Here is a 56,677-nt window from a genome sequence, read left to right as displayed (position 1 = left end):
AACCAGCAGATGCTGAGCTGGGCGCTGGACGTGACCAAGGGCAGCGAGGGAGACCTGCTGGAGCTCTACTGCGGCAACGGCAACTTCTCCATCGCCCTGGCCCAGAACTTCCGCAAGGTGCTGGCCACCGAGATCGCCAAGCCGAGCGTCGATTCCGCCCAGTACAACATCGCCGCCAACGGGGTGGAGAACCTCATCATACTGCGCATGTCCGCCGAGGAGTTCACCCTGGCGATGCGCGGCGAGCGGGAGTTCAACCGCCTCAAGGGCGTCGACTTGCAGAGCTACCAGTGCAACACCATCTTCGTGGACCCGCCCCGCGCGGGCCTGGACGCTGCGACCGTCAAACTGGTGCAGGAGTACGACAACATCCTCTACATCTCCTGCAACCCTGACACCCTGCAGGCGAACATGGCGGTGCTCGGCGAGACTCACGAGATCGCCCGCTTCGCGCTGTTCGATCAGTTCCCCTGGACCCACCATATGGAAGCCGGGGTCTATCTGCGCCGCAAGGCGGGTTAATTTCCCCCCCTCATCCCCAGCCCTTCTCCCGCAAGGGGAGAAGGGAGCGAAGAGCCTCGATGTGAGGCGAGATCGGCGCCGCAAGGCAGGTTGATCCCTCCCGTCTTCACGATCAGAGTAACAACAGGGCCCAAGGGCCCTGTTTGATTATTTATCCCAGTGCAGACAGGCGGTGGAGCCGTTATGCTGGCGGCACGCGCATTCGCGCCATTGCCTGGGTGTCACACCACCATGCCACGCGTTCTCTTTGTTGAAGATGATCCCGAAATAGGCCAGCTCATCAGCAGCTGGCTCGGCCGCCACGATATGGAAGTCCTGCTGGAAACCCGCGGGGACAGGGCGCTGGCCAGAGTCGAGGCCGAGCAGCCGGACCTGGTGTTACTCGACATCATGCTGCCGGGGCAGGACGGCCTCTCCCTGTGCCGGGAGCTGCGGCCGCACTTTAGTGGCCCTATCGTCATGCTCACCTCGCTCGACAGCGACATGAACCAGATCCTGAGTCTGGAGCTCGGCGCCAACGACTACATCCTCAAGACCACACCGCCGCCGGTGCTGCTGGCCCGGCTGCGGGTGCAATTTCGCCAGCAGGGACAGGCGCCGCAAGCGACCCAGCCCAGTGCTCCGGCCCAGCGCCTGCTGTTCGGGCGGCTGCTGATCGATGGCCCGGGCCGGGACGTGCGCCTGGATGGCAACAGCATCCCGCTCTCCACCGCCGATTTCGATCTCTTGTGGGAGCTGGCCTGCCACGCCGGCCACATTCTGGGGCGAGAGGCGCTGTTTCGCAGCCTGCGCGGTCGCGACTACGACGGCCAGGATCGCAGCATGGATGTCGCCATCTCCCGCCTGCGACGCAAGCTCGGCGATGACACCAACAATCCGACCCGGATCAAGACAGTGCGCCAGAAGGGCTACCTGCTGGTGCCCCACGCCTGGGAATAACCGGGCCGTGGCTTGTCCAACCGTGACAATCTAGGCCCCCTGCTGTTGGAATGCTCACCGGGAGTGCGCCCATGCGTCGCCTGTTTATCCAGTTCTACCTGCTGCTGATCGGCTGCTTCGGCCTCGCCATCCTGCTGATCGGCCTGGTCTATCAGGTCAGCGCCGAGCGGGCGGGGGATCACTATCTTGAACGCATGATGCAAGGCTCCCTCGGTCTGCTGACCGGTGAGCTGGCCCGCCTGCCGCCGGAGCGCTGGCCCGCCCGCATGACGGAGCAGAGCCAGCAGCTCAACCTGCCGCTGCAAACCGGCTCCCTCTCCAAGCAACCACTCGCCAGCGACGATCAGAGCTTCCTCGAGGCGGGCAACATCGTCATCGTCGAGGAGGATGACACCTTCCTGCAGCGCATTCCCGACACCGATCAGGTGCTGATCGTCGGCCCCGTGCCCTATCTCTCCTACCTGCATGAACTGCATTGGGTCGATGTGGGGCTGCTGCTGCTCATCGGCCTCTCCCTCGGCCTGCCGATCCTGCTCTGGCTGCGCCCCCACTGGCGTGGCCTGCAACAACTCGAACAAGCGGCGCGCCGGCTCGGTGATGGCGATCTCTCCAGCCGCACCCACCTGCCCGCCAGCAGCAGCCTGGCCCGAGTCGGCCGCACCTTCGATCTGATGGCCGAGCAGTTGCAAGCCATGCTGGCCAGCCGCAAGCAACTGACCGATGCCATCGCCCACGAGCTGCGTACCCCGCTGGTCAGGCTGCGCTACCGGCTCGCCATGCTGGAGCCGCAGCCAGCCGAGGCCGACCGGCAGGGGCTCGAGCGCGATCTCGGGGCGCTGGATGCCCTCATCGAGGAGATGCTCACGTATGCCCGGCTCGATCGGCCTGAGCTGCCGCTGCAGTGTAGCGATCTGGAACTGGGCGACTGGGCCGCAGGCCGGCTGGCAGACTGGCAGGCGCTGCGCCCTGCGATCCACCTGCTGCTCACCCCTCCTGCCAGCACCCTGCCCTGGCGCGGTGACGCCAGGTTGCTGGAGCGCGCACTGGAGAACCTCATCAGCAATGCCCTGCGCTATGCCGTCGGTCAGGTGACGCTGCGCATGGAGCAGCAGCAAGAACACTACCTGCTGACGGTGAGCGACGATGGCCCCGGCATCGACCCGGCGCTGGCCGCCCAGGTTTTCGAGCCCTTCGTGCGACTGGATCAGAGTCGGGACAGACGCACCGGCGGCGCCGGGCTCGGCCTCGCCATCGTGCGCAGCATCGCCCGTCATCACGGCGGGGAGGTACAACTCTTGCCCAGTGAGGCGGGCGCCTGCTTCTGCCTGAGGCTGCCGGTACATTTGGATACAAACCGTCACCAGCCACTCACTGAAGCGGATCGGGAAGGACTCTAGGATGAAGGCATGGAGAAAAGCTCCATACCATCAACCCGAACGAGGAACTGGAATATGAAAAAGCTGATCCCCCTGAGCCTGGCCGCTGTCTTCGCCCTGACCTCTGGCTTCACCATGGCCGCCACCCCGACCAAGACCGCCGCTCCCCAAGCGACTCAGACCAAGGTGGTGAAAAAGCATCACAAGGCGGCCCATACCGCGCCCGCCGTGAAAGTCGCGCCCAAGACCAAGTAAGTCGTACGCTTTCGCTAAAAGGGGCCCTTCGGGGCCCCTTTTGTCTTTGTCATGTCTACCGGGCCAGGGTCGTACATCTGGATACAAACCGTCACCAGCCACTCACTGACGGGGATCGGGAAGGGCCCTAGGATGAAGGCATGGAGAATCACTCCATACCATCAACCCGCACAAGGAACTGGAATATGAACAAGCTGATCCCCCTGAGTCTGGCCGCCGTCTTCGCCCTGACCTCCGGTTTCACCATGGCCGCCACCCCGACCAAGGGCGCCGCTCCCCAGACTACCCAGACCAAGGTGGTGAAAAAACACCACAAGGCCACCCACGCCAAGGCCGCCCCCACCACCAAGAAGGTGACGCCGAAAAGCGCCTGATCATTCGCCAAGCTCCCCATGAAAAGGGGCCCCATCGTGGGACCCCTTTTGTCATGCCTGTGGCTGAGCCTTGGCTCAGTCCTGCATGTAGCCGGCAGGCAGCACCACGCGCGCCACCCCGGAGTCAACGGCCGCCAGCGCCACGGCGCGGGCCACCCGAGGCAGCAGACGGGCATCCATCGGCTTGGGAATGACGTAATCCTTGCCAAAGTGCAGCTCGCTCACCCCGGCGGCGGTCAGCACCTCGGCCGGCACGGGTTCTTTCACCAGACCACGGATGGCCTCCACCGCGGCAATCTTCATGGCATCGTTGATGCGGCTGGCACGGGCATCCAGGGCGCCGCGGAAGAGGAAGGGGAAGCAGATGACGTTGTTGATCTGGTTCGGATAGTCCGAGCGGCCCGTACCCATGATGAGGTCATCGCGCACGGCGTGGGCCAGCGCGGGTTTGATCTCGGGATCCGGGTTGGAGCAGGCGAAGATCACCGGGCGCGGTGCCATCAGGGCCACCGCCTCGGTAGGCAGCACGTCCGGGCCAGAGACGCCGACGAACACATCGGCACCGTCGATCGCCTCCATCAGAGTGCGCAGCGGCGTGTCGTTGGCGAAACGCTGCTTGTACTGATTCAGATCGGTGCGACCGCTGTGGATCACGCCCTGGCGGTCCAGCATGAAGATAAGCTCAGGGCGAGCGCCGCACTTGATCAGCAGGTCCATGCAGGCGGTAGCGGCAGCGCCGGCGCCCATGCAGACGATGCGGCTCTGTTCGATGCGCTTGCCCTGCACCTCCAGCGCGTTGAGCAGACCGGCGGCGGTGACGATGGCGGTGCCGTGCTGGTCATCGTGGAACACCGGGATGTCGCAGCGCTCGATCAGCGCCTGCTCTATCTCGAAGCACTCGGGTGCCTTGATGTCTTCCAGGTTGATGCCACCGAAGGTGTCGGCGATGGCCGCCACCGTATCGATGAACTGGGCACTGGTCTCGTGTTTCACTTCGATGTCGATGGCGTCGATGCCGGCGAAGCGCTTGAACAGCAAGGCCTTGCCTTCCATCACCGGCTTGGAGGCCAGCGGGCCCAGATTGCCCAACCCCAGGATGGCGGTGCCGTTGGAGATGACGGCCACCAGGTTGCCCTTGCCGGTATAGCGGTAGGCATGGTCCGGGTTGGCGGCGATCTCGCGCACCGGCTCGGCGACTCCCGGGCTGTAGGCCAGCGCCAGATCATGGGCAGTCTCGGCGGACTTGGTGAGGGCGATGGCAATCTTGCCGGGAACAGGCTGGGCGTGGTAATCGAGCGCTTGCTGACGCAGATCGGACATGGGGGACCCCGATACGGAAATGAATGTGGTGGTGCATGACTCGCCAACGGCGAGGGCTGAGGATCATAAAGAAAACCAGCGGGCTTTCACAGCAGAAAGTATGGCTGCAAGCCTATGACATGCTGGTTATCAGCATGTCGCACCACCCACTAATACCTATTTAGTTATAGATATGGTTTCAATCCATCACCGGAATGCCGGCCCGCGCCTCCGCCTGGCGTGCGATGGCCTCGGTCATGCCCTGGAAGATGAAGAGGTGGAACGGCAGCATGGCGAGCCAGTAAGCCAGCCCCCAGGCGCCCTGCGGATGCCAGTGCGCCGTCACCCGCAGCCGGGTCAGACCGGATTCTTCCGGCAAGATATTGAACTCCAGCCGCCCCACGCCGGGGGCCTTCATGTTGAACAACAGATCCAGCCTGCGCCCCTCATCCACCCCGAGGATCTGCCAGGAGTCCAGCATGTCCCCCTTCACGAAGCGGTCCGGGTTGGTGCGCCCACGGGTGCGGGCCGGGCCACCGATCAGATGATCCATCCATTCTCGCACCACCCACAACTCGTTCATGTAGAAGTAGCGCTGCTCGCCGCCGAGCTGCTGCAACACCTGCCACACCACGTCCGGAGCAGCGAGGCAGAGCGTCTCCCCGCTGGCGGTGCGATCGTAGAAGCCATATTCGGGATGGCGCCAGCGCAGACCCAGCGCGGTCTCCTGGCCCTGCTGCTCGGCGCCGAGCTTCTGCTCCAGCGCCAGGGTCTCCGTCAACGCCTCGTCAAAATCGAGCAGGTGCTGGGGCAGCAACGCCCGTAACGGGGCATCATCGGCCGGGATGTCGTGCTTGAGCCCCCCCACCAGCGCCTTGGCAATGGGTTGCGGCACCGAAGTCGCAAATTGCAGCCACCAAGCCGAGAGACGGGGGCTCAGGAAGGGAATGGGGATGATGGGGCAACGCTTGCCGATATGGGCGGCGAACTTCTGCAACTGCTGCTGATAGCTGAGCAGCTCGGGGCCGGCGGCGTTATACACCTGGCCATCCACCCCCTCGGCCTCCACCAGCCCGACCAGGTAGTGCAGCAGGTTGGACAGCGCGATGGGCGGGGTACGCGAGCGCACCCACTTGGGGGTCACCATCAGCGGTAGGTTGAACACTAGATCCCGCATCACCTCAAACGCAGCCGAGCCTGGCCCGATGATGATGCCGGCCCGCAGCTCCACCGTCGGCACCCCAGCCTCCCGAAACAGCTCGCCACAATGGCGGCGGGAGTTGAGATGGCGGCTGTTGCAGGGGATGGGCTGGATGGCGCCGAGATAGATGATGCGGCGCACCCCTGCGGCGCGGGCGGCGCGGGCGAAGTTTTTCACCCCCTGCTGCTCCAGCCGGTGAAACCCCGCGCCGGCACCCATGGCGTGTACCAGATAGAAGACGGTATCGACCCCGGCCAGGGCCGGTAGCAGGGTGATGGGCTTGAGGCTGTCGGCGAGGCGAAACTCGACGCCCTCCGGCAGACGGCAGGGGCGGCGGGCCCCGGCGATGACCCGGTAACCCAGCTGTTGCAAGTGGGGCACCAGGTAGGAGCCGATATAGCCCGCGGCCCCCATCACCAGACATGTGCGCATCTGTTCTTCTCCCATGATTGAGCCAACACCATAGGGCAAAGCGTCGCAATACAGAATGCCGTCCAATAAAAAAGGCGCCCAATGGGCGCCTTTTTCAGAATTCTTCAGAAGTAAGATTACTTCTTGGCAGTCAGACCACCGAAACGCTTGTTGAACTTGTCTACGCGGCCGCCGCTAGAAACTTCTTTCTGCTTGCCGGTATAGAACGGGTGGCACGCGGAACATACGTCCAGGCTCAGATCTTTACCCAGGGTAGAGAAAGTGTTGATGACGTTACCGCAAGAACATTTAGCGGTGATGGCGACGTACTCAGGATGGATATTAGCTTTCATGGACAACCTCGATTATAGGCCGTGTCGCCATCCGATCTGTTGTCGGACACCACACGATTGTTGAACACAGTTTCAAAGGCTGCGAATAATATAGGAAATGCCTGAGTTCAGGCAAGTGGCTTCGCAGAAAAAATAGGCAACCCCTGGTGGATTCATCGCAAACGCTTGATCTGGTTCGTGTCGCTGTGCCGGTACCCTTACGCCGTCATTTCGACTATCTCTCTCCCCTGCCCCTGCCTGCACCCGGTTGTCGGGTCGAGATCCCCTTCGGTCCCCAGACCCTGGTTGGCCTGGTGGTGGCCCATCCGGGGGAGAGTCAGGTGCCCCGCGCCAAGCTCAAACCCATCAAACTGGTACTGGACAGCGAGCCGGTGCTGGGCCCGGACATACTGGCGTTGATGGAGTGGAGTGCCAACTACTACCAGCATCCGCTGGGAGAGGTGCTGCCTCACGCCTTGCCGGTGCTGGTGCGCAAGGGGGAGCCCGCCGCCTATCGCGAGCTGGAGTTCTGGTTTGCCACCGACGCGGGGATGGAAGTCGATCTCAACGAGCTCAAGCGCGCCGCCAAACAGCAGCAGGCGCTGGCCCTGCTGCGCAAGAGGCCGCAGACCCCCTCCGCCCTCAAGCAGGAGGAGATTTCGATCGCGGCCCTCACCGCGCTGGAGAAGAAGGGTCTGCTGGAGAAACGCAGCCTGGAGCCGAGCCATGACGGCGACTGGGCCAGCCGGTTCGAGGCGGGGGAAGGGCTGCGTCTGAACGGTGAACAGGCGCTGGCGGTCTCCGCCATCACCAGTCAGAGCGAACAATTTGGCGCCTTCCTGCTCGATGGCATCACCGGCTCGGGCAAGACGGAGGTCTACCTGAGCATCCTCGAGCCCCTGCTCAAGGCGGGTAAACAGGCGCTGGTGATGGTGCCGGAAATCGGCCTCACCCCCCAGACCATCAACCGCTTCCGCCGCCGCTTCCAGGTGCCGGTGGTGGCGATGAACTCCGCCATGAACGACAGAGAGCGGCTCGATGCCTGGCTCGCCTGCCGCGATGGCGGCGCCGCCATCCTGATCGGCACCCGCTCCGCCGTGTTCACCCCCTTCAAGGATCTCGGCATCATCATCATCGATGAGGAGCACGACGGCTCCTTCAAGCAACAGGACGGTTTCCGTTACCACGCCCGGGATCTGGCGGTGATGCGGGCTCATCGCGCCGGCATCCCCATCCTACTCGGCTCGGCCACCCCCTCGCTGGAGACGCTGCACAACGCCAGGAGCGGCAAGTATCACCACCTCAGCCTGACCCGGCGGGCCGGCAACGCCCAGACCGCCCGCCAGGTGATCCTGGACATCAAGAGCGTGCGGCTACAGGCCGGACTCTCCCCCCAGCTGGAGCAGCTGATGGCGGAGCATCTGGCGGCGGGCAACCAGGTGATGCTGTTTCTCAACCGCCGCGGCTATGCCCCCTCCCTCATCTGCCACCAGTGTGGCTGGAGCGCCGCCTGCGAGCGTTGCGACGCCTGGTACACCTGGCATCAGGCCGGGCGGCGATTGCACTGCCACCATTGCGACAGCGTCCGACCGCTGCCCCACCACTGCCCGGAATGCGGCAGCAATGAACTGATCGGCTCTGGTGTCGGCACAGAACAGCTGGAACAGCTGCTTACCACCGTTTTTCCGCAATATCCTGTGGTGCGTATCGATCGGGACAACACGCGCCGCAAGGGCGAGCTGGAGACTCATCTCGGCGACATCAAAGCCGGCAAGTACAAGATCCTGATCGGCACCCAGATGCTGGCCAAGGGCCACCACTTCCCGGACGTGACGCTAGTGGGACTGCTGGACGTGGACGGCGCCCTGTTTTCCGCCGATTTTCGCGCCGCCGAGAAGCTGGCCCAGCTCTATACCCAGGTTGCGGGCCGCGCCGGTCGCGCCAGCAAGCCCGGACTGGTGGTGCTACAGAGCCATCACCCCGAGCACGCCCTGCTGCAGGATCTGACCCAGAATGGCTATGGTCATTTCGCCGACACCGCGCTGAAGGAGCGCCGCCTGCTGGGGCTGCCGCCGTTCAGCTACCAAGGGTTGTTTAGGGCCGAGGCCACCGGCCGCGACGAGGTGCAGCTGTTCCTCAGTCGCCTGGCCGAGACGCTGCGCAGCGCCCACTACCCCCATGTGCAGGTGCTGGGCCCCATCAGTGGCTTCATGGAGCGCAAGGCGGGCAAGTTCAGGATGCAGTTGTTGGTGCAGGGACCGAACCGGGCCCCGCTATCACAGCTGCTGGATTGGGCAGTCAAGGAGCTGGATGGCTGGCCGGAAACCAAGAAAGTACGCTGGAGCCTGGATATCGACCCCACCGAGCTGAACTAGCGATAGCGAACAGCCGCCATGGCGTCTTTGCTCCCTTTCCCCCTCGCGGGAGAAGGCTTGGGGATGAGGGCGGTAACCAGAAAACAACGAGGGGGCCTTGGCCCCCTCGTTGTTTTTACCCCATGACTGCGCCAGCTTATTCGGCGGCCTGGGAGACCCCAGTCAGCCGCACTTCAACCCGGCGATCCGGCGCCAGGCAGGCGATCATCTGGGCCTTGGCCGCATTCGGGCAACTGCCACCCGTCACTGGCGACGACTCCCCACGCCCCTCGGCGCGCACCTTGTCGGGGAACAGACCCTTGGCGACCAGATAATCGGCCACGGTGCGAGCGCGCTGCTCCGACAGGGACTGGTTGTAGGCATCGGAGCCCAAGCGATCGGTATGACCGATCACCGTCGCAACCCCGTCCTTCGGATTGGCGGCCAGGATCTGGGCGAACAGGGCGTCGAGTGCCTGACTGGCGGCCGGTTTCAGGGTCGCCTTGTTGAATTCGAACAGCACATCCGAGTCCAGACTGAACTGTTTCTCCACCAGCACGGGAGCGGGCACCACCACAGCGGCAGGGGCCGGCGTCGGAGCCACCGGCTCGTCGCCAATCTGGTTGAAGTGATAGATCATGCCGACCGCCAGCAAACCGTTGTCCAGCTCGATGCCGGATTCGTCCGGTGAAGCTTTACCGAGCGGGGTGGTGTACTGGTATTCGAGACGGGCGGACCAATCCTTGTCGATGGCGTATTCCACCCCCAGCGCGCCGACAAAGGCGGCGCCATGGTATTTGTTGCCCTCGGAGGACTCCCGCAGGGAGTTGGTGCCATCGTTGTACCAGGCGTTGATAGAACTCTCCGTCCAGGCATAGGCGCCCCCCAGTCGACCGTAGATATCCAGGGCCTGGGTGGCCGGGAAGCCGATCTTCATGGTGGCCTGGATCATCTGGGCCTTGGCATCCCCCTCCAGCCCGGAATCGATGCCATTACCCGTATAGTGCCGATCGATCTGATACTTGCCGAGCCAGTCATAGCCCAGTTCGACGGCCACATTGCGATTGACCTGGTAGCCCACGAAGGCACCCAGCCCCAGATCGTCGCTGTTCTCGTTCACCTTGGCGGCGTCGAGCATCTCCTCGACCTGAGAATCGTAATCCACCCCATAATAGTTCGACCAACCGGCCTTGCCACCGGCATACCAGGTGTTGTCTTGCGGCGCAGCTTGCACCGCCCCCGTTGCCATCAGGCCGCCGACGAGCACGGCAAGCGTAGACTTGTTCATGATGAGCCCCTGCAATGAATTGTTATGACGCGCTGCGTCTCTCTTCCCTGACGGGGCCCTGAACCAAGCCCCGCATCCAGATTATCCCATCTATCACCAGCCTCAAACGACCAGGGACTCAGGAGTGTGATATTGGCGACATTATCGACAGATGCCACGCCTTTCCCCCTGTACCGTCCATAAAAAGTGCCGCCCATAAAAAAAGAAGGGCAAAGCCCTTCTTTTTCAGATGGTTGCCAGCAACCTAGTCTAGCTCGCCAGGAACAACCGTGTAGATGGGATCCTCGCTCATCTCCTGCCAACCATCGCCGACCTCGTGCAACGCACCATAAAAAACCGGAGAGCGAGGCTCTCCGGTCGTGGATCAGGGCTAGGCGTTCAGTCCCTCCGACTCTAGCTTGCCAGGAATAACCTGTAAGCGGGATCCTCGCTCACCTCCTTCCAGCCGTAGCCAATTTCGCGCAGGTAGTCGTGGAAGGCCGCCACGTCCTCGTCCGGTAGCTCGAACGCACAGAGCACCCGGCCATAGTCTGCACCGTGGTTGCGGTAGTGGAACAGGCTGATGTTCCAGCGACAGCCGAGTGTCTCCAAAAAGCGCATCAGGGCGCCCGGTTGCTCCGGGAACTTGAAGCTGTAGAGTCGCTCACCAAGGGGCCGCGCCGGGCGGCCACCAATCATGTAACGCACGTGATTCTTGGCCAGCTCGCTCTCGGTCATGTTGACCACCGGATAGCCGTTCTCTTCCAGCTGGCCGGTGATCTGGGTCAGCTCCTCGTCACCGCCGGTGAGGCGCACCGACACGAACAGGGAGGCCTGGGCCGCATCGGCGTAGCGGTAGTTGAACTCGGTCACCATCCGTGGCCCAAGCTGGCGGCAGAAGTCGAGGAAGGCCCCCTTGCGCTCAGGGATGGTCACCGCCAGCATGCCTTCGCGCTTCTCGCCTATCTCACAGCGCTCCGACACGTAGCGCAGGCTGTGGAAGTTGACATTGGCGCCGGACAGTATGGCCGCCATGCGGCCACCCTTGACCTGTTCGCGCTCGCTGTAGGCCTTGAGCCCCGCCAGCGACAAAGCGCCGGAAGGCTCGGCGATGGCACGGCAGTCGTCGAAGATATCTTTGAGCGCGGCGCAGATCTGATCGTTGGAGACGGTGATCACCTCGTCCAGATACTGGTTGCAGAGCCGGAAGGTCTCGGTGCCGATGCGCTTGACCGCCACTCCGTCCGCAAACAGCGAGACCCTCTCCAAATTGACCGGCTCACCGGCTTCCAGCGCAGCCTTGAGGCAGGCGGAGCCCTCCGCCTCCACTCCGATCACCTTCACGTCCGGCAGCAGTTGCTTGATGTAGACCGCCACCCCGGCGGCCAGGCCGCCGCCGCCCACCGGCACGAACACGTGGGTGAGGTGGGTATCCTGCTCCAGCAGCTCCTTGCCGATGGTGCCCTGGCCCGCGATCACCTCGACGTCGTCAAACGGCGGTATCAGGGTGTAGCCCTCGGTCTCGGCGAGGCGGCGACTCTCCGCATAGGCCTCGTCGAAGCTGTTGCCAAACAGCAGCACATTGCCGCCCTGGCGGCGCACCGCATCGATCTTGATGTCCGGTGTGGTCTTGGGCATCACTATGATGGCCTTGATGCCGAGCTTGGCCGCCGACAGGGCGACCCCCTGGGCGTGGTTGCCCGCCGAGGCCGCCACCACGCCGTTCGCCTTCTGCTCGGCGCTTAAGGTAGCAATCTTGTGATAGGCGCCGCGCAGCTTGAAGGAGTGCACCGGCTGCAGGTCTTCCCGCTTGAGGGAAACCTGGTTGCCGAGCCGCTCGGACAATTTTTTAAGGGTCTGCAAGGGGGTCACCCGCGCCGCCTCGTAGACGGGAGAGAGCAACACCTTGCGTAGATAATCCGCCGCAGAGACCATGGTTATCCCTCCCGCTTGCCGAGAACGCACACAGAATATTTGCCTGCTAAATACGCTCCATACAGCGCTATATGTTGATAATTTACCGAAGAGTTCATCATCACTCCTCCAGCTTGCTTAAGTCGCGCACTGCGCCCTTGTCGGCACTGGTGGCCAGCATGGCGTAGGCACGCAAGGCGTAGGAGACCTGGCGCTGACGGTTGAGCGGCTTCCAGCCACGGGCATCGACGGCGACGCGGCGAGCGGCCAGCACGCTGTCGGCCACTTCCAGCACCATGCTGCGGGCCGGGATATTGATGTTGATGATGTCGCCATCCTCCACCAACCCTATGGTGCCGCCGGAGGCCGCCTCGGGGGAGACGTGACCGATGGACAGACCCGAGGTGCCGCCAGAGAAGCGGCCGTCGGTGATCAGGGCGCACGCCTTGCCGAGCCCCATGGACTTGAGATAGGTGGTGGGGTAGAGCATCTCCTGCATGCCGGGGCCGCCTTTCGGGCCCTCGTAGCGGATCACCACGACTTCACCAGCCTTGACCGTGCCGTCCAGGATGCCCGCCACTGCGGTATCCTGGCTCTCGAACACCCGGGCCGGGCCACGGAAGCAGAGGTTCTCTTCATCCACCCCGGCGGTCTTGACGATGGCGCCGTTGAGCGCCAGGTTACCGGACAGCACGGCCAGGCCCCCCTCCAGGCTGTAGGCGTTGTCCAGCGAACGGATGCAGCCTTCGGCACGATCCAGATCCAGCTCGGGCCAGCGGCAGCTCTGGCTGAACGCCTTGGTGGTGCGGATACCGGCCGGGCCAGCGCGGTAGAAGTCGTGCACCGCCTTGTCGTCGCAGCGGCTGACGTCGTACGCCTCCAGCAGCTCGACCAAGGAAGTGCCGAGCACGTTGCGGGTATCGCCGTGCACCAGACCCGCCTTCTCCAGCTGACCCAGGATGGCGACCACGCCACCGGCGCGGTGCACGTCTTCCATGTGGTATTTCTGGGTGGAAGGAGCAACTTTGCACAGCTGGGGTACCCGGCGGGACATGCGGTCGATGTCGGTCATGGTGAAGTCGACCCCGGCCTCCTGGGCCGCCGCCAGCAGGTGCAGCACCGTATTGGTGGAGCCGCCCATGGCGATGTCCAGTGCCATGGCGTTCTCGAACGCCGCCTTGGTGGCGATGTTGCGCGGCAGGGCGCTCTCGTCATCCTGCTGGTAGTAGCGGTTGGCGAGGGCGACGATGCGCTGACCGGCCAGCTTGAACAGCTGCTCCCGATCGCTGTGAGTTGCCAGCATGGAGCCATTGCCCGGCTGGGAGAGGCCGAGCGCCTCGGTCAGGCAGTTCATGGAGTTGGCGGTGAACATGCCGGAGCAGGAGCCGCAGGTAGGGCAGGCGCTGCGCTCTATCTGATCGCTCTGGGCGTCGGAGACCTTGGGATCGGCACCCTGGATCATGGCGTCTACCAGATCCAGCTTGATGATCTGATCGGAGAGCTTGGTCTTGCCCGCTTCCATGGGGCCGCCGGAGACGAAGATCACCGGGATGTTGATGCGCAGGGCGGCCATCAGCATCCCCGGGGTGATCTTGTCGCAGTTGGAGATGCAGACCATGGCGTCGGCGCAGTGGGCGTTGACCATGTACTCCACGGAATCGGCGATGAGCTCCCGGGACGGCAGCGAATAGAGCATGCCGCCGTGGCCCATGGCGATGCCGTCATCCACCGCTATGGTATTGAATTCCTTGGCAACCCCGCCTGCGGCCTCGATCTCGCGGGCCACCAGCTGGCCGAGATCCTTGAGGTGCACGTGGCCCGGCACGAACTGGGTGAAGGAGTTGACCACGGCGATGATGGGTTTGCCAAAGTCCTCGTCTGTCATGCCGGTGGCACGCCAGAGCGCGCGGGCCCCGGCCATGTTACGTCCGTGGGTGGTGGTGGCGGATCTCAACTTAGGCATTGTCTCTACTCCCTGAATACATGAGCCCGGTTGGGCAAATTAGTGATGCAAAACTGTCACTGCAAATCGGTTGTGGTAAGGGTGTGGCCCTTGCCATAGCCGACTCAAATCTAGGTATGTGCGGGCGACCCGGTCGCCCGCTCGCTCCCTTAGTCGTTAACCGGTGTCAGCCAGCCCCATTTGTCCTCGGTCTGGCCGTTGAACAAACCAAAGAAGGCATTTTGCAGTTGTTCGGTCACCGGGCCACGGCTACCGGCGCCCACTTTCATCCGATCCACTGAGCGTACCGGGGTCACCTCGGCGGCGGTGCCGGTCATGAAGATCTCGTCCGCCACATACAGCGCCTCACGCGGCAGCGCCTGTTCGCGCACCTCGTAACCGAGATCCCGCGCCAGGGTCATGATGGTGTCGCGAGTGATGCCGGGCAGGATGGCCGCGGTGGCGGGCGGGGTAAACAGCACGCCGTTCTTCACCAGGAACAGGTTCTCCCCCGCCCCCTCGCTCAGGTAGCCGTTCACGTCCAGCGCCAACCCCTCGGCGAAGCCGTTGCGCTTGGCCTCTCGGCTGATGAGCTGGGACGACAAATAGTTGCCACCGGCCTTGGCACCGGTGGGGATGGTGTTCGGTGCGAGTCGGTTCCAGGACGTGACGCACACATCCACCCCGTTCTTGAGCCCCTCTTCCCCGAGGTAGGCGCCCCAGGGCAAGGCGGCGACCATGAGATCGGCCTTGGCATCCAGCGGCGGATGCAACCCCAGCCCCACGTTGCCGATGAAGGCCAAGGGGCGCAGATAACCGCTCTTGAGGCCATTCTCACGCACCACGGCGCGGCAGGCCTCGTTCACATCGACCTCGTTGTAGGGCACGTCCATCCAGTAGATCTTGGCGGAGTCGAACAGGCGGCGGGTGTGCTCCTGCAGCCGGAAGATACAGGTGCCCTTGGGGGTGTCGTAGGCACGCACCCCCTCGAACACCGAGGAGCCGTAGTGCAGGGCATGGCTCATGACGTGAACCTGGGCATCCTGCCAGGGCACCATCTTGCCGTTGAACCAGATGTATTGGGGGTGGGAAGGCTGTGACATTGGCTTGGCTCCTTAAGCGCTGATCCGGGGTTGCTGTTCCAGTGCATCAACCCGGGAGACGTCCACCAGCTTGACCAGCTGGCTCCACAACTGCTGGATGGGACGCACCGACTCGACAGTAACCGTGATCCGCAGCTGTTGGCAATCCTGCTCCATGTGCAGGGCATTGAGCGCGAAGCCGCGGTGGCGTACCACCCGCAGCACCCGTTCCATCACTTCGGGTCTCGGCTGGGCGTGGATATGTAAGGTGTGCTGGTTCATGGGCGTTGCTCCATCATCTTGTGGTTGGCGACTCCTGGCGGGACCAGGGGCCAGACGTTTTCTTCCTCTGAAATCGCCACATGCAGCAGGTAGGCGCTCTCGCTCGCCAACAGGCGGCCGAGGGCCGGCGCTATCTCGTTCTTGCATGTGATGGTCTCGCCCGGGATGCCGAACGCGGCGGCCAGGGCGACAAAATCGGGGTTGTCGGAGAGGATGGTCTCGCTGTAGCGGCCGTCGAAGAACAGCTCCTGCCACTGGCGCACCATGCCGAGGCGCTGGTTGTCGAGCAGCACCATCTTCACCTTGAGTTGGGCGCGGCGTATGGTGCCGAGCTCCTGTACGTTCATCATGAAGGAGCCATCACCGCTCACCAGCACCACTTCATCATCCGGGCGCGACATCTTGGCGCCGATGGCCGCAGGCAGGCCGAAGCCCATGGTGCCGAGACCGGCGCTGGAGAGGTGATTGCGCGGGCTGGTGAAGCGCATGTGCTGGGCCACCCACATCTGGTGCTGACCCACATCGCAGGCCACCACGCTGCTCTCGGGCAGAAGGCTAGACAGCTGCTTGAGCAGAGCTGGCGCATAGATGGGCTGACCGGGGTGGTCGTAGCGAAACGCATATTCCCGGGCCATGGCGGCGCAATGCTCGCGCCAGGGGTCGATGTCGAGGCTCATGGCGAGCGCCGGCAACACCAGGGTCAGATCCGTAGTGATCCCCACCTCGGCGGCGCGGCGCTTGCCGAACTCGGCGGCGTCTACATCCAGATGGATGACCTTGGCGTGGGGTGCAAACTCATCCAGCTTGCCGGTCACCCGATCATCGAAACGCGCCCCCACCACCAGCAACAGATCGCACTGCTGCACCGCGTAGTTGGCGGCCTTGGTGCCGTGCATGCCGAGCATGCCGAGGTAGACGGAACTGTCGGGATCCAGCGCCCCTATGCCCTTGAGGGTGGTGACCGCCGGCATGCCGGTGGCGGCGGCAAATTCACGCAGCTCAGCCTCCGCATTCGCCATGCCCACCCCGCCGCCGACGTAGAGCACGGGCCGCTCGGCCGCCCCGAGCAGGGTGCGGGCGGCGTTGATCTCGGCCGGATTCAGGACGTCCAGCTCCTCCACCGCGAACAGCGGGCTCTGCTTGGGCAAGGTCGCCAGCTGGATGTCCTTGGGAAAATCGATGAGCACGGGGCCAGGGCGACCCGAGGTGGCGATGGCAAAGGCTTCTGCCAATACCTGCCCCAGATCCGCCGCATCCGTGACCATGAAGGAGTGCTTGGTGCAGGAGAGGGACATGCCGAGCACGTCGACCTCCTGGAAGGCATCGGTGCCCACGGCGGCGCAGGGCACCTGACCGCTGATGGCCACCAGGGGCACTGAATCGAGCAGCGCCTCCGCCAGCCCGGTCACCAGATTGGTAGCGCCCGGGCCCGAGGTCGCGATGCAGACTCCCACCTGACCGGAGGCGCGGGCATAGCCCACCGCCGCCATGGCGGCACCCTGCTCGTGGCGGCAGAGCTGATGAGCCAGGCCGCCGTCATACAGGGCATCATAGACCGGCATGATGGCCCCGCCCGGGTAACCAAACACCTGGGTCACACCCTGTTTCTTGAGAGCCTGTACCAAAAACTGCGCGCCGTTCATGTGGAAATCCTGTCCTTTGGTCGAAAAAAAACCCCCGGGCTGTGAGGCTCGGGGGTCGCTTGTTTCGTTCTGTCCGGTGGTGGGTCTATCCCTTGTTCCGTGCAGCTAAACGAGCCCCGAGCGGTGAGATAATAATCACCACTAGGACCACAATAATGCTGACGAAACGGGAGGCCATGTTCATAGTTACAACCGGAAATCCTGTGAAAATTGGAGCGGTTTGCACCGCGAATGGCTATTAGAACTAGCACGGTGATTTTTATTGGGCAAGCGTTTTTAACTGACAAGACTCCGATTTTGACTGATCCGTGGCCAGCGCTGCGGAATAAAAAACTAATAAAAAACGGTTAACCAGCATATACATCAAACCAAGGACGGGATTTATGTCATTAGCTGTGGTTTATAGCCGTGCCAGCCTGGGAATCGCGGCGCCGCAAGTCACGGTGGAAGTTCACCTCTCCAACGGCCTGCCCGCCTTCAACATGGTGGGGCTGCCGGAAACCTCGGTGAAGGAGTCGCGGGATCGGGTACGCAGCGCCCTGCTCAACGGCAATTTCGAGTTCCCGAGCAAACACATCACGGTCAACCTGGCTCCCGCCGACCTGCCCAAGGAGGGAGGCCGCTTCGATCTGGCCATCGCCATCGGTATTCTCGCCGCATCCAAGCAAATACCGGCAAAATACCTGCTCGATCACGAATTTTTGGGGGAACTTGCCCTGACCGGCGAGATCCGCCCCGTGCTCGGGGTGCTGCCCGCCGTGCTCGCCTGCCGCGATGCGGGCCGTACCCTGCTGGTACCGACCGCCAACGGGGTCGAGGCCGCGCTCATTCAGGATGCCGAGGTGCGCACTGCCCATCAGCTGCTGGCCGTCACCGCCTGGCTGGCGGGCCAGTATGAGCTGCCGCTGCCAGAGCCCCAACGTACCGAGGCCCTGCCCGATGTACCCGACCTGCAGGATGTGATCGGCCAGTCCCAGGCCAAGCGGGCGTTGGAGATCGCCGCCGCCGGCAGCCACAACCTGCTGTTCATCGGTCCTCCCGGCACCGGCAAGAGCATGCTGGCGAGCCGCCTACCCGGCATCCTGCCGCCACTCAGCGAGCTGGAGGCTCAGCAGACTGCCGCCATCCACTCCATCGGTGGCCTGACCCCGCACGCCGGCCACTGGCACCACAGGCCCTATCGCACGCCTCATCACAGCGCCTCCGCCGTGGCCCTGGTCGGCGGTGGCAGCCACCCGCGGCCGGGGGAAATTTCGCTTGCCCACAATGGGGTGCTGTTCCTAGACGAGTTGCCGGAGTTCGAGCGCAAGGTGCTCGACTCCCTGCGCGAACCGCTGGAAACCGGCCACATCACCATCAGCCGGGCCGCCCGCCAGGTGGACTTCCCCGCCCGCTTCCAGCTGATCGGCGCCATGAACCCCAGCCCCTGCGGCCACTATGGCGACGGCCAGACCCGCTCCAGCCCGGATCAGATCCTGCGCTACCTCGGAAAACTCTCCGGCCCCTTCCTCGACCGTTTCGATCTGACGGTGGAGGTGCCACTGCTGCCCAAGGGCAGCCTCACCGGCAAGGCGGAGCGCGGCGAGTCGAGCCAGCAGATCCGCGAACGGGTGCTGGCGGCGAGGGAACGAATGCTGAGCCGCAATGGCAAGCTCAATAACCTGCTGGATAGCCGTGAAATCGAAGATATTTGCCGACTATCACCGCAAGATGCCGAATTTTTGGAGAGTGCCATCCAGAAGCTGGGACTCAGCATCCGGGCCTGGCACCGTATCTTGCTGGTATCGCGCACCATCGCGGATCTGGCGGGCAGACCCGCTATCGGCAAGGATCATCTGATCGAAGCGCTCGGCTACCGGGCCATGGACAGGCTGCTGTCCCGCCTTCGCAGCGGTTGAATCTTGGGGGTTTAAGGATGAGTGAGTCCTATGTGGATCAAGGTGCCATACATGGTCTCGCGGCGCATCGGCTGATACTATGGCCACAGATCTGACCACTTGTTGGTCACCCACAGACAAGAAGACGGATTCGACTCATGCAAAACAAGCTGATAGAGCGGCTGCGTGGCAGCCTCTCGACCCTGCTCTATTTCTTCAACACCCTGTTCTGGTTTGTCCCCATCCTGCTGCTCGGCCTGGTCAAGCTGTTGCTGCCGCTCAAGGGCTGGCGCACCCTGTGCAACGCACTGCTGGACGGCTGTGCCAGCTGCTGGATTGGTTTCAACAACCTGATCCAGAAAGTCATCATCAGAACCCCTTTTGAGGTGGTCGGAGTGGACAAAGGGAGCCGGAATGAGTGGTATATGGTGATTGCCAACCATCAATCCTGGGTCGACATACTGGTATTACAGCGGATTTTTAATCAGAAAATCCCCTTCCTGAAGTTTTTCCTCAAGAAAGAACTGATTTGGGTACCTTTTCTCGGCCTGGCCTGGTGGGCGCTGGACTTCCCCTTCATGCGACGTTATTCCCGTAAATTTCTGGAAAAGCGCCCTCATCTGAAGGGAAAAGACATAGAAACGACGCGCAAGGCCTGTGCCAAGTTCCGCCACATTCCGGTGAGTGTGATGAACTTCGTCGAGGGCACCCGCTTCACCGCTCACAAGCATGACAAGCAGGCCGCGCCCTATCGCCATCTGCTGCACCCGAGGGCAGGCGGCGTCGCCTTTACCCTGGCGGCCATGGGGGATCAACTGCACAAACTGGTGGATGTGACCATCGCCTATCCGGGCGGTATTCCCAGTTATTGGGACTTCATGTGCGGGCGGGTCAAGGAGATCAAGGTTCGGGTGCGGTTTCTGCCGATCGAACGCAATCTGGTGGGGGATTACTTCAATGACCCCGAATTCCAACAAGAGTTTCAACAGTGGTTGAACGGGATCTGGCACGAGAAAGATCAGACCCTGAGCCAGCTGCTGGCGGACGAGACACAGTAAACGACGCCCATGCTAACCTTTCTGCCCGGCCCGCTGGTGATGTTCATCAGCGCCAGCCTGACCATATTGTTCATCATCCTGGTCTCCAGCCTGATCCTGCTGGTCTCCCTGCTCAAGCTGCTGCCGATCCCGGCCCTCAGCCGCGCCTGCAGCCACATCAACAACGGCATCATGCGTTTCTGGCTCGCCTGCAACGCCTTCGTCATCCGCCTCACCACCCGCATCGAGTGGCAGATCGAAGACGAGACCCGGCTGCGCAAGGATGGTTGGTACCTGATCGTCAGCAACCACATGAGCTGGACCGACATAGTGGTGCTGGGTCATCTGTTTCGGGACCGGCTGCCGGTGCCCAAGTTCTTCATGAAGCACGAGCTTATCTATATCCCGCTGATGGGACTGGCCTGCTGGGGGCTGGACATGCCCTTCATGCGCCGTTACTCGAGGGAGTTTTTACTGCGCAACCCGCACCTGCGGGGCCAGGACATAGAGACCACGCGCAAGGCCTGCGAGAAGTTTCGCCACATTCCCACCACCGTCATCAACTTCGTGGAAGGCACCCGCTTCACCGAGCCCAAGCGGGATGCGGTGCGCTCCCCCTATCGCCACCTGATGCCGCCCAAGGCGGCGGGGCTGGCCTTCACCCTGGCCGCCATGGGGGAGCAGTTCGACAGCCTGATCAACGTCACCATCAGTTACCCGGACAACAACGAGACGCCCTTCAAGGACTTCTTGATGGGGCGGATGAAGCGCATTCGGGTGCGCATCGAGGAGCTGCCGGTGGATGGGCAGCTGGTGGGGGATTACTTCAACGACAAGCAGTTCAAGCGCGGCTTCCAGCAGTGGCTGAACCAGCGCTGGCAGGAGAAAGACAAGACGCTGGCCCAGTGGCAGGAGGCCGATGCCCTGACTCAGGCGGCGGTAGAAGCCGCCAAGGCGAGCGCCGCGGCCAAGTCCGGCAACTGATCCTCAGAGAAGACCTGAATACCGTGACGGCGCAGCAGGGCCGTGGTCTTGCCCTCACCCGTTATGGAGGTGCCCTCGAAGCGGCCGTTGTAGATGCGGCCGCTGCCACAGGAGGGGCTGCCTTCTTTGAGCAGGGCGAAGCGAATGCCCTGGGCCTGGCAGCGTTGCAACGCCAGTTCGGCGCCGCGATCGAACTCGGCAGTCACATCCAAGCCGCTTGCAGTCACTACCCACTCACCCTGCCGCTCGGCAGGAGGGCGCGGGGTCGGCAGGCCGCCCGCCACCTCGGGGCAGAATGACAACACCCTGCCCTCGGCCCCCAGCACCTTCAACCAGTCGCTGACGATGCCCTTGCTCTGACCGTCGTAGCGCACCGGCTGCCCCAGCAGACAGGCGCTGACCAGCACCTTGGGTACACCGACCTGACTCATGCTTCCGCTCCGTGCATCACCTGATCGAACATCACGCAGCAGGGGCTCTCCAGCCGGTAGAGGATGGCGGGGCGTTGCTTGCCGGTGCGCTTGCGGCCGGTATCCACCAGGATGTCGGCACGGTGGATGCGCTTGCGAAAGGCTGCCGTATTCATAGGGGTTTGCAGCACTATCTCGAAGGCGCGCTGCACCTCGGAGAGGGTGAACTCGGGCCCCAGCAGTTGCAGTGGCAGGGTGCTGTAGCGGCTCTTGATGCGCAGCCGCTCCAGCCCCTTGGCAATGAGGTTCACATGATCGAAGGCGAGGCTGAGCCCCGGCAGGGCCGAGAGTGGCTGCCAGCAACCGCGCACCACCTCCACCTCGGGCTCCACCAGACAGAGATAAACCAGGGTGGTGGACCAACCGCGCGGATCCCGCTCCAGGTTGCCGAGGGTGCAGACCTGCTCGCTGTAGCAGTGGCCCAGCCCCCACTCCGCCAGCAGGCGATGACGAGCGGCGTCCAGATCCCGGTCCCGGGTCTCGTCGATGCGCAGGGCCGGCAGCTGCCAGCATTGGGCAAAGGGGGGACGATCGCGGGTCTCGAGAAGCAGCTCGAGCCGCTCCTCGTTCAACCGCAGCACCACCATATCCAGACTCATTCTCGGCATCTTGGTCGACCTGCTCGCCTTCTAATAATGTTTGGTAGATAATATCACAAGAATAGTATGTGCAGGAGCCATCATGGGAACCGTTGCCAGCCTGGATATTGATGCGCAGAAGGGGTTCACCCCGCTCTGCCCGAACGAACTGCCCGTCGTGGGCGGGGATGAGATAGTGGCTGCGCTCAACGCTCAGGCGGCCCTCGCCAGCCTGCGTATCGGCAGCAAGGATGCCCATCCCCGCAATGCCGCCTGGGTCGTCACCGATCCCGCCGGCATGCTGCTGCCGCTGGACATGCCCAATGCTGATCTCACCTGGCCGGCGCACTGCGTGCCGGGCACTGCGGGCTTCGAGCTGCTCGATGGCCTGCCCGCCCCCATCGATTACGACTTCTTCGTCTGGAAGGGGGTCGAGCCGGATCTGCATCCCTATGGTGCCTGCTTCCATGATCTCGCCGAGCGGCGCAGCACCGGGCTCATCGAGTTTCTGCAGGCCCGTGGCGTCGACACCCTGCTGGTCGGCGGCCTCGCCACCGACTACTGCGTCAAGACCAGCGTGTTGCAGCTGCGCCGCGCCGGTTTCAGGGTGATAGTGCACCTCGATGCCTGCCGTGGCATCGCCCCCGAGACCGTCGCCCAAGCCCACACCCAGATGACCGAGGCCGGGGCCGAGCTGGCCCAGACCCTGACCCACGTACAACGCCTGCTGGATGCCTGATATGTCTCCCATCCTCACCCGTCTCGTCGACATCGGCGCCTGCAAACTACCTAAGCAGCAGGAGTGCGCCCCCGCGCTCACCCGTCTGCGAGGAGTCTGATATGCCTCCCATTCTCAACAGCTTGCTCGACACCGACGCCTACAAACTGCACATGCAGCAGGCGGTGTTCCATCGCTATCCCGATGCCGAGGTGGTAGCCGAATTCCACAGCCGCAACGAGGAAGATCTGCTGCCCATGATGGGGGAGATCGAGGAGCAGCTGCGCCTCGCCGGCTCCCTGCGGCTCACCAAGTCCGAGCTTAACTTCCTGGCCGAGCGCCCCTTCTTTACCGCCGACTACCTGGATCACCTGCGCCGCAAGCCGCTGGACGCCTCACTATTGCGGGTGTTTGAGCAAGATGGCCGCATCAACGTCCGTGTAGAAGGCCCATGGCAGGACGTTATTTTGTGGGAGATCCCGGTACTCGCCATCATCAGCGAGATGCGCAACCGCTTCCGCTATCCCCAGTTTGGGGTGAGCCAGGCACTGACCCGGCTGGATCAGAAAATAGACAAGCTGGAGCTGACCCTGAGCCCAGCGGAAATGGAAGAGTTCAATCTTATCGACTTTGGCACCCGTCGCCGCTTCTCCCACGCGGTGCAGGACGCCGTGGTGGGCCGCCTCAAGGAGCGCCTGCCGGCGTTTCGTGGCACCAGCAACTACCAGTTGGCCCAGAAGTACGGACTGCCGGCGGTGGGCACCCAGGCCCATGAATGGTTCCAGGCCCACCAGCAACTCGGCTTCCCGCTCGAGCACAGCCAGCGCGCCGCCCTCACCAGCTGGCTGGACGAGTTCACCAACCACCTCGGCATCGCGCTGACCGATTGCATCACCATGGATGCCTTCTTGCGCGACTTCGACTTCGATCTCGCCAGCCGCTATCAGGGGCTGCGCCATGACTCCGGCGATCCCGTGGTGTGGGGGGAGAAGGCCATCAGCCACTATCAGCGGCTCGGCATCGATCCCACCGACAAGACGCTGGTGTTCTCCGACGGCCTCAACCTGGACAAGGCGGTGGAGCTGTTCCGCCACTTCCGCGGTCGCATCAACACCAGCTTCGGCATCGGCACCAAGCTCACCTGCGATCTGCCCGGCGTCAGCCCCATGAACATCGTGTTCAAGCTGATGGAGTGCAACGGCGGCCCGGTCGCCAAGATCTCCGACAGCCCGGGCAAGACCCTGTGCCGGGATGCGGACTTTATCCGCAACCTCAAGCAGGCGTTCCACGTCGGGGTCTGACCCCCGGCGAAACGATGCCAAACAAAAAGCCCGCCGGTTTGCACCGGCGGGCTTTTTTATAGACCTGGCTTAGGGTCAGTCTTTCTTGGCCAGCAGGAATTTCACCAGCTGGTTGAACTGCTCCTGGGAAGTAATGGATTCAATCTTCACCATGTACTTGCCATTGACCAGGAAGGCCGGCACACCGCGCACGTTGTAGCTCTCGGTGTTGCGGTCAAACTGGGAGACCATGCCGGAGACGGCGAAGCTGTCGACGGCGCCGTCGAACTCTTCGGCCGGCACGCCGTTATCCACGAAGACCTGCTTCACGTCAGCACGGCTCTGCGGCATCTGGCGCTGAGTGTGGATCTTGTCGAAGATGGCCGGAGTCAGCTTGTTTTCGACGTTCAACAGGTTGGCAACGGCGTAGGCGCGCTGCATCTCGGGACCCATCTCACGGCCCAGGAAGGCCACCGGGTTTTTCTTCATCGGCACGCCTTCCGGCAGGCTCTTCTTCAGATCCGCGGCAATCGGCTCGAACTTGGCGCAGTGCGGGCAGAAGTAGGAGAAGAACTCCAGCACCTCCGGTTGGGCACTGCCGGTCTGGCTGACCACGTCATAGTTGACGCCTTCCTTGAATTCCGGGGCGGCGTGAACCATGGGGATCATCAGCATGGCAGCGAGGAAAAATAGTACTTTTTTCATGACGTTTCCTGTTAAGGGATCACTGTGAGGCACGCCCGGCGAACCGAAGCAGTCCAAGCCTATTGTGTCCCCCCGCCAACGTCAATGACAAAGGCAGGACATGCAGTGCAAGGCATTGGTTGCGCCCCCCCGCCAACGTCAATGACAAAGGCGGGACATGCAGTGCAAGGCATTGGTTGTGTCCCCCCGCCAACGTCAATGACAAAGGCAGCGGCGGTGGACCGCCCTGCCCATCATTCAGGGCCTCACCAATTCGGCATCAGGCTCAGCGGCGGGGCCTTCAGGGCCTCCAACTGATCATGCAGGGTGGCTATCTGCTGGCGCCAGTAGTGGTCGGTGCCAAACCAGGGGAAGTGGCGGGGGAAGGCCGGATCTTCCCAGCGCCGGGCCAGCCAGGCCATGTAATGGACGATGCGCATGGCCCGCAGCGGTTCAATCAAGGCCAATTCCCTCGGATCAAACTCCATAAACTCCTCGTAACCGGCCAGCAGAGTATCGAGCTGGATCTGCTGCTCGTTGCGATCCCCCGACAGCAGCATCCACAAGTCCTGGATGGCGGGGCCGGTGCGGCAATCATCGAGGTCGACGAACATGGGGCCATCGCGCCACAGGATGTTGCCGGGATGGCAATCCCCGTGCAGGGAGATCTGCGCCACATCCAGGGTCATGGCGTCGCATACGTGGCGGATCAGCTCGTCCAGCACCCCGAAGAACTGCTTGGCCAGGCCGCTCGGCACCCATTCGCCGGCCGCCAGCAGCTGACGTGGCTCATGCAGCATGCTCTCCACATCCAACCTGACTCTGTGATGGAAAGGCCGACTGGCCCCAATCTGGTGGATACGGCCAAGGTAGCGCCCGACCCACTCCAGCTGATCCAGGTTATCCACCTCGAACTGGCGGCCACCCACGCTCTGCCAGATGGCGAAGGGGTAACCCTGATGCTCCAGCAGGGTTTCACCGGCGAAACTCAGCGGCGCCGCCACCGGGATCTCCGCCTCGTTGAGGCGGGCGGCAAAGCTGTGCTCCTCCAGGATCTGGGCCCGATCCCAGCGGCCGGGACGATAGAACTTCACCACGTAGCGGCGCCGATCCTCGTCCTGAAACTGGTAGACCCGGTTCTCGTAGCTGTTGAGTTCGAGCAGACCGGAATCGATGCGCAGGCCGCTGAGATCGATGGCATCCATGATGAGATCGGGATTGAGGTCGGAATAATTGAAACGCATGTCATCCACCATAAGAAAGGGGCGCTGTTGCGCCCCATTCTATCACTACTCACGCCCATGGCGGGTCAATGCACCCCGCCATTTGTCGCGCCTGTCATCACAACCGGCTGATAAACTTGCTAGCCTGGCGCAGGGAGCCCTTGCTGTCATCCTCTGCCGCCCCTTCCCGTTTGAGCACGAACTGGATATCCAGGGTCGGCTTCTTCAGGTTGAAGGGATCCACCGCCAGACTCACCGGCAGGCTGTAGATCTCGCCCGCCTTCAGGGTTACCTCGCGGGGGCCGAACCACTGGTGTTCCGGTAAGCCTTCCACGTCCAGCTGGTAGCGCTGGGGCTGCAGGGTCTTGTTGAGGATCTTGAGGGTATAGGTGTTCTCAATCAGCCCCTCGCTGTTCTCCCGGAACAACTGGTTGCGATCCCGCAGTATGTCGAGCCCCATCGGCATGATGGACATGGCGTTGTAGACGAAAACCCCCAGCATGATCACCATCACCAGGCCGTAGCCGAGCAGCTTGGGCCGCGCTACATGGGTGCTGTTGTGAGCCAGCTTGTGCTCGGTGGTGTAGCTGATGAGCCCCTTGGGATAGCCCATCCGATCCATGGTCTGGTCACAGGCGTCGACGCAGGCACCGCAGTTGATGCACTCGTACTGCAGGCCATCGCGGATGTCGATACCGGTCGGGCAGACCTGTACGCACAGATCACAGTCGATGCAGTCCCCCAGTCCCAGCGCCTTGGGATCGGCCTTGCGGCCACGGGGACCGCGCGTCTCGCCACGCTTGGCGTCATAGCCGACGATGTAGGTGTCCTTGTCGAACATGGCGGACTGGAAGCGGGCGTAGGGGCACATGTGGATGCACATGATGGCGCGCATCCAGCCGGCGTTGCCGTAGGTACAGGCGGCGAAGAACAGCACCCAGAAGATGACCCAGCCGCCCGCCGCCAGGGTGAAGAACTCGGGCACCAGCTGGTACACATCCTGGAAGTAGGCGACGAAGGTGAGACCTGTCCCCAGCGACAGCAGCAACCAGGCCAGATGCTTGGCCCCCTTGCGCGCCAGCTTTTCACCACTCCAGGGGGCTTCATCCAGCTTGCGGCGCTTGTTGGCCGAGCCTTCCAGCTTCTCCTCGAACCAGATGAACATGAAGGTCCACACCGTCTGCGGGCAGAGATAGCCACACCAGACCCGGCCGAGGAAGGTGGTCACGAAGAAGAGGGCGAAGGCGGCGATCATGAAGACCCAGGCCAGCAGGGTCAGATCCTGCGGCCAGATGGTGGCACCGAAGATGTGGAACTGCTGATGTTCGAGGTCGAACAGCACGGCCTGGCGACCGTCGTAGCGCAGCCAGGGCAAGGCCACGAAGAGCACCACGAAGAACCAGCCCATGGCCTTGCGCATCCGCTGCCAGTAGCCGGTCTGGGCCCTCACATAGATGCGGTTGCCGGGATTGAACCTGTCGCCGCCGGCCTTGAAGGTGTTGGGGTTGTAAGTCCCGGTGACATCGCCGGTGACATCCTTGATATCGATCTTGTCCTGGTCGGCCATTACAACACATCGCTCCACTTATATTGTTATGAAGCAGATTATATCTTAAACAACCTGCTAATTGTGTGGGTTAAATGTATCTATAGTTCGAGTGTTGTCGCATTTTCAGCTAACAAAAAGAGCCCATCGTCAGTTGACTATGGGCTCTTTTTAGAGATTCCTTTGAAAACCATCAGGCTTCCCGCAGGAGCAACCTTTACTTGATGCCACGGGCCTTGAGCAGGGCTTCCTTGAAGTCGGGCACATGATCCTTGGCCAGCCCCGGGATCATCTCCTGCTTGCCGGATTCCCGCATCTTGAGGTGGTAGATCAGCATGTCGTCGGTCAGCTCGGACAGGGCGCCGTCATAACCGGCTTCTGCCGCCAGTTTGGCGACAAATTGCACCAGGCTGAGATCCTGTTCCTTGATCCAGGCGGGCTGCAGCAGCTCCAGCAGCTCTTCGATACGATGACATTGCATAGACGACCTCTTTAAATCTGTCATGTGAAACTCAGGCAACCTTACCCATCAAGGCTACTTCGATACGATCCCGCCCATTATGCTTGGCCTGATAGAGGGCTGCATCCGCTTTTTGGATAAGCTCCGCAATGGAGAGGCTCGGATCCGGCACCAGGGTCGCCACCCCGAAACTGCAACTGACCCGGGCGGAGACCAGGGATTGCTGATGGGGAATGCTCAAACCACGCAGGGCCATGCGCACCTGCTCGGCGATCTGGATGGCCCCCTGCAAACTGGTACAGGGCAGCAGCAGCGCGAACTCCTCCCCGCCATAGCGAGCCGCCAGATCGTCTTCGCGCCGCAACACCTCGGCCAGAAGCGCCGCCACCTGCTGCAGGCATTCGTCCCCGAGCTGATGACCATAGCGATCGTTGAACTGCTTGAAGTAATCCACATCCACCAGCACCAGAGAGAGCGGTGCCTGGGCCCGGTGACAACGGCGCCAGGCACGGGCAAGGCAGTCGTCGAGGTGAGCACGGTTGGCGATGCCGGTCAGCCCGTCCAGCCGGGAGGTAAGTTTGAGGTGCTCGGATACCACCTTGAGCTCGGCCACCAGATCGGCATTGGCGAAGCGGTGATAAAGAGATGCCACCTGATCCCGTCTCAGACGGCGCAGCAGGGTCGGCAGAAACACGAACAGATAGCCCGCCAGCATGCAGGAGACGATGCGCTCCTGCTCGTTGCCGCCACCGAGTTCGAACAGCATGGCGAGCCCGAGTGGCAACACGGCGCCATAGAGGGCACGGCGGCTGCCGAACAGCATGATGGCGCTGCCGGTGAGGATCAGGCTGGTGAGCATCATCATGGCGGCACGATAGGTGTCGGGCAGCTTGTCCATGTAGAGCAGCACCCCGAGCGCCCAGAGGATGGAGGTGATGGTCACCCCGATGAACAGCTCGCGCTCCAACATGGCCAACGGGATCTGAGCCAGCCTTGGCTGTCGCCAGCGCAGATGCCACCAGCGTCCGAGCAGCAGCAGGAAGAGCAATCCCAGCCAGCCAAGCGCCTCCCCGGCCGGCAGATAGTCGTGAAACAGCAGGCTCCAGCCGAGCGCCAACAGCGCCAGACAAGGCAGGCTAAATGAGGCATGGGCATAAAGTTGGGCCATGATGGCTTGCTGCACCTGGCGTGTGACACTCTGGGTCAACTGCATACTCCCTGTACAAGAGCCGAGCAGTTTAGCATTCCCCCTTCCTGGCCAACAATCAATCACCCTCTATTAAGCTGCCGCTCAGTCGCACGCCGACATGACAACCGCGAGCCAGATACCATGCCTCAACACCGATGAGTCTAGGGTGCGGCGATGCACAGCCCCCTGGTCAATTGCTCCAACTCGTCCAGCATCGGGAGCACGCGGGGTTCTTAACCGCGCTCCAGCTCGTCCAGGATGGGACATTCCGGACTCGCGTCCCCGTGGCAGCAGCCTACCACCTCCTCGAGGGAGGCCAGCATGGCCTGCAGGCCCGCGATGCGGGTGCGCAGATCCACGATTTTCTCCTGCGCCAGCTTCTTCACCTGGGCACTGGTCCTGTGCTCATCCCGATAGAGCGCCAGCAGCTCCTGGCACTCTTCCAGATTGAAACCGGTCTCCCGCGCTCGCTTGACGAAGCGCAGCTCCCGCAGGGCCCCTTCATGGTAGCTGCGGTAGCCGTTATCGCTGCGCACCGGCGGCGAGATGAGGCCGATGCTCTCGTAGTAGCGGATGGTCTTGGCGGTCAGTCCCGTCGCCTTGGCAACCTTGCTGATGTTCATCTGTGCCTCCTTAATGGTGCGAGTGAGTGCTGGCATGGGAAGCCGCCTTGGGCTGCCAGCGTTTCAGTAATAACGAGTTGCTGAGAACGGTGATGCTGCTCAGGGCCATGGCCGCGCCCGCCAGCTCGGGGCTGAGGTAGCCAAAGGCGGCCAGCGGAATGCCGATGATGTTGAACACGAAGGCCCAGAACAGGTTCTGCTGTATGGTACGCCAGGTCGCCGCCGAGATGTCGATGGCGTCGGCCACCAGCCGCGGATCCGATCGCATGAGCGTGATGGAGGCGGTCTCCATCGCCACATCCGAGCCCGAGCCCATGGCGATCCCCACATCCGCTGCCGCCAGCGCCGGGGCGTCGTTCACCCCGTCCCCGACCATGGCCACCAGACCGTCAACCTGGCTACGCAGCGCCTCGACCTTCTCCACCTTGCCGGCCGGCAGCACGGAGTCGAAGGCCCCGTCCAGTCCCAGCTTGGCGGCGATATGCGCCACCGGTGCTGGCGCATCACCGCTCACCAGCCAGCTGGCGATGCCACGCTGACGCAGGGTGGCGATGGCCGCCGGGCTCTCTGGCCTCAGGGTATCGGCCAGGGCGGCGATGCCGACTGCAACACCGTCGATGGCCACCCAGACCCGGGTCGCACCATCATTGCCTGACTCGGCATTCGGCTCGGCTGGCGCCGGCATGGGGATACCGAGGGACGTCAGCAGGGATGGGTTGCCGATGGCGACGCTGTGACCCGCGACCTTGCCGAGGATACCGGCGCCGACTCGCACCTCCACCTTATCTGGCTGTGGCAGGCTGGCACCTTGAACGGCCTCGCGCATCGCCAGCGCCAGCGGGTGTTCACTCGCCTGTTGCAGGGCGGCGGCCAGGCGCAGTTGCTCGTCGTTGCCGCTCCAGCTCGCCAGTACAGGGCGACCCTGGGTGAGGGTGCCGGTCTTGTCGAAGATCAGTGCCTTGATGCCGTGGGCCTTTTGCAGGGTGTCCACGTCTTTGATCAGGATACCGTGACGGGCCGCCACCCCGGTGCCAGTAACGATGGCGGCCGGCGTGGCCAGCCCAAGGGCGCAAGGACAGGCGATGACCAGCACGGCTACTGCCGCCAGCAGGGCCTGACCGAAATCATTGGTGATGGCGTACCACACCAGCAGGGTAAACAGGGCGATGACCATCACCACCGGTACGAACACGGCGGAGACCCTGTCCACCAGCTGTTGCAGCGGGGCCTTGCCCATCTGGGCGTTCTCCACCAGGGCGATGATCTTGCTGAGGCTGGAATCCTCCCCCACTGTGGTGGCTTCGATCTCCAGCACGCCGGAGCGGTTGATGGCACCGCCCAGCACGTTATCACCCGGGGTGCGCAGCACCGGCAGGCTCTCGCCGGTGAGGATGGATTCATCCAGTTCGCTCTCGCCGCTGACTATCTTGCCATCCACCGGCACCCGCTCACCGACCAGCACCCGCAGCCTGTCGCCGCGCAGCACTTCATCGACGGAGAGGCTCTGCCACTCCCCCCCGCGCCAGACGGTGGCGCTCTCCGGGCGCAGGGCCATCAGCTCGCGAATGGCGGACTGGGTACTGCGCCGGGCCCGTGCCTCCAGCAATTTACCGAGCGAGATCAAAGTGATGATGATGGCGCTCGCCTCGAAGTAGAGCTTGCCGCTGGCGGCCATGCCCAAGGTCGCCAACAGATAGAGGCTGTAGAAGTAGGCGGCACTGGTGCCGGTGGCGACCAGCACGTCCATGTTGGCGGAGCGGTTCTTGAGGGCGAGCCAGGCACCGCGATAGAAGCGGGCCCCAATCCAGAACTGTACCGGGGTGGCGAGCACCAGCTCCAGCCAGGCAGGCAGATGCCAGGGTAGCAGCCCCGCCATGGCCAACATCCCTACCAGCAGCGGCAGGGTCAGCAGGGCCGAGATGCTGACCTGCACCAGCGCCTTGTGGGCGGCGGCGGATTCTTGCTCTTCCCGAGCCAGCAGTTGCTGGCGGCGGGCGCTGGCACTGCCTTGTGCCAGCTGGGCGCCGAAGCCGAGCGCTTCAATCTGCTCGCGCAGGGAAGCCGGACTCTGCACGCCGGGCACCTGGGTGATGCGGGCCTGCTCGAGGGAGAAGTTCACATCCGCCGCGATGACCCCCGGCAATGCGCTCAGCATCTTGTTTAGCCGAGCCGAACAACCGGCGCAGGTCATGCCAGTAATTTGAAACAACAGCGTCTCTTCACCGTAATCGTAACCCTGGGATTTGATGCTCTCCAGCACCGCCGGCAGCTGGGAATCCTGGTTCAGCTCAATGGCCGCCTGCTCCAGCGCGAAGTTGACGGTGGCTTCGACCCCATCGAGTTTGTTGAGAGCGGTGGTGATCCGGCTGGCGCAGTTGGCGCAGCTCATGCCGCTGATGGGAAGTTGAATGTGCATGGTCATAACAATGCTCCTCAAGATTGACCCGCAAACATTAACCTTTACTGTAAGGGTAAGCTCAAGCGCCTGTCTGCACTTTTTTGTGCAAATAAAATACGGCGCCTATTGGCGCCGTTGATCCGAGCGGTACATACCGCTCCCTTTTCCCCTCGCGGGAGAAGAGGCGGGAATCAGGTCGTCAGATCCCGTACTGGGCGCGATAGGCCTGCATGGCCGCCAGCTGCTCGGCCAGCTCGGGGCGCTCTGCCTGCTGCTCTTCCAGATAGGCGATGAGATCCGCCATCTGGATGATGGCGATGATGTGGGCACCGTAGTCGCGCTCCACTTCCTGAATGGCGGAGAGTTCACCCTTGCCCTTCTCCTGGCGATCCAGGGCGATCAGCACCCCGGCCAGGGAGGCGCCATTGGCCTGGATCAGGTCCATGGACTCGCGGATGGCGGTACCGGCGGTGATGACATCATCCACCAGCATGATGCGCCCCTTGAGCGGGCTGCCCACCAGGTTGCCGCCCTCGCCGTGATCCTTGGCTTCCTTGCGGTTGAAGCACCAGGGCACGTCCACGTCGTGTTGCTCCACCAGTTGCACCGCGGTGGCGGAGGCGATGGGGATGCCCTTGTAGGCCGGGCCAAACAGCACGTCGAACTCGATACCGGCATCCATCAGAGCGGCGGCATAGAAGCGGCCGAGGCGGGCCAGATCGCGACCGCTGTTGAACAGACCGGCGTTGAAGAAGTAGGGGCTCTTGCGGCCGGACTTCAGGGTGAATTCACCGAATTTGAGGACCTGTTTCTCCAGGGCGAACTCGATAAATTGACGCTGGTAGGCTTTCATTCTGGCTCCTTGCATGTCTCGTCTTGGTGTGGGGTAAAACCGGGGTATAAAAAACGCGGCCAATGCCGCGTTTTTAAAATCAGGAGAGTGACTGCTTCTGCAGCGCGATGATGTCATCGATGCCGCCCTTGGCGAGCGCCAGCATGGCCAGCAGCTCCTCATGGGTGAAGGGCTCGCCCTCGGCAGTGCCCTGCACCTCGATGATGCGGCCGTCTTCGGTCATCACCACGTTCATGTCGGTCTCGGCGGCGGAGTCTTCGAGGTACTCCAGATCGCAGATGGCTTCGCCCTGGAAGATACCGACGGAGACCGCCGCGATCATGTGTTTGAGCGGGCTCTGTTTGAGCATGCCTTTCTCGACCATCCAGTTCAGCGCATCCACCAGCGCCACGCAGGCACCGGTGATGGCGGCGGTGCGGGTGCCACCGTCGGCCTGCAGCACGTCGCAGTCTACCGTGATGGAGTGCTCACCCAGCGCGGTCAGGTCCACGGCGGCGCGCAGGGAGCGGGCGATCAGGCGGGAGATCTCCAGGGTACGGCCACTCTGCTTGCCGGCGGCGGCTTCACGGTTCATGCGGGAATGGGTGGAGCGCGGCAGCATGCCGTACTCGGCGGTGACCCAACCCTGGCCCTTGCCCTTCAGGAAGCGCGGCACGCTGGTGTCGACGCTGGCGGTGCACAGTACGCGGGTGCTGCCGAACTCCACCAACACAGATCCTTCCGCATGCTTGGTGAAGTTGCGGGTAATGGTAACCGGGCGCACTTGCGCGGCACTGCGATCGCTGGGACGTGACATGGGATGGCTCTCTGGGCTGGCTGAATTGGCGCAGGAGTATAAGTGATCCCAGCCCAAATATCAGCCGCTAAAACCGAGGCCGCGGCTGACGGGGGGAGCCCGGCTGGGTATACTGGCCCCACACTTCATCAAGCCCGGAACAATCAATGATTCACAGCATGACCGCCTACGCCCGCAAGGAATTCAAGGGTGACTGGGGCACAGCCGTTTGGGAAATTCGTTCGGTTAACCAGCGCTATCTGGAAACCTACATCCGACTGCCGGAGCAACTGCGCAGCCTGGAGCCGGTCCTGCGTGAGCGTTTCCGCGCCAAGCTGCAGCGCGGCAAGGTGGAGTGCAACCTGCGATTCGAAGCGGCCCAGGCCGCCGCCAGCCAGCTGCACATCAATGAAGATCTCGCCAAACTCATCATCGACGGCGCCAACTGGGTGATGAAAGAGGCCGGTCAGGGTCAACTCAACCCGGTCGACGTGCTGCGCTGGCCTGGCGTCATGGCCGCCGCCGAACAGGACATGGATGCGGTCGCCACCGAACTGATGGGCGGTTTCGATCTGACCATGGAGGACTTCCTCGCCTCCCGCGCCAGCGAAGGCACCAACCTCAAGGCCCTGATCCAGCAGCGTCTGGACGGTATTCAGGCGGAAGTGAAGAAGGTGCGCGTGCACCTGCCGCAGATCATCGAGTGGCAGCGTCAGAAGCTCACCGACCGCCTGGCCGAGGCCAAGGTCGAGCTGGATCCCGCCCGCATCGAGCAGGAGATCGTGCTGCTGGCTCAGAAGATCGACGTGGCCGAAGAGCTGGATCGCCTCGAGATGCACATCAGCGAGACCATCAAGATCATGAAGAAAGGGGGCGCCTGTGGCCGCCGCCTCGACTTCATGATGCAGGAGTTCAACCGCGAGTCAAACACGCTCGGCTCCAAGTCCATCAACGCCGAAGTGACCCAATCCGCCGTCGAGCTGAAGGTCCTCATCGAGCAGATGCGCGAGCAGATCCAGAACATCGAGTGATCCCGTTCTGTTGCTGAACTGATTGAAAAAGCCCTTGCTAGCAAGGGCTTTTTTGTTGTCGTTTAACGGGTGAACGGGACTCATCCGCCAAGCAGGAAGCTGGATTTCGCTTTCTCCGGCTGGGGCGCGGCCTTCAGTGCGGCGGTCAGATCCTGCGCCTCTTCGCACTGACCACACAGCCCCTGCAGGATCTGCAGCTGCTGCTGGGCTTTCTCGCGCTCGCCATTTTGCAGATAGGCTTCGCCAAGGTATTCGTGGGCGCCGCGGTGTTTCGGGTCGATCTTCAACGCCTTGTCGTAATAGGGGAAGGCTTCTGACAGACGGCCGGACTTGCGGGCCACGTAACCCGACCAGTTCCACACATCGGCCGAGCCGGCCGCATCCTGGCGCAGATCTCGCAGCAGCGTTTCGGCCTGTTGCCACTGCTGTGCGGCAACCAACTGCTCGACCCGCTGCAACTGCCGCTGTGTGGTGGATGAACTGGCGCCGCCGCCCACGCTGTTGTTGCCGCTGCTGCTACTTCCTCCACCACTGCTCCCCCCGCCCCCCGCCGCCAGCGCCAGCCCGCTCATGAGGCAGAGGACGCCCGCTAACACTATTTTCATGGCTTTCATGACTCGCCTCCATTACCTGACTATCGGGATCCCAACACGCTGTGAGACCTCTCTTCAGCCTAGATAAGGGTCGGCCACCCCGCCCGGGGATCGCATACAAGATAAACCGCTAGCACGGCCGGAGAGGCCATCGCGTCATGGCCGTCGTCATGATGCGAACAGGAGTAAGTGTTAGAGCAGGAGGATGGCGTGAAATACGAGTCAGCAAAACAAGGCGAGGCCGACGGCTTGCCGGCCCCGCTGTTTCAGTCGTTTTCCAGGCTGGCGAGGCAGTGGGACAGGGTGCGAGCCAGCGCGCCCTGATTGCGCAGCACCACGGCGCGAGCCTGCTCGCCCATCTGGCGGCGAGCACCGGCATCGCTGAACAGTCTGCTGACGCTGTTGCCCAGCGCGGCGGCGTCCTCCACCACGGCGGCGCCACCCTGAGCCACCAGCTGGCGGGTGATATCACTGAAGTTGAAGTAGGCAGGGCCGGTGAGGCAGGGCTTGCCGAGCGCCGCCGGCTCCAACAGGTTGTGACCACCGACTGGCACCAAGCTGCCGCCGACGAAGGCCAAGTCCGCCGCCGCCAACATCAGCGGCAGCTCGCCCATGGTGTCGCCGAGATAGACCTGGTCGCTCCCCTTGAGCGGTTCGCCCTGATGGCGAGAGCGGCGCACGCAGCCGTAGGGGGCACACAACTCGGCCACCCGCTCGAAGCGCTCCGGGTGGCGCGGCACCAGCATCAGCAGCGCCTCGGGATGAGTGCGCAGCACCAGATCGAAGGCGGCCAGCACCTGCTCGTCTTCACCCTGATGGGTGCTGGCGGCGATCCAGACCGGTCTCGCCTTCCCCAGCATCTGGCGCAGGCTGTGGCCCTTGACCAGCAGCTCGTCGCCGAGCTGAATGTCGAACTTGATGGAGCCGGTCACCGCCAGACGCTCACGGCCGATGCCGAGGCGATGGAAGCGATCCGCGTCGTCCTGATGCTGACAGAGCAAGTGGGTCAGCGGCCGACTGAGGGCATCGAAGGCCCCCTGGAAGCGGGCATAGCGACTACAGGAGCGCTCGGAGAGCCGGGCGTTGAGGATGGTCACCGGCAGGTGGCGTGCCTCGCAGGCCGCCAGCCAGTTTGGCCACAGTTCGGTCTCCATCACCCAGAGGGCACGCGGCTGGAAGGTTTTCAGGAAGGCGGCGATCGCCCAGGGATAATCGAGCGGCGCGTAGCGATGCACCACCAGCTCCCCCAGTTTCTCGGCCTGCTCGGCACCGGTGCGGGTGGTGGTGGTGAGCAGGATCGGCAAGTCCGGTCGCTCGGCCTTGAGGGCGCGAATAAAGGGGCTGATCGCCAGGGTTTCCCCCACGCTGACCGCGTGGATCCAGAGCGGCGCCTCCTGGCCACTGGCCGGGGCCCGACCCAGATGCTCGGCCCAGCGCGCACCAAAGCCCGGCTTGCCCTTCTTTGGCCGATAGAGCGCCAGCAGCGCCAGCGGCAAGCCTAAGTGGATCAGCAGGTTATAGAGCAGCCGATAGAGCATGTTATTGCGGCTCCGGGCGCTTGCTCGCATCGGCAACGAAGCGAGGTGGATCCACCGGTTGCAGCGCAATCGTCAGATCGGTCGGCTCGCTGCGCTCCAGCCGCTTGCCAGCCTCGATGACCTGTTCCGGCATCAGCTCGATCAGGCACTTGAGGTGGCCGAACTTGCAGGTGCGCTTGAAGCAGGGGCGGCACTCGATGTCGGTGTGCACTATCTCGACTCTGTCCGCCAGCGGCGGCGTGTAGAGCGGCGAGGTGGAGCCATAGACGCCGATCAGCGGCCGGTTGAGGGCGGCGGCGACGTGCATCAGCCCAGAGTCGTTGGCGATGACCCGACCGGCCAGCGCCATCAGATCGATCGCCTCGTGCAGGCTGGTCTTGCCCGCCAACACGTGGCAATTCGGGCGCGACAGCGGATTGATCCGATCGCGAATGGTATTGGCCACCGGCACGTCCTTGCCGGAGCCGAAGATCCACACCTGCCAACCCTCATCCAGATGCTTCTGCGCCACCACGGCGTAGTGCCCTTCCGGCCAGCGTTTGGCCGGGCCGAACTCGGCCCCGGGGCAGAGCACCAGCACCGGGCGAGCGCGATCCAGCCCGAGCCGCTCCAGCGCCTTGTCCTGATTGATGAGATCCACGTGCAGGGACGGATGGGGAATGGTCGGAATGTCGGCCCGGCTCTTCATCTGCGCCTTGGGGTAGGCCAGCGCCAGATAGGCTTCCACCATCAATGGGAAGGCCTGTTTGTTGCTGCGCATGTCGTTGAGCAGACCGAAGCGGTGCTCACCCTTCCAGCCGGTGCGTACCGGGATCCTGGCGAACCAGGGGATCAGCGCCGACTTCATGGAGTTCGGCTGGATGATCGCCTGATCGTATTGCTCGGCGGCCAGCTGCTTGCCGAGCCGACGACGGGCGCCCAGCTTGAAGTCGCCGTGGCCGAGCGGCATCGGGATGGCCTTGTCCACCTCGGGCATCCGCTCCAGCAGCGCCACGCACCAGGCTGGCGCCATCACATGCAGCTTGCTGTCCGGGTGATTGGCCTTGATCGCCTTGTAGAGGCTCTGGGACATCACCATGTCGCCGACCCAGGAGGGGCCGATCACCAATATCTTCATCTCACGCGTCTCTTGGGCCAAGCCCTGCGGTTAATCGTTGCTGATCGAGATTATGCCCCAAGAATTGTCGGATAAATAACAGAAGATCCCCGACAATCCCCTTGCCGCGCACAAATAAGGAATGCGTGACCCCTGCGTCGGCCCCATGCTCCGACCACGGTTTTAGGCTAGAATGGGCGCCAATCTGAGCATGGCCCGCCTGCCGGGCGCCAACAAGAGCCCTGAACCCGTGAAAAAACCGACTCTGGCGGCCGTCCTGATCGTCAAGAATGAAGCCGACAACCTGCGCGCCTGCCTCGCCTCCCTCGGCGATCTGGTGGACGAAATCGTCATCCTCGACTCCGGCAGCCAGGACGAGACCCCGAGTATCGCCGCCGAATTCGGCGCCCGCTTCTTCGTCAACAAAGAGTGGCCGGGCTTTGGCCGTCAACGTCGCCTCGCTCAGTCCCATGTCCAGTCACAATGGGTGCTGTGGCTGGATGCAGACGAGCGACTCACCCCCGAGCTCAAAGCGGCCATCACCACCGTCATGGCCAATCCGGCCAAGGACACCATCTACTCCCTGCCACGCCTCTCCTGGGTGTTCGGTCGCTTCATCCGCCACAGCGGCTGGTATCCGGATCGGGTGCTGCGGCTCTATCCCAAGGCGCTGACCGGCTACAACGAGGCGCTGGTGCATGAGAAGGTGGAGGTGCGCGCCAACATGCAGATCGTCAACCTCCATGGTGACCTGCTGCACTTCACCTACCGGGATCTGGAACACTATCTGGTGAAGTCCGCCGGTTACGCCAGGGCCTGGGCCGATCAGCGCACCGCCCGTGGCAAGAAGGGCTCCCTCGGTCAGGGGCTGGTGCATGCGCTCGGCTGCTTCCTGAAGATGTACCTGCTCAAGGCCGGTTTCCTCGACGGCAAGCAGGGGCTCTTGCTCGCCATTCTCTCGGCTCACTCCACCTTCGTGAAGTACGCCGATCTCTGGATCCGCCAGCAGCCCAAGGCGCCGGATCAGCAGGGCCAGTGACCCAGGCGTGGGACCGAGGCAACCACAGCGCCCTGAGAACCCCAACAACGCCGGATCGGATTAGCGATTAATCCTGCCTGACATAAAAAAACAGGGCCCATAACGGGCCCTGTTTGCATTTATCAGCGTTTTATTTGCCAGAACGGCGATGCCCAGCGCGCGATCGCCGCCGCCATGGTCTTGGGATCGAGCTGACTCATGTCCTCCGGATGATCGCTGTCTTCCGGCGGACTGAACGCCAGGTGGCGGCCCTCGCTGTTGAGCGGGCGCCAGCGCAGCGGGGTGGCAGAGCGGTGCGCCGGGAAGAAGCCGATGGTCGGCACATCCAGTGCCGCCGCTATATGCAGCGGCCCGGTGCTGCCTGCCACGAACAGGGCGGCATTGGCCATCACCTGGCAAAACTTCGGCAAGCCTTCGTCGGAGCGGTAGATCCAGCCGTTGCCGCCGTGGGCCAGCAGTTCGGCCGCCAGCTGCTCGGCCTTGCCCTCCTCCCCCGGCCCGGCCGTCAGCACGCACTGCAACTCGGGGCAGGCCTGGTTGAGCTTGATGATGAGGCGGGCATATTGCTCGATGGAGAGGTTGTTGGCCGAGCCACCGCTGCCGGCATGCACCATCAGCCAGGGGCGGCTGGCGTCCAGCTTCAGCCGGGTGGCCACCTGCTCGCGCACCTGCGCCAAGCACTGCTCATCAAAGCTGAGGTAGGGGCCCTTAGGCTCCACCACGCTCAGCTGCTGGTCGGCGAGGAAGCGGCGGATCAGATCCAGGTTGTACTCATATTCCGGCTTCTGGGAGCGGGAGCGACGCTGGATCAGACGCTGGTTGTAGAGCACCTGAGCCAGCTTGGTGGCCGGTGCCAGCCGGTAAGGGATATGCGCCTTCCACACCAGCATGGCGTTGCGGGAGTTGGAGAAGAGGCAGATGGCGGCATCGAAGGCGGCAGCCTTGATGCGGGCCTGCAAGGCACGTTGCTGTTCTTTGTCGGCACGGGTACCCGGATCCAGGATGATCTCGTCAATCCAGGGACAGAGGCGGGCCAGCGGCGCCGTGTAGGCAGGCACCAGGGCAGTCACATGACAATCCATGGAGCCCTTGAGCATGGCAAAACTCGGCCAGGCCAGCATGAAGTCACCAATCTTGTCATTGCGTACTACCAGAATGCGTTTCATAAGAAATCCCTTTGCTTCCTGTCACCAATGCAGGAAGACTCGATGCGCGGTGCCGGTATTCTTGCCTGATGCCGGGCTATTCTCAAGCGATGCCGTGCGTTGCCGCCGATTTGAATCACCAGGATTGGCCTCTCGCGCCAGGTTTCGTACAGAAACTGCCGCCACCCGGTCGCGGCGACCCCTCAACAGACCCTATAATGCGACCCACTTTCCCGGTTGCAGGAATCAGCAGCATGACCAACAAGGTAATCTACCCAGGCACCTTCGACCCCATCACCAACGGCCATACCGACTTGATCGAGCGCGCCGCCAAGCTGTTTGATGAGGTGGTGGTCGGGGTGGCCAACAGCCCGAGCAAGAAGCCGTTGTTCGACTTGGCAGAGCGCGTCCTGCTTGCCCAGCAGGTGACGGCGCACCTGCCCAACGTCAAGGTGGTCGGCTTCTCCGGCCTGTTGGTGGATTTCGCCAGAGATCAGCAAGCCAACGTGCTGATCCGCGGCCTGCGCGCCGTCTCCGACTTCGAGTACGAGTTCCAGCTCGCCAACATGAACCGGCACCTGATGCCGGAGCTGGAGAGCGTCTTCCTCACCCCGTCGGCGGAGAACTCCTTCATCTCCTCGACCCTGGTGAAAGAGGTCGCCCTGCACGGTGGCGACATTCGCCAGTTCGTCTCTCCCCTGGTCGCCCAGGCCATCGCCGCCAAGCAAGGCAAGTGATCAAAACAGGCTACCCGAGGGTAGCCTGTTTGCCGATTGGCTCGTAACGTTGGCCCCTATCACGACCTTGCGTTCAAGCCTCTTGCTGACCTGGGGGTAGCGCCTGCCGACAAGCCAGCTTGAGCTGATCGAGCCACTCATAGCGGCGCCGATACATGGCGCGCTTCTTGGCGGCGATCTCCTCCAGCGGTTTGCGCACCGCCGGCTGTAGCCGCACGAAGTTGGCATCCTGCGAGAGCGCCCCGAACTCCTGCCACAGCTCGTCGTAGTCCGCCTGCAAACAGGCCCGCTTCTTGTTGCTGTAGCGCTTGGCCTGGAAGATGTGCGCCTTCATCCGCACCGCCGAGACATGATGGGCTCCCATCGCCTCGGCCAGCGCCATCACCAGCATCACCACCAGCGACTTGGGCCTCAGGCCATGACCGGCCTTGGTCAGCGCCCGCACCTGCTCCTGAGGCTCGGCCACACAAGGCTCGGGTCCCTGCACCGAGCCGATTACCAGCGCCAACTCGTCGTTGCAACGCGCCAGCGAGAAGGCGCAGCTGTAGAGCCGCTCACCCCGCTCGTTGACGATGGAGAGCGCCAGCTCTGCCTCGCGGCGAAAGGTGCCATCGTGGCGCAGCACGATGCGATAGTCATGGCTTGGGTAACGGCCCAGCTCGATGCCCTCCCCCAGGTAGAGCGGATCGATGAGGTGCGGGTAACGGGCCAGCAGCAGCCGATAGTGATCTTCCACCATGGCGGCGCGCTGACTCACGGTGGAGCAGGCGAAGCGATAGGGCCGCATCGGCTTGTCGAGCAGCTCGGGATAATGAGCTGGCAGGGCCTTGAGCGGCTCAGCCTGGAACAGCTCGAACACCCGGCTCAGCTGCGACCGGTAGAGCAGGCTGCGCAGCACAAACTTGCCGCGATTGAAGGTTTTGCGGGCGCTGCCCTCCGGATAGAGGTAGCAGGCCATTTTTTGGGCACAATAGTGCCCCTGCCGGGACAAATGATCCCAGTCTATTGATTTCGTTGTCATTTTATTATCTCGTCTCGCCTGAACGGACGGAATAGTAGTAATGGACGGTCAAATCTTCAACAGACTGGAAATACTCCCTTACAACTTGACTCTCTTCACCCCCGAATAGGTAGGATCAGCGCTGACAATGGGAGCAGAACACTGTGGTGCGTTGCCCCAGCCGTATCTCGCTCAGCAGGGTGTGGCAGTGATAGCAGGGCTGACCGCCGCGGCCATAAACCTGCAACTGCTGCACGAAATAGCCCGGTTTGCCGTCGGCGCTGGTGAAATCCTTGAGGGTGGTTCCCCCCTGCACGATGGCGGCCGCCAGCACCCGCTTGATCTCGGCCACCAGGGTAGCCAGTCGCTCGGCGCTGATGTTGCCCGCCGCCCGCTTGGGGTGAATGCCGGCGGCGTAGAGCGCCTCATTGGCGTAGATGTTGCCCACCCCGACCACCACATGATTATCCATCAGGAAGGTCTTGATGGGGGTGCTGCGCCCCTTGGCCCGCCCTTGCAGGTAGTCGGCGCTGAAGGCATCGGTGAGCGGCTCCGGGCCGAGCTTGGCCAGCAGCGCATGGGCCTCGGCCGGTTCACGGGTCCACAGCAGGGCGCCGAAACGGCGCGGATCGTTGAGCCGCAGCAGCTTGCCGTTGGCGAGCTCGATGTCCACGTGATCGTGTTTCTCGGTCGGGGTGCCGATATCCAGCACCCGCAGGCTGCCGGACATGCCCAGATGCAGGATGGCGGTGCCGAAATCGGTCTCCAGCAGCAGGTATTTGGCGCGGCGGCTAACCCGGTTGATGTGCAGATCCACCAGCTCCTGGATCTCGCCCGGCACCGGCCAGCGCAGGCGCCCGTCGCGCACCACCACCCGGGTCACCTTGATGCCGGTGAGCCAGGGAGAGATACCCTGGCGGCTGACTTCGACTTCCGGTAATTCAGGCATAAGTGGTCCTCGGGCTAACAGAGTGGATCAGGGGGTTGGCCGCAACAGGCTGCGGTACTGCTCGGGGCTCAGCGCGAGCCAGGTCGAGGGGGGCAGCAGGGCCGCGAATTTGCCGCTGTCCTGATAGAGCCCTATCTCGACGGGATCGCGGTGACCGGCGACCCATATCTTGAGGGTGACCGGGGTGCCGCGCACCGGCTGACCTGGCGCCAGCAGCCAGCTCTGCCAGGCCTCGATGTGGGCCGCCAGCTGGTCGCTGCTCAGCCCCAGATCCGGCCCGCTGCGCCAGCCCTGGCCGATGCGCTCGATCTGCCAGCTCGGCCCCTGCCAGGTCAGCACCACGGCGGACTCCGGCAGCAGAGGACGCGGCCGCTTGGCGCTGTTCTCCTGCTGGGCCAGCTCCATCCGGTGCAGCAACGTGATCACGATCAGCACCACCACTATGATCACGTTGTTCCAGCCTTTACGGCTCAATTTAAACATGAAAGATCTCCCTTCGCAGCGGCAGTGTACTGAATTGCGGCCATAAAAAAACCCGGCACTAGGCCGGGTTTTTGAGACAAATTCAAGTGATTACTTGATTTTGCCTTCTTTGTAGATCACATGCTGACGAATAACGGGATCAAATTTCTTGATCTCCATTTTTTCGGGCATGGTGCGCTTGTTCTTGGTAGTGGTATAGAAGTGACCAGTACCGGCGCTGGAGTTCAGACGAATCTTATCGCGAATACCTTTAGCCATGATCTAATTCCTTATACCTTAACGCCGCTGGCACGCAGTTCAGCCAGAACCACTTCAACGCCGCGCTTGTCGATGATACGCATGCCTTTTGCGGATACGCGCAGGCTCACGAAGCGTTTTTCACTCTCAACCCAAAAACGGTGAGTGTGCAGGTTCGGCAGGAAACGACGCTTGGTCGCGTTGTTAGCGTGCGAACGGTTGTTACCAACTGCCGGGCGCTTGCCGGTTACTTGGCATACTCTAGACATGTCAGTCTCTCCAAATCTTACTTCATTATTGCTCGAGCAAATATCTGCCCCGCTGGCCTTCGATTGCGGGGCAAACAGAAGGCGGCATTTTATACAGCATCCGTGATCAAAGATCAACTAATACAGTGCCAGAGCCCAGTCATAACCAACCACGCTCAGCAAAAGAAACCGTGATGCCGTCACCGATCACCAAGTGATCCAGCACTCTGATATCGATCAGGGCCAAGGCGGCCAAGATCCGATCCGTGATCTGGCGGTCGGCCCGACTGGGCTCGGCTACGCCGGACGGGTGATTATGCGCCAGAATCACGGCGGCTGCATTATGTTTGAGCGCGATCTGCACGATTTCTCTGGGCCAGACGCTTGCCGAATCCAGGGTTCCGTAGAAAAGTTCAACAAATTGAATGACTCTGTGCTGGTTATCCAACAACAGCATAGCGAACACCTCCCGCGGCCTGTCCCGCAGTTGGGCCTGCAGATAATCCCGGGTCAGCTGGGGTGAGGTGAGGGCATCACCCCGTTGCAACTGCTCGGCCAGATGGCGCTTGCCCATCTCCAGCACCGCCTGCAATTGGGCATACTTGGCGGGCCCCAGCCCGTGGGCGTTGCAGAAACTGTGTTGCTCGGCGCCGAGCAGGGCGCGCAGCGAGCCAAATTGCTGCAACAGCTGGCGGGAGAGGTCCACCGCACTCAGGCCGTTGACCCCGGTGCGCAGAAAAATAGCCAGCAATTCCGCATCGGACAACACCTCTGCCCCGCGCCGCAGCAGCTTCTCCCTTGGGCGTTCATCCTCTGGCCACTCCTTGATGCTCATTTGTCTCTCCCTTTCAGTTATTGAGAGAAAACATAGCAAAAAATCGCGGGAGCCCGAGCACAACTCCCCCATGTCAGCCTCTGTCGTCGCCCGTCGCCTGTGCTATCTTAGCCGACCAGTCAGAGTGAGTCGGAAGAGAGACAGCAGATGAGATTGGCCGATAAACGCATCCTGTTGGGTGTCAGTGGTGGCATCGCCGCCTACAAGAGTGCCGAACTGGTACGCCGCCTGAAGGATCAGGGGGCCGAAGTACGGGTGGTGATGACCCGCTCCGCCAAGGAGTTCATCACCCCGCTGACCCTGCAGGCCGTCTCCGGCCATCCGGTCGCCGACAGTCTGCTGGATCCCGCCGCCGAGGCGGGCATGGGCCACATCGAGCTGGCCAAGTGGGCCGATCTGGTGCTGATCGCCCCCGCCAGCGCTAACCTGATGGCGCGCATGGCCGCCGGCATGGCCGATGAGCTGTTGACCACCCTCTGCCTGGCGACCCCCGCACAAGTCGCCTTGGCCCCCGCCATGAACCAGCAGATGTATCGCAACGCCGCCACTCAGGCCAATCTCGATACCCTGGCCAGCCGTGGCATCCAGCTGTGGGGGCCGGACTCCGGCAGTCAGGCCTGCGGTGACGTAGGCCCCGGCCGGATGTTGGATCCCCTCGAACTGGTGGAGCGCTGCTGTCAGCAGCTCGCCAGCGCCCCCTTGCTGGCCGGGGTCAGGCTGCTGCTCACCGCCGGGCCGACCCGCGAGGCGCTGGATCCGGTGCGCTACATCAGCAACCACAGCTCCGGCAAGATGGGCTATGCCATCGCCCGCGCCGCCCGTGAGGCAGGTGCCGAGGTGACGCTGGTAAGCGGCCCGGTGGCCCTGGCCACGCCGCAAGGGGTGACGCGGGTCGATGTGGAGAGTGCGCAGCAGATGCATCAGGCGGTCATGAGCCGGGTCGGCGAATGCGACCTCTTCATCGGTTGCGCCGCGGTGGCGGATTACCGACCGGATCAAGTCGCCAGTCAGAAGATCAAGAAGACCGGCGACAACGACCAGATGGTGCTGACCCTGGTCAAGAACCCGGACATCATCGCCGCCGTGGGGGCACTTCCAGACAAGCCCTACACCGTCGGATTTGCCGCCGAAACCGTGGATGTGGAACAATACGCCCTCGATAAACTGGCGCGTAAGCGGCTGGACATGATCGCCGCCAACGACGTATCCCGTGCCGGCCAAGGCTTCAATGCCGATGACAACGCCCTGACCGTGTTCTGGCACGGGGGTCAAGCTCCCCTGCCCCTTGCCGATAAGCTGACGCTGGCCCGTCACCTCATCGCCTTGATCGCACGCCATTATCGACCCTGAATAGCGGCGCCAAGCGACCCGGCTCGCAGACCGCGATCCCGACAGACAACCGATTCAGCGGGAGCTGATAGTACTGCCCGTACTAGCTCCCACAGCAGAATTCACTGAGCCATTCGATCGACATAGTGCGATCTCATTGAAAAGCGATTCATGAACACACAAATTGAACTGAAAGTCCTGGATGCCCGCATCGGTACCGAATTCCCGCTGCCTGCCTACGCCACCCCGGGTTCCGCCGGCATGGATCTGCGCGCCCTGCTGGACGCACCGCTGACCCTGGCGCCGGGTGATACCACCCTGGTGCCGACCGGTCTGGCCATCCACATCCAGGATCCGGGCCTGTGCGCCACTATCTTGCCCCGCTCCGGTCTCGGCCATAAGCACGGCATCGTGCTCGGCAACCTGGTCGGCCTGATCGATTCCGACTACCAGGGCCAGCTGATGGTCTCGGTCTGGAATCGCGGCAACGACAGCTTCACCATGCAACCCGGCGAGCGCATCGCTCAGCTGGTGATCTTGCCGGTGGTTCAGGCCAGCTTCCAACTGGTCGATGAGTTCAATCAGAGTGAACGAGGTGAAGGCGGGTTTGGTTCTTCTGGTCGCCAATAACAAGACCACACGGGCCCCTCGGGCCGGTGTCTAATAACAGAATCAAGCCATTGTTTTTTTAGGGGAATCCATGGCAAGCAGTAACCAGAAACAGAGTCGGCGCGATCAGATCCTGCAGGCACTCGCCCATATGCTGGAAACCAGCCCGGGCCAGCGCATCACCACGGCGCGGCTCGCGGCCGAGGTGGGCGTGTCCGAGGCAGCCCTCTATCGGCACTTTCCCAGCAAGGCGCGGATGTTCGAGGGGCTGATCGACTTTATCGAGGATTCTCTGCTGTCACGGGTCAACCTGATCATGGCCGAAGAGAAGGACACCATGGCCCGCTGCCACCACATACTGCAGCTGCTGTTGGTGTTTGCCGAACGCAATCCCGGCATCACCCGCATCCTCAACGGCGATGCCCTGCTCGGCGAGCACGACCGGCTGCGGGATCGCATCAGCAACCTGTTCGATAAGCTGGAGACCCAGCTCAAACAGGCGCTGCGCGAGAAGCGGCTGCGGGAAGGTCAGGGCTTCCAGCTCGACGAGACCATGCTGGCCAACCTGCTGCTGGCCTATGCCGAGGGGCGGATCAGCCAGTTTGTCCGTTCCGAGTTCAAGCTCAAACCCACCGCCGGTTTTGAAGATCAGTGGCAGTTTATGCGCAGCCAGTTGCTGCAGAGCTGATACGACAGCAACGCTGAATCAGAAGGGCGGATCGACCAGTGCGTCCGTTCCGAGTTCAAACTCAAGCCCACCGCCGGGTTCGAGGATCAGTGGCAGTTTATGCGCAGCCAGTTGCTGCAGAGCTGATACGACAGCAACGCTGAGCCAGATTACTGGCGAAGAAAAGGGAGGCCTTGGCCTCCCTTGTTTTTTATGGCAGCTTCTACAAGTCGAAAAGAAGTACCAGATGCGACCCAAATTGTCGCATTTGAGTGTTAGATTTATGCATCATAAACCTTTACACCAACAGGACTTCCTATGGAACCCGAGATCCTCACAGAAGCACAGACTTGGCTGACCAATAATCAGGGACTGATCATCGAGTATGCGGTCAATATCGCGGCCGCCCTGCTCACCCTGCTGATCGGTTATATCGCCGCCAATATCATCAGCGGTGGCGTGACCAAGGTCATGCATACCCGCAAGCTGGACACCACCGTCACCCACTTCGTCGGCAGCATCCTCAAGTACACCATTCTGGTGTTTGTGGTGATCGCGGCGCTGGGCCGGGTCGGGGTACAGACCGCCTCCTTCGTCGCCATCATCGGTGCTGCCGGCCTGGCCATCGGCCTGGCACTGCAAGGCTCGCTGTCCAACTTTGCCGCCGGTTTCCTGCTGATCATCTTCCGTCCCATCAAGGCCGGTGAGTTCATCGAGGTCGCCGGGACCAACGGCGTGGTGCAGTCCGTGCAGCTGTTCACCACCACCCTCACCTCCGCCGACAACAAGATGGTGGTAGTACCGAACTCCGCCATCCTCAACGGCACCATAGTCAACTATTCGCGCATGGACACCCGCCGGGTCGACATGACCTTCGGCATCGGCTACGGCTCGGATCTGCGCAAGGCCAAGCAGATCCTGGAGCGGCTGGTGAGCGAGGAGGCCCGCATCCTGAAGGATCCGGCTGCCACCATCGCCGTCGCCGCCCTGGCCGACTCCTCGGTCAATATCGTGGTACGCCCCTGGGTCAAGACCGCCGATTACTGGGGTGTCTGGTTCGACTTCCATGAGAAGGTAAAGCTGGCGTTCGATGCCGAAGGCGTCGAAATCCCCTTCCCGCAGGTGGTCATGCACATGCAAAAAACTCAGGCCTGAACCCAGACCTGATGACAACAATGCCAGCCTTCGGGCTGGTATTGTTGTTTCTGGGGCGGCCTGACAATCCGATCGCCGAGGTCGGCAGGAACCGGACTCAGGGCAAACAGGGACAGTGCGTATCTCGTATGATCCCCTCCCAAGCTATCCCTGACTGGTGTATTCCCTTGGCCCAGATAATGATCGGCTGCGGCATGGCGAGTTTGCACTTGCTCGTAAAGCCCTCAGAGCGAAGCCTATCCACCCCCGCTTAACAGAAGAAACCTCTACCAGCTGACCCTGCTCTGAACTGAAAGCCCTTTCAACCGGGCAAGGCCGGTGAAGCATGCGCGAGCGCAAGATTCCGGGGGCTTTGCTGACTCATAATTGCAGCGTTTTGGTTGTAAACTCCTCCGATGGCAGACAATTGGTAATGCTCTGTTACACGAGCCGCGCGCTGGGCTCGGTATACTGTTCGCATAATAAGGTTTGGCGGGAGCCTTGCAGGCAAGGTTCAAACACAACTTGGAAGATCGGTAATCCTATGAAAAATATCAATCCAACCCAGACCAAGGCCTGGCAGGCCCTGGAAACCCACTTCGCGACGCACAAAGAGACTCAACTCAAGGATCTGTTCGCACAAGATCCCAAGCGTTTTGACAAGTTCTCCCTCACCTTCGGTGGCGACATCCTGGTCGACTACTCCAAGAACCTGATCACCGAGCAGACGCTGTCCCTGCTGATTGAGTTGGCCAAGGAGACCGATCTGCGCGGCGCCATCGACGCCATGTTCAACGGCGACAAGATCAACATGACCGAAGGCCGTAGCGTCCTGCACGTCGCCTTGCGCAACCGATCCGACCGCCCCATCGAGGTGGATGGCAAGGATGTGATGCCGGAAGTGAACGCCGTGCTGGCCAAGATGAAGGGCTTCTGCGAGAAGGTCATCGGTGGCGAGTGGAAGGGTTACACCGGCAAGCCGATCCAGCACGTGGTCAACATCGGCATCGGTGGCTCGGATCTGGGCCCGGTGATGATCACCGAGGCGCTGCGCCCCTACAAAAACCACCTGCAGATGCATTTCGTCTCCAACGTCGACGGCACCCACATTGCCGAGACTCTCAAAAAGATTGATGCGGAAACCACCCTGTTCCTGGTGGCCTCCAAGACCTTCACCACCCAGGAAACTATGACCAACGCCCTGACCGCCCGCGACTGGTTCATCGACATCGCCGGTAACAAGGCCCACGTCGCCAAGCACTTCGCGGCGCTGTCCACCAACGGCAAGGCCGTGGCCGAGTTCGGCATCGACACCAACAACATGTTCGAGTTCTGGGACTGGGTCGGTGGTCGTTACTCCTCCTGGTCTGCCATCGGCATGCCCATCGCGCTCTCCCTTGGTTTCGAGCACTTCGAGGCCCTGCTGCAAGGCGCCTTCGAGATGGACATGCACTTTGCAACCAAAGCCTATGAGCAGAACGTACCCGTGCTGCTGGCGCTGATCGGCCTCTGGTACAACAACTTCCACGGTGCCGAGTCCGAGGCCATTCTGCCCTACGATCAGTACATGCACCGCTTCCCTGCCTACTTCCAGCAGGGCAACATGGAGTCCAACGGCAAGTTCACCGATCGCAACGGCAACAAGGTCGACTACCAGACCGGCCCCATCATCTGGGGTGAGCCGGGTACCAACGGCCAGCACGCCTTCTACCAGCTGATCCACCAGGGCACCAAGCTGATCCCCTGTGACTTCCTGGCACCGGCCATCAGCCACAACCCCATCGGTGACCACCATCCGAAGCTCTTGGCCAACTTCTTCGCCCAGACCGAGGCCCTGGCCTTCGGCAAGAGCAAGGAACAGGTCGAGGCCGAGTTCCTGGCCGCTGGCAAGACGCTGGAGCAGGTGAAAGATCTGGTGCCGTTCAAGGTGTTCGAGGGCAACCGTCCCACCAACAGCATCCTGTTCAAGAGCCTGACCCCGAAGACGCTGGGTTCCCTGATCGCCATGTACGAGCACAAGATCTTCGTACAGGGCGCAATCTGGAACATCTTCAGCTTCGATCAGTGGGGCGTGGAGCTGGGCAAACAGCTGGCCAACAAGATCCTGCCGGAGCTGACCACAGACGCGGCTGTCACCAGTCACGACTGCTCCACCAATGGCCTGATCAACACCTGGAAAGCCTGGAAAGCCTGATCTCCTTTGCTTGCCTGAATGCAAAAGCCCCGCTCATTGAGCGGGGCTTTTTTGTTGCCGGTCATTACTGCCAGTAACCAATCTGACGGCTTGCATGGTTTGGATATCCGGCCAGGTGTCCAAGCCGGCCGGCAACGGGGATCGTCATCCCCGCCCCTCCTTATGCATACCCGTTATATCTTAACCACCGACGGCGATACGCTTCATGTCTTTCATGTAGCCGCGCAGGGTATGGCCAATGCTTTCGCATACGGCATGGTTGCGGGTCAGGCCTGATTAACCACCAACGGCGATACGCTTCATGTCTTTCATGTAGCCGCGCAGGGTATGGCCGATCGCTTCGATCGGGTGGTTGCGGGTCGCCTCGTTGGCAGCCAGCAAGGCCTGGTTATCCACCGCCTTCTGCTCGGCGCGGGAACTGCCCAGATCGCCGGCTTGCAAGGAAGGCATAAAGTGCTCGCGCAGCAAGGGCACGGCGGCATTGGCAAACAGGTAGTTACCGTATTCGGCGGTATCGGAGATCACCACGTTCATCTCGTACAGACGCTTGCGAGCGACGGTGTTGGCGATCAGCGGCAACTCGTGCAGGGATTCGTAGTAGGCGGACTCTTCATAGATGCCGGAGGCCACCATGGTCTCGAATGCCAGCTCCACCCCCGCCTTGACCATGGCCACCATGACCACGCCGTTGTCGAAGTACTCCTGCTCGGCAATCTTGCCAGCGAAAGTCGGGGCATTCTCGAAGGCAGACTTGCCGGTCTCTTCGCGCCAGCCGAACAGCTTGGCATCGTCTTCGGCCCAGTCGGCCATCATGCCGCGGGAGAATTCGCCGGCGATGATGTCATCCATATGCTTCTCGAACAGCGGGCGCATCAGGGTGCGCAGTTGCTCGGACAGCTCGAAGGCGCGCAGCTTGGCCGGGTTGGAGAGCCTGTCCATCATCAGGCTGATGCCACCCTGCTTCAGGGCTTCGGTGATGGTCTCCCAGCCGAACTGGATCAACTTGCCGGCGTAGGCCGGGTCAGTGCCCTCGGCGACCAGCTTGTCGTAGCACAGCAGGGAACCGGCTTGCAGCATGCCGCACAGAATGGTCTGCTCGCCCATCAGGTCGGACTTCACTTCCGCCACGAAGGAGGACTCCAGCACCCCGGCACGGTCGCCGCCAGTAGCGGAGGCCCAAGCCTTGGCGATGGCCATGCCTTCACCTTGGGGATCGTTCTCCGGGTGCACAGCCAGCAGGGTCGGTACACCGAAGCCACGCTTGTACTCTTCACGCACCTCGGTACCCGGACACTTGGGCGCCACCATGACGACAGTGATGTCGGCGCGGATCTGTTGACCCTCTTCCACCACGTTGAAACCGTGGGAGTAACCCAGCGCCGCACCCTGCTTCATCAGCGGCATGATGGTTTTCACCACATCGGAGTGCTGCTTGTCCGGGGTCAGGTTCAGCACCAGATCGGCACTCGGGATCAGCTCTTCATAGGTACCGACCACGAAGCCGTTGTCGGTGGCCTTCTGCCAGGAGGCACGCTTCTCGGTGATGGCAGCCTTGCGCAGGGCGTAGGAGATATCCAGCCCGGAGTCGCGCATATTCAGGCCCTGGTTCAGACCCTGGGCGCCACAACCCACAATCACCACCTTCTTGCCCTTGAGCGCCGCACAGCCGTCGGCGAACTCGTCGCGCTGCATGAAACGACACTTGCCCAGTTGGGCCAACTGCTGACGCAGGTTCAGGGTGTTGAAATAATTAGCCATGGTGATTGCTCCGTTCGATTGATTCCATGCCGGATAACGGCGTTGTCGAACCCACTATAGCGCGGGACACTTATTGCCTGAACTGATATATTCGGCACAGTACGTTGCAAGAATTGAAAGATTATTCTGCGCAATCTCACCCGTATCACCCTCCACTTCGGCAAGTGTGTCGCTGCAGGAATTGAACGATGGATCTTCGCAATCTCGAGCTATTTCTCCACCTCGCCGACTCCCTGCACTTCGGCAAAAGCGCCGATGCCATGGCGGTCAGCCCCTCTACCTTAAGCCGTGCCATCCAGCGGCTGGAGCAGGAAACTGGCTGCGTGCTGTTCGAGCGAGACAACCGCAGCGTGCGGCTCACCCCGGCCGGCGAAAAGCTGCGGGAGTTTGGTGGCAACCTGTTGCAGGAGTGGCGACGGCTCAAGCAGGATCTCAAGCGCAGCGATGAGCCGCTGCAGGGCCGGTTGCGGGTGTTCTGCTCGGTCACCGCCAGCTACTTCCTGCTGCCGGAGGTACTTGAGCGCTTCCGCCGTCGCTATCCCCAACTCGAGATCAAGCTCGAGACCGGTGACCCGGCGCTGGCGGTGGACAAGATCCTGGCCGATGAGGCCGATCTCGCCATCGCCGCGCGCCCCGATGCGCTCTCCGCCAAACTGGAATTTGCCAGCCTGCAGCAGGTGCCGCTGGTGTTTATCGCGCCGCGCACCGCGCCGCAGCTCAGTCAGTGGTTCCAGCATGGCGAACCGGACTGGGAGCATCTGCCGCTCATCCTCTCCGAGCAGGGGCTGGCCCGCAAACGCTGCGATCAGTGGTTTCGCAACAAGGGCATCGCCCCCAACATCTACGCCGAGGTCGCCGGCAACGAGGGCATCGTCGCCATGGTGGCGCTTGGCTTCGGGGTCGGTCTGGTCCCCGCCGCGGTGATCGATCACAGCCCCATGGGCGACAAGGTGCGCATCGCCCTGCCCAAACCGGCGCTCAAGCCATTCGATGTCGGTATCGCCGTACTCAAGAAGCGGCTGGAAGAGCCGCTGATCCGCGCCTTCTGGGACACGGCCCGTGGCCAGGGCGGCCAGCGCTGAGAGAGACCGGTGCACGGCCCCGGATACCGCCAGTGTCAGATATGTCAGTATGAAATAGTTCGATAAGAGCGGAGACTGCACCGACACACGCACCAGTCGGAAAGGATCACACCGTGAGCCAGCATCTTGTCGAGATCAAGGGTTCCATCTTGTTTGAAGAGTACCTGCAGAGCCTGGGGGTTCGCCGCTGCCAACTCGAGCAGGAGCAGGAGATCTATCTGCAGGATCGCCATCTGGCCACGATAAGACGCATCCAGGGCGAGCTGCGGTTTTATCTGCGGGCCAATGCCCTGGTCCGGCCGTGATCCGCAATCGGTCACAGAACCCGCGCTGAAAGCGTATTAGACTGGCACCATCCGTCACCCTCGCCTCCGGGGGTCGCCATGAGGAGTGCCCATGAAACCAAGCGGCCTGGATCGGCTCTTCAAACCCCAATCGATTGCCGTCATCGGTGCCTCCACCGATCCGCAGAAGGCGGGTCATGTGGTGATAAGGCACCTGCTCGCCGGCCAGTTCAAGGGCCCCATACTGCCGGTCAGTCCTCATAGCCAGGCCATTGCCGGCGTGCTCGCCTATCCCGATATCGCCAGCCTGCCGCTCGCCCCGGATCTCGCCATCGTCTGCACCAAACGCGAGCGGGTGCTTCCTCTTATCGAGGAGCTCGGCAAGAGAGGCACCGGCGCCGCCATCATTTTGGCCGCCCAGTTCTCGGCCGAAGATCGCCTGCAGCTCAAGGCACTGTGCCGGCAATACGGCATCCGCCTGCTCGGCCCCAACAGCATGGGGATGCTGCTGCCGGGCCAAGGCATCAACGCCAGCTTCTCCCCCATCGCAGCCACCCCGGGGCAAGTTGCTTTCCTGTCGCAATCCGCGGCAGTCAGCACCACCATTCTCGACTGGGCCAAGCAGCGTGAGCTCGGCTTCTCGGCTTTCGTCTCCTTGGGGGATCACTGCGACATCGACTTTGGCCAATTGCTGGATCAGCTCTCCCGCGACGGCACCACCCGCGCCATCCTGATCTATATGGACAAGCTACACGATGCCCGCCACTTCCTCTCGGCGGCGCGGGCCGCCTCGCGCAACAAGCCAATCCTGGTACTCAAGAGCGGCCGCCACGATCCGGCCAACGGCCTCGACAACGTCTATGACGCGGCCATCCGCCGGGCCGGCATGCTGCGAGTGCGCGACACCCATGAACTGTTTGCCACCGTCGAGACCCTGAGTCACTCCTTGACCCTCAAGGGAGAGCGACTCGCCATCCTCTCCAACGGTCGTGGGCTGGCCAACATGGCCGTCGATGTGCTGCTGGAGCGCGGTGGCAAGCTGGCCATGCCACCGCAAGACATTGGCAGTGATGCCGATATCGAGACCTATCGCAGCACGCTGGAGGAGTTGCTGCAAGGGGACAAGGCCGATGCCATCCTGCTGATCCATGCCCCTTCGCTGACCGCGCGCGGAGCCACTCTGGCCAGCAACCTGATCGAGTTCATCAAGCAGCACCCCAGAGCCAGACGCTTCAACATTCTCACCAACTGGGCCGGGGAATACTCGGCGCAGGAGGGCCGCCGCCTGTTCAACGAGGCGGGGATCCCGACTTACCGTACCCCGGAGAGCGCGGTCACCGCCTTTATGCACATGGTGGAATACCGCCGCAACCAAAAGCAGCTGATGGAGACACCGGCCTCCTTGCAAGGGGGACGGCTCAATATAGAACGCTGTCAGCAACTGATCCGACAGGCCCAGGAGCGCAAGCAACGGGTGCTCGATACCCATCTGGTCCATCCCATCATGCAAGCCGCAGGGCTCGCTACCCTGCCAACCTGGATCGTCTCGGACGCCAGCGAGGCGGCGCTGACCGCAGAGCAGATAGGCTACCCGGTGGCGGTCAAGTTACGCTCGCCGGACATTGCCCATAAATCCGATGTTCACGGCGTCATGTTGAACTTGCGCACCTCGGCCGAGGTGGCTCAGGCGGCGGATGCCATCCTGGATCGGGTACGTCAGCATGATCCGGGCGCCCGTATTGAAGGTCTGCTGGTGCAACGCATGGCAAAACGCAGCGGCGGTCTCGAGCTGCGCATTCGTCTACAGCAGGATCCGGTCTTCGGCCCCGTCATCCTGCTTGGCGAATCCGGCGCCGAACCGCACCAGATGGTTGCCGCCCTGCCTCCGCTCAACCAGGCGCTGGCTCGCTACCAGATCATCGGCGCCCTCAAGAATGGCAAGATCCGCGAACAGGCTACCCCGGCCCGACTCGATATTGATGCGCTCGGCCAGGTGCTGTGCCAGCTGTCGGAGCTACTGCTGGCCTTCCCCGAAATTCAGGAACTGGACCTGCATCCACTGCAAGCCTGCGCCGATGAGATGGTGATCCTGGATGCCAGGCTAGTGTTGATGGAAGAAGGGCAACGGATGCTGCCACTGGCGATTAGCCCCTATCCCACCGAACTGGAAGAGGGCGCCTGGCTCAAGGATCAGAGTCATGTCTTGCTGCGCCCCATTCGGCCGGAGGACGAGCCCGCCCACAAGGCATTCGTGCTCAAGGTCTCCGATGAAGACAGATACAAGCGCTTCTTCGCCGACGTGGGGGAACTGGGCCATGAAGAGCTGGCCCGCATGACCCAGATTGACTACGACCGGGAGATGGCCTTCGTCGCCGTCGGTCAGGATGGCGCCTTCGATCAACAGATCCTGGGAGTGGTGAGGGCCATCTCCACGCCGGATCTCGCCGATGCGGAGTTTGCCATCCTGGTGCGTTCAGATTTGAAAGGGCTGGGGCTAGGCAAACTGATGATGGAGAAGATCGCCCGTTATGCCCGCGAACGTGGCATAGGACAGCTCTCCGGCATGACCATGCCGAGCAATCGCGGCATGATCAACCTGGCCAAGCGGCTGGGCTTCCAGATCGATATCCAGTTGGAGGACGGGGTAGTGAATATGTTGCTGCCCTGCGGGAAACAGAGTCAGCAAGAGATGTGAAAATACGCTGAGGCAGGGGTTTATAGCGCCAAAACAAGAAATTTCAGCCAATAAAAAAGCCCGCTCGTGAGAGCGGGCTTCTTCTGATTGGGTGCCTGGCAGTGTC

53 protein-coding genes and 1 pseudogene (1 of these 54 cut by a window edge) are annotated in these 56,677 nt (G+C 62.3%); 23 read left to right on the top strand and 31 right to left on the bottom strand.

What is annotated here, in order from left to right; translation table 11 throughout:
• The 5 genes from trmA to BN1137_RS14205 all read left to right on the top strand — a co-directional run.
• On the top strand, window positions 1–522 hold the 3' end of the coding sequence (gene trmA / locus BN1137_RS14225) for a tRNA (uridine(54)-C5)-methyltransferase TrmA (RefSeq protein ID WP_050719244.1). It extends 612 nt beyond the left edge of the window; only the last 522 of its 1,134 coding nucleotides appear in the window; its start codon lies beyond the left edge, outside the window; the stop codon is at window positions 520–522.
• A 231-nt stretch (window positions 523–753) separates the two neighbouring features.
• The gene (gene rstA / locus BN1137_RS14220; protein ID WP_050719332.1) at window positions 754–1,461 is read left to right on the top strand and encodes a two-component system response regulator RstA; all 708 of its coding nucleotides are present in this window, start codon (window positions 754–756) and stop codon (window positions 1,459–1,461) included.
• 71 nt (window positions 1,462–1,532) lie between these two features.
• On the top strand, window positions 1,533–2,858 hold the full coding sequence (rstB, locus tag BN1137_RS14215; protein WP_050719243.1) for a two-component system sensor histidine kinase RstB: 1,326 nt from the start codon (window positions 1,533–1,535) through the stop codon (window positions 2,856–2,858).
• Between the two features lie 54 nt (window positions 2,859–2,912).
• Entirely contained in the window at window positions 2,913–3,092 is a 180-nt protein-coding gene (locus BN1137_RS14210) for a hypothetical protein (RefSeq protein WP_050719242.1), read from the top strand.
• Window positions 3,093–3,277: 185 nt separating this feature from the next.
• Window positions 3,278–3,466: a hypothetical protein gene (locus BN1137_RS14205; protein WP_050719241.1), complete on the top strand. Its 189-nt coding sequence runs from the start codon at window positions 3,278–3,280 to the stop codon at window positions 3,464–3,466.
• Window positions 3,467–3,541: 75 nt separating this feature from the next.
• Here the strand turns inward: BN1137_RS14205 and BN1137_RS14200 are convergent, their stop codons facing one another.
• From BN1137_RS14200 to rpmE, 3 genes are all read right to left on the bottom strand, one after another.
• Window positions 3,542–4,786, bottom strand: a complete 1,245-nt coding sequence (locus tag BN1137_RS14200) for a malic enzyme-like NAD(P)-binding protein (RefSeq protein ID WP_050719240.1) — start codon at window positions 4,784–4,786, stop codon at window positions 3,542–3,544.
• A gap of 178 nt (window positions 4,787–4,964) precedes the next feature.
• Window positions 4,965–6,398: a DUF2867 domain-containing protein gene (locus BN1137_RS14195; RefSeq protein WP_050719331.1), complete on the bottom strand. Its 1,434-nt coding sequence runs from the start codon at window positions 6,396–6,398 to the stop codon at window positions 4,965–4,967.
• A gap of 116 nt (window positions 6,399–6,514) precedes the next feature.
• Window positions 6,515–6,730 carry a 50S ribosomal protein L31 gene (rpmE, locus tag BN1137_RS14190; protein WP_042654428.1) on the bottom strand — a complete coding sequence of 72 codons (216 nt, stop codon included), beginning with the start codon at window positions 6,728–6,730 and terminating at the stop codon, window positions 6,515–6,517.
• A 146-nt stretch (window positions 6,731–6,876) separates the two neighbouring features.
• Here rpmE and priA point away from each other — a divergent pair, with 146 nt between their 5' ends.
• Window positions 6,877–9,084: a primosomal protein N' gene (gene priA / locus BN1137_RS14185; RefSeq protein ID WP_050719239.1), complete on the top strand. Its 2,208-nt coding sequence runs from the start codon at window positions 6,877–6,879 to the stop codon at window positions 9,082–9,084.
• Between the two features lie 136 nt (window positions 9,085–9,220).
• Here the strand turns inward: priA and ompA are convergent, their stop codons facing one another.
• The 6 genes from ompA to ilvG all read right to left on the bottom strand — a co-directional run bounded on the left by ompA (window position 9,221) and on the right by ilvG (window position 17,193).
• Complete coding sequence (ompA, locus tag BN1137_RS14180; RefSeq protein ID WP_050719330.1) at window positions 9,221–10,351, bottom strand: porin OmpA; 1,131 nt, start codon at window positions 10,349–10,351, stop codon at window positions 9,221–9,223.
• A gap of 393 nt (window positions 10,352–10,744) precedes the next feature.
• Window positions 10,745–12,265, bottom strand: a complete 1,521-nt coding sequence (gene ilvA / locus BN1137_RS14175; RefSeq protein WP_050719238.1) for a threonine ammonia-lyase, biosynthetic — start codon at window positions 12,263–12,265, stop codon at window positions 10,745–10,747.
• A gap of 100 nt (window positions 12,266–12,365) precedes the next feature.
• Window positions 12,366–14,207: a dihydroxy-acid dehydratase gene (ilvD, locus tag BN1137_RS14170; protein ID WP_050719237.1), complete on the bottom strand. Its 1,842-nt coding sequence runs from the start codon at window positions 14,205–14,207 to the stop codon at window positions 12,366–12,368.
• A 149-nt stretch (window positions 14,208–14,356) separates the two neighbouring features.
• Window positions 14,357–15,289: a branched-chain amino acid transaminase gene (locus BN1137_RS14165; RefSeq protein WP_050719236.1), complete on the bottom strand. Its 933-nt coding sequence runs from the start codon at window positions 15,287–15,289 to the stop codon at window positions 14,357–14,359.
• 12 nt (window positions 15,290–15,301) lie between these two features.
• A complete protein-coding gene (gene ilvM, locus BN1137_RS14160) occupies window positions 15,302–15,550 on the bottom strand; it encodes an acetolactate synthase 2 small subunit (RefSeq protein WP_050719235.1) in 249 nt (82 codons plus the stop codon).
• Entirely contained in the window at window positions 15,547–17,193 is a 1,647-nt protein-coding gene (gene ilvG, locus BN1137_RS14155; protein WP_050719234.1) for an acetolactate synthase 2 catalytic subunit, read from the bottom strand. The genes ilvM and ilvG overlap by 4 nt, the downstream gene beginning before the upstream one ends.
• Before the next feature lie 383 nt (window positions 17,194–17,576).
• Here ilvG and BN1137_RS14150 point away from each other — a divergent pair, with 383 nt between their 5' ends.
• The 3 genes from BN1137_RS14150 to BN1137_RS14140 all read left to right on the top strand — a co-directional run bounded on the left by BN1137_RS14150 (window position 17,577) and on the right by BN1137_RS14140 (window position 21,091).
• Window positions 17,577–19,091: a YifB family Mg chelatase-like AAA ATPase gene (locus BN1137_RS14150; RefSeq protein WP_050719233.1), complete on the top strand. Its 1,515-nt coding sequence runs from the start codon at window positions 17,577–17,579 to the stop codon at window positions 19,089–19,091.
• 137 nt (window positions 19,092–19,228) lie between these two features.
• Complete coding sequence (locus BN1137_RS14145; protein ID WP_050719232.1) at window positions 19,229–20,128, top strand: acyltransferase; 900 nt, start codon at window positions 19,229–19,231, stop codon at window positions 20,126–20,128.
• Between the two features lie 9 nt (window positions 20,129–20,137).
• Window positions 20,138–21,091: an acyltransferase gene (locus BN1137_RS14140; RefSeq protein ID WP_050719231.1), complete on the top strand. Its 954-nt coding sequence runs from the start codon at window positions 20,138–20,140 to the stop codon at window positions 21,089–21,091.
• On the opposite strand, the gene BN1137_RS14135 is transcribed toward BN1137_RS14140, so the two are convergent.
• Together BN1137_RS14135 and BN1137_RS14130 are read right to left on the bottom strand one after the other, a co-directional pair.
• Window positions 21,037–21,522, bottom strand: a complete 486-nt coding sequence (locus BN1137_RS14135; protein ID WP_050719230.1) for a 2-thiouracil desulfurase family protein — start codon at window positions 21,520–21,522, stop codon at window positions 21,037–21,039. The two genes, BN1137_RS14140 and BN1137_RS14135, sit on opposite strands and share 55 nt — an antisense overlap.
• Window positions 21,519–22,169, bottom strand: coding sequence for an NUDIX hydrolase (locus tag BN1137_RS14130; protein ID WP_050719229.1), 651 nt, complete (start codon window positions 22,167–22,169; stop codon window positions 21,519–21,521). Before BN1137_RS14130 ends, BN1137_RS14135 begins: the two co-directional genes overlap by 4 nt.
• A gap of 73 nt (window positions 22,170–22,242) precedes the next feature.
• Here BN1137_RS14130 and BN1137_RS14125 point away from each other — a divergent pair, with 73 nt between their 5' ends.
• Both BN1137_RS14125 and pncB read left to right on the top strand, forming a co-directional pair.
• Window positions 22,243–22,878, top strand: a complete 636-nt coding sequence (locus BN1137_RS14125) for a nicotinamidase (protein ID WP_050719228.1) — start codon at window positions 22,243–22,245, stop codon at window positions 22,876–22,878.
• Between the two features lie 101 nt (window positions 22,879–22,979).
• A complete protein-coding gene (gene pncB / locus BN1137_RS14120; RefSeq protein WP_050719227.1) occupies window positions 22,980–24,158 on the top strand; it encodes a nicotinate phosphoribosyltransferase in 1,179 nt (392 codons plus the stop codon).
• Between the two features lie 75 nt (window positions 24,159–24,233).
• Here pncB and BN1137_RS14115 read toward each other — a convergent pair whose 3' ends face one another.
• The 9 genes from BN1137_RS14115 to rph all read right to left on the bottom strand — a co-directional run bounded on the left by BN1137_RS14115 (window position 24,234) and on the right by rph (window position 33,909).
• A complete protein-coding gene (locus BN1137_RS14115) occupies window positions 24,234–24,842 on the bottom strand; it encodes a thiol:disulfide interchange protein DsbA/DsbL (RefSeq protein WP_050719226.1) in 609 nt (202 codons plus the stop codon).
• Window positions 24,843–25,087: 245 nt separating this feature from the next.
• The gene (locus BN1137_RS14110) at window positions 25,088–26,077 is read right to left on the bottom strand and encodes a serine/threonine protein kinase (RefSeq protein ID WP_050719225.1); all 990 of its coding nucleotides are present in this window, start codon (window positions 26,075–26,077) and stop codon (window positions 25,088–25,090) included.
• 85 nt (window positions 26,078–26,162) lie between these two features.
• A complete protein-coding gene (gene ccoG / locus BN1137_RS14105; protein WP_050719224.1) occupies window positions 26,163–27,611 on the bottom strand; it encodes a cytochrome c oxidase accessory protein CcoG in 1,449 nt (482 codons plus the stop codon).
• Between the two features lie 196 nt (window positions 27,612–27,807).
• Window positions 27,808–28,071 (bottom strand): YihD family protein, encoded by a 264-nt coding sequence (locus BN1137_RS14100; RefSeq protein WP_050719223.1) that lies wholly within the window; start codon window positions 28,069–28,071, stop codon window positions 27,808–27,810.
• A gap of 31 nt (window positions 28,072–28,102) precedes the next feature.
• Window positions 28,103–29,257: a GGDEF domain-containing protein gene (locus BN1137_RS14095; RefSeq protein WP_198150651.1), complete on the bottom strand. Its 1,155-nt coding sequence runs from the start codon at window positions 29,255–29,257 to the stop codon at window positions 28,103–28,105.
• A 215-nt stretch (window positions 29,258–29,472) separates the two neighbouring features.
• Window positions 29,473–29,862, bottom strand: a complete 390-nt coding sequence (gene cueR, locus BN1137_RS14090) for a Cu(I)-responsive transcriptional regulator (protein WP_050719221.1) — start codon at window positions 29,860–29,862, stop codon at window positions 29,473–29,475.
• Between the two features lie 10 nt (window positions 29,863–29,872).
• Window positions 29,873–32,284 carry a heavy metal translocating P-type ATPase gene (locus BN1137_RS14085; RefSeq protein WP_050719220.1) on the bottom strand — a complete coding sequence of 804 codons (2,412 nt, stop codon included), beginning with the start codon at window positions 32,282–32,284 and terminating at the stop codon, window positions 29,873–29,875.
• Window positions 32,285–32,459: 175 nt separating this feature from the next.
• The gene (gene pyrE / locus BN1137_RS14080) at window positions 32,460–33,113 is read right to left on the bottom strand and encodes an orotate phosphoribosyltransferase (RefSeq protein ID WP_050719219.1); all 654 of its coding nucleotides are present in this window, start codon (window positions 33,111–33,113) and stop codon (window positions 32,460–32,462) included.
• A 79-nt stretch (window positions 33,114–33,192) separates the two neighbouring features.
• Window positions 33,193–33,909 carry a ribonuclease PH gene (rph, locus tag BN1137_RS14075; protein WP_050719218.1) on the bottom strand — a complete coding sequence of 239 codons (717 nt, stop codon included), beginning with the start codon at window positions 33,907–33,909 and terminating at the stop codon, window positions 33,193–33,195.
• A 146-nt stretch (window positions 33,910–34,055) separates the two neighbouring features.
• Between rph and BN1137_RS14070 the strand changes: the two genes are divergently transcribed.
• Window positions 34,056–34,919, top strand: a complete 864-nt coding sequence (locus BN1137_RS14070) for a YicC/YloC family endoribonuclease (RefSeq protein ID WP_050719217.1) — start codon at window positions 34,056–34,058, stop codon at window positions 34,917–34,919.
• Between the two features lie 80 nt (window positions 34,920–34,999).
• On the opposite strand, the gene BN1137_RS14065 is transcribed toward BN1137_RS14070, so the two are convergent.
• The 3 genes from BN1137_RS14065 to waaF form a co-directional block, all read right to left on the bottom strand.
• Entirely contained in the window at window positions 35,000–35,533 is a 534-nt protein-coding gene (locus tag BN1137_RS14065) for a tetratricopeptide repeat protein (protein WP_050719216.1), read from the bottom strand.
• 245 nt (window positions 35,534–35,778) lie between these two features.
• Window positions 35,779–37,050, bottom strand: coding sequence for a lipid IV(A) 3-deoxy-D-manno-octulosonic acid transferase (waaA, locus tag BN1137_RS14060; RefSeq protein WP_050719215.1), 1,272 nt, complete (start codon window positions 37,048–37,050; stop codon window positions 35,779–35,781).
• A 1-nt stretch (window position 37,051) separates the two neighbouring features.
• On the bottom strand, window positions 37,052–38,167 hold the full coding sequence (gene waaF, locus BN1137_RS14055; RefSeq protein ID WP_050719214.1) for a lipopolysaccharide heptosyltransferase II: 1,116 nt from the start codon (window positions 38,165–38,167) through the stop codon (window positions 37,052–37,054).
• Between the two features lie 229 nt (window positions 38,168–38,396).
• Between waaF and BN1137_RS14050 the strand changes: the two genes are divergently transcribed.
• A complete protein-coding gene (locus BN1137_RS14050) occupies window positions 38,397–39,185 on the top strand; it encodes a glycosyltransferase family 2 protein (protein WP_050719329.1) in 789 nt (262 codons plus the stop codon).
• A 122-nt stretch (window positions 39,186–39,307) separates the two neighbouring features.
• Here the strand turns inward: BN1137_RS14050 and BN1137_RS14045 are convergent, their stop codons facing one another.
• Window positions 39,308–40,351 (bottom strand): glycosyltransferase family 9 protein, encoded by a 1,044-nt coding sequence (locus BN1137_RS14045; protein ID WP_050719213.1) that lies wholly within the window; start codon window positions 40,349–40,351, stop codon window positions 39,308–39,310.
• 233 nt (window positions 40,352–40,584) lie between these two features.
• Between BN1137_RS14045 and coaD the strand changes: the two genes are divergently transcribed.
• The gene (gene coaD, locus BN1137_RS14040; RefSeq protein ID WP_050719212.1) at window positions 40,585–41,067 is read left to right on the top strand and encodes a pantetheine-phosphate adenylyltransferase; all 483 of its coding nucleotides are present in this window, start codon (window positions 40,585–40,587) and stop codon (window positions 41,065–41,067) included.
• Window positions 41,068–41,140: 73 nt separating this feature from the next.
• Here the strand turns inward: coaD and BN1137_RS14035 are convergent, their stop codons facing one another.
• The 6 genes from BN1137_RS14035 to radC all read right to left on the bottom strand — a co-directional run bounded on the left by BN1137_RS14035 (window position 41,141) and on the right by radC (window position 44,819).
• Window positions 41,141–42,025 (bottom strand): VirK/YbjX family protein, encoded by an 885-nt coding sequence (locus BN1137_RS14035; protein WP_050719211.1) that lies wholly within the window; start codon window positions 42,023–42,025, stop codon window positions 41,141–41,143.
• Window positions 42,026–42,203: 178 nt separating this feature from the next.
• Entirely contained in the window at window positions 42,204–43,016 is an 813-nt protein-coding gene (mutM, locus tag BN1137_RS14030) for a bifunctional DNA-formamidopyrimidine glycosylase/DNA-(apurinic or apyrimidinic site) lyase (protein WP_050719210.1), read from the bottom strand.
• Between the two features lie 27 nt (window positions 43,017–43,043).
• Entirely contained in the window at window positions 43,044–43,499 is a 456-nt protein-coding gene (locus BN1137_RS14025; RefSeq protein ID WP_050719209.1) for a hypothetical protein, read from the bottom strand.
• 90 nt (window positions 43,500–43,589) lie between these two features.
• Window positions 43,590–43,757, bottom strand: coding sequence for a 50S ribosomal protein L33 (rpmG, locus tag BN1137_RS14020; RefSeq protein WP_005323752.1), 168 nt, complete (start codon window positions 43,755–43,757; stop codon window positions 43,590–43,592).
• A gap of 11 nt (window positions 43,758–43,768) precedes the next feature.
• Entirely contained in the window at window positions 43,769–44,005 is a 237-nt protein-coding gene (gene rpmB / locus BN1137_RS22045; RefSeq protein ID WP_005307492.1) for a 50S ribosomal protein L28, read from the bottom strand.
• Window positions 44,006–44,144: 139 nt separating this feature from the next.
• Entirely contained in the window at window positions 44,145–44,819 is a 675-nt protein-coding gene (radC, locus tag BN1137_RS14015) for a RadC family protein (protein ID WP_050719208.1), read from the bottom strand.
• 147 nt (window positions 44,820–44,966) lie between these two features.
• Between radC and coaBC the strand changes: the two genes are divergently transcribed.
• The 6 genes and pseudogenes from coaBC (at window position 44,967) to pgi (ending at window position 50,752) form a co-directional block, all read left to right on the top strand.
• Entirely contained in the window at window positions 44,967–46,169 is a 1,203-nt protein-coding gene (gene coaBC, locus BN1137_RS14010) for a bifunctional phosphopantothenoylcysteine decarboxylase/phosphopantothenate--cysteine ligase CoaBC (protein ID WP_050719207.1), read from the top strand.
• Between the two features lie 150 nt (window positions 46,170–46,319).
• Entirely contained in the window at window positions 46,320–46,778 is a 459-nt protein-coding gene (gene dut / locus BN1137_RS14005; protein WP_050719206.1) for a dUTP diphosphatase, read from the top strand.
• Window positions 46,779–46,848: 70 nt separating this feature from the next.
• Window positions 46,849–47,445, top strand: a complete 597-nt coding sequence (slmA, locus tag BN1137_RS14000; protein ID WP_050719205.1) for a nucleoid occlusion factor SlmA — start codon at window positions 46,849–46,851, stop codon at window positions 47,443–47,445.
• 27 nt (window positions 47,446–47,472) lie between these two features.
• Window positions 47,473–47,571 (top strand): annotated as a pseudogene (locus BN1137_RS23185) (nucleoid occlusion factor SlmA); the annotation flags it as partial.
• Window positions 47,572–47,742: 171 nt separating this feature from the next.
• Window positions 47,743–48,579 (top strand): mechanosensitive ion channel domain-containing protein, encoded by an 837-nt coding sequence (locus BN1137_RS13995; protein ID WP_050719204.1) that lies wholly within the window; start codon window positions 47,743–47,745, stop codon window positions 48,577–48,579.
• A 523-nt stretch (window positions 48,580–49,102) separates the two neighbouring features.
• A complete protein-coding gene (gene pgi, locus BN1137_RS13985; protein ID WP_050719202.1) occupies window positions 49,103–50,752 on the top strand; it encodes a glucose-6-phosphate isomerase in 1,650 nt (549 codons plus the stop codon).
• Between the two features lie 276 nt (window positions 50,753–51,028).
• On the opposite strand, the gene ilvC is transcribed toward pgi, so the two are convergent.
• A complete protein-coding gene (ilvC, locus tag BN1137_RS13975; RefSeq protein ID WP_050719200.1) occupies window positions 51,029–52,510 on the bottom strand; it encodes a ketol-acid reductoisomerase in 1,482 nt (493 codons plus the stop codon).
• A 188-nt stretch (window positions 52,511–52,698) separates the two neighbouring features.
• Between ilvC and ilvY the strand changes: the two genes are divergently transcribed.
• The 3 genes from ilvY (at window position 52,699) to BN1137_RS13960 (ending at window position 56,571) form a co-directional block, all read left to right on the top strand.
• Window positions 52,699–53,592: an HTH-type transcriptional activator IlvY gene (gene ilvY, locus BN1137_RS13970; protein ID WP_050719199.1), complete on the top strand. Its 894-nt coding sequence runs from the start codon at window positions 52,699–52,701 to the stop codon at window positions 53,590–53,592.
• Window positions 53,593–53,705: 113 nt separating this feature from the next.
• On the top strand, window positions 53,706–53,897 hold the full coding sequence (locus BN1137_RS13965) for a hypothetical protein (protein WP_050719198.1): 192 nt from the start codon (window positions 53,706–53,708) through the stop codon (window positions 53,895–53,897).
• Between the two features lie 91 nt (window positions 53,898–53,988).
• Entirely contained in the window at window positions 53,989–56,571 is a 2,583-nt protein-coding gene (locus tag BN1137_RS13960; RefSeq protein WP_050719197.1) for a bifunctional acetate--CoA ligase family protein/GNAT family N-acetyltransferase, read from the top strand.
• The last annotated feature ends 106 nt before the right edge of the window (window positions 56,572–56,677 follow it).

It is taken from the genome of Aeromonas tecta (assembly GCF_000820185.1).
GTDB classification, from domain to species: Bacteria; Pseudomonadota; Gammaproteobacteria; order Enterobacterales; family Aeromonadaceae; genus Aeromonas; species Aeromonas tecta.
Note: the sequence above shows the minus strand (reverse complement) of the source record. Positions and strands in the feature narration are given on the sequence as shown.

Coding starts and splice junctions, on each gene's coding strand:
- ompA (WP_050719330.1), bottom strand. CDS start 10,351: ATGAACAAGTCTACGCTTGCCGTGCTCGTCGGCGGCCTGATGGCAACG.
- BN1137_RS14210 (WP_050719242.1), top strand. CDS start 2,913: ATGAAAAAGCTGATCCCCCTGAGCCTGGCCGCTGTCTTCGCCCTGACC.
- ilvG (WP_050719234.1), bottom strand. CDS start 17,193: ATGAACGGCGCGCAGTTTTTGGTACAGGCTCTCAAGAAACAGGGTGTG.
- pgi (WP_050719202.1), top strand. CDS start 49,103: ATGAAAAATATCAATCCAACCCAGACCAAGGCCTGGCAGGCCCTGGAA.
- BN1137_RS14150 (WP_050719233.1), top strand. CDS start 17,577: ATGTCATTAGCTGTGGTTTATAGCCGTGCCAGCCTGGGAATCGCGGCG.
- waaA (WP_050719215.1), bottom strand. CDS start 37,050: ATGCTCTATCGGCTGCTCTATAACCTGCTGATCCACTTAGGCTTGCCG.
- BN1137_RS14085 (WP_050719220.1), bottom strand. CDS start 32,284: ATGACCATGCACATTCAACTTCCCATCAGCGGCATGAGCTGCGCCAAC.
- coaD (WP_050719212.1), top strand. CDS start 40,585: ATGACCAACAAGGTAATCTACCCAGGCACCTTCGACCCCATCACCAAC.
- ilvM (WP_050719235.1), bottom strand. CDS start 15,550: ATGAACCAGCACACCTTACATATCCACGCCCAGCCGAGACCCGAAGTG.
- BN1137_RS14070 (WP_050719217.1), top strand. CDS start 34,056: ATGATTCACAGCATGACCGCCTACGCCCGCAAGGAATTCAAGGGTGAC.
- rph (WP_050719218.1), bottom strand. CDS start 33,909: ATGTCACGTCCCAGCGATCGCAGTGCCGCGCAAGTGCGCCCGGTTACC.
- BN1137_RS14110 (WP_050719225.1), bottom strand. CDS start 26,077: ATGGTGGATGACATGCGTTTCAATTATTCCGACCTCAATCCCGATCTC.
- ilvY (WP_050719199.1), top strand. CDS start 52,699: ATGGATCTTCGCAATCTCGAGCTATTTCTCCACCTCGCCGACTCCCTG.
- mutM (WP_050719210.1), bottom strand. CDS start 43,016: ATGCCTGAATTACCGGAAGTCGAAGTCAGCCGCCAGGGTATCTCTCCC.
- BN1137_RS14195 (WP_050719331.1), bottom strand. CDS start 6,398: ATGCGCACATGTCTGGTGATGGGGGCCGCGGGCTATATCGGCTCCTAC.
- rstB (WP_050719243.1), top strand. CDS start 1,533: ATGCGTCGCCTGTTTATCCAGTTCTACCTGCTGCTGATCGGCTGCTTC.
- BN1137_RS14200 (WP_050719240.1), bottom strand. CDS start 4,786: ATGTCCGATCTGCGTCAGCAAGCGCTCGATTACCACGCCCAGCCTGTT.
- slmA (WP_050719205.1), top strand. CDS start 46,849: ATGGCAAGCAGTAACCAGAAACAGAGTCGGCGCGATCAGATCCTGCAG.
- coaBC (WP_050719207.1), top strand. CDS start 44,967: ATGAGATTGGCCGATAAACGCATCCTGTTGGGTGTCAGTGGTGGCATC.
- ccoG (WP_050719224.1), bottom strand. CDS start 27,611: ATGGCCGACCAGGACAAGATCGATATCAAGGATGTCACCGGCGATGTC.
- ilvC (WP_050719200.1), bottom strand. CDS start 52,510: ATGGCTAATTATTTCAACACCCTGAACCTGCGTCAGCAGTTGGCCCAA.
- pncB (WP_050719227.1), top strand. CDS start 22,980: ATGCCTCCCATTCTCAACAGCTTGCTCGACACCGACGCCTACAAACTG.
- cueR (WP_050719221.1), bottom strand. CDS start 29,862: ATGAACATCAGCAAGGTTGCCAAGGCGACGGGACTGACCGCCAAGACC.
- dut (WP_050719206.1), top strand. CDS start 46,320: ATGAACACACAAATTGAACTGAAAGTCCTGGATGCCCGCATCGGTACC.
- BN1137_RS14165 (WP_050719236.1), bottom strand. CDS start 15,289: ATGTCACAGCCTTCCCACCCCCAATACATCTGGTTCAACGGCAAGATG.
- rpmB (WP_005307492.1), bottom strand. CDS start 44,005: ATGTCTAGAGTATGCCAAGTAACCGGCAAGCGCCCGGCAGTTGGTAAC.
- BN1137_RS14100 (WP_050719223.1), bottom strand. CDS start 28,071: ATGCAATGTCATCGTATCGAAGAGCTGCTGGAGCTGCTGCAGCCCGCC.
- BN1137_RS14065 (WP_050719216.1), bottom strand. CDS start 35,533: ATGAAAGCCATGAAAATAGTGTTAGCGGGCGTCCTCTGCCTCATGAGC.
- waaF (WP_050719214.1), bottom strand. CDS start 38,167: ATGAAGATATTGGTGATCGGCCCCTCCTGGGTCGGCGACATGGTGATG.
- BN1137_RS14135 (WP_050719230.1), bottom strand. CDS start 21,522: ATGAGTCAGGTCGGTGTACCCAAGGTGCTGGTCAGCGCCTGTCTGCTG.
- BN1137_RS14205 (WP_050719241.1), top strand. CDS start 3,278: ATGAACAAGCTGATCCCCCTGAGTCTGGCCGCCGTCTTCGCCCTGACC.
- ilvA (WP_050719238.1), bottom strand. CDS start 12,265: ATGGTCTCTGCGGCGGATTATCTACGCAAGGTGTTGCTCTCTCCCGTC.
- rpmE (WP_042654428.1), bottom strand. CDS start 6,730: ATGAAAGCTAATATCCATCCTGAGTACGTCGCCATCACCGCTAAATGT.
- BN1137_RS14035 (WP_050719211.1), bottom strand. CDS start 42,025: ATGGCCTGCTACCTCTATCCGGAGGGCAGCGCCCGCAAAACCTTCAAT.
- BN1137_RS14045 (WP_050719213.1), bottom strand. CDS start 40,351: ATGAAACGCATTCTGGTAGTACGCAATGACAAGATTGGTGACTTCATG.
- pyrE (WP_050719219.1), bottom strand. CDS start 33,113: ATGAAAGCCTACCAGCGTCAATTTATCGAGTTCGCCCTGGAGAAACAG.
- BN1137_RS13995 (WP_050719204.1), top strand. CDS start 47,743: ATGGAACCCGAGATCCTCACAGAAGCACAGACTTGGCTGACCAATAAT.
- rpmG (WP_005323752.1), bottom strand. CDS start 43,757: ATGGCTAAAGGTATTCGCGATAAGATTCGTCTGAACTCCAGCGCCGGT.
- BN1137_RS14125 (WP_050719228.1), top strand. CDS start 22,243: ATGGGAACCGTTGCCAGCCTGGATATTGATGCGCAGAAGGGGTTCACC.
- BN1137_RS14115 (WP_050719226.1), bottom strand. CDS start 24,842: ATGAAAAAAGTACTATTTTTCCTCGCTGCCATGCTGATGATCCCCATG.
- ilvD (WP_050719237.1), bottom strand. CDS start 14,207: ATGCCTAAGTTGAGATCCGCCACCACCACCCACGGACGTAACATGGCC.
- BN1137_RS14145 (WP_050719232.1), top strand. CDS start 19,229: ATGCAAAACAAGCTGATAGAGCGGCTGCGTGGCAGCCTCTCGACCCTG.
- BN1137_RS14130 (WP_050719229.1), bottom strand. CDS start 22,169: ATGCCGAGAATGAGTCTGGATATGGTGGTGCTGCGGTTGAACGAGGAG.
- radC (WP_050719208.1), bottom strand. CDS start 44,819: ATGAGCATCAAGGAGTGGCCAGAGGATGAACGCCCAAGGGAGAAGCTG.
- BN1137_RS13960 (WP_050719197.1), top strand. CDS start 53,989: ATGAAACCAAGCGGCCTGGATCGGCTCTTCAAACCCCAATCGATTGCC.
- BN1137_RS14140 (WP_050719231.1), top strand. CDS start 20,138: ATGCTAACCTTTCTGCCCGGCCCGCTGGTGATGTTCATCAGCGCCAGC.
- BN1137_RS14025 (WP_050719209.1), bottom strand. CDS start 43,499: ATGTTTAAATTGAGCCGTAAAGGCTGGAACAACGTGATCATAGTGGTG.
- rstA (WP_050719332.1), top strand. CDS start 754: ATGCCACGCGTTCTCTTTGTTGAAGATGATCCCGAAATAGGCCAGCTC.